Origin of the sequence: Pseudomonas siliginis (assembly GCF_019145195.1) — a bacterium.
Classification (GTDB): Bacteria; Pseudomonadota; Gammaproteobacteria; order Pseudomonadales; family Pseudomonadaceae; genus Aquipseudomonas; species Aquipseudomonas siliginis.
Genome location: NZ_JAHSTW010000001.1, coordinates 1 through 57,215 on the forward strand (window position 1 = coordinate 1; position 57,215 = coordinate 57,215).

The 57,215-nt window shown below is 55.5% G+C and carries 53 protein-coding genes and 2 pseudogenes (1 of these 55 running past the window's edge); 22 read left to right on the forward strand and 33 right to left on the reverse strand.

The genetic code is table 11. The features are described from left to right. Positions 1–238 precede the first annotated feature (238 nt). Together KVG87_RS00005 and KVG87_RS00010 are read left to right on the forward strand one after the other, a co-directional pair. Positions 239–841 carry a terminase small subunit gene (locus tag KVG87_RS00005; protein ID WP_217848405.1) on the forward strand — a complete coding sequence of 201 codons (603 nt, stop codon included), beginning with the start codon at positions 239–241 and terminating at the stop codon, positions 839–841. Between the two features lie 350 nt (positions 842–1,191). Next, positions 1,192–1,785 (forward strand): DinB family protein, encoded by a 594-nt coding sequence (locus KVG87_RS00010; protein WP_064361695.1) that lies wholly within the window; start codon positions 1,192–1,194, stop codon positions 1,783–1,785. On the opposite strand, the gene KVG87_RS00015 is transcribed toward KVG87_RS00010, so the two are convergent. From KVG87_RS00015 to KVG87_RS00030, 5 genes and pseudogenes are all read right to left on the reverse strand, one after another. After that, positions 1,706–2,626 carry a LysR substrate-binding domain-containing protein gene (locus KVG87_RS00015; RefSeq protein ID WP_217848408.1) on the reverse strand — a complete coding sequence of 307 codons (921 nt, stop codon included), beginning with the start codon at positions 2,624–2,626 and terminating at the stop codon, positions 1,706–1,708. The two genes, KVG87_RS00010 and KVG87_RS00015, sit on opposite strands and share 80 nt — an antisense overlap. Before the next feature lie 938 nt (positions 2,627–3,564). After that, positions 3,565–3,843, reverse strand: a pseudogene (locus KVG87_RS00020) (DUF2625 family protein). A 71-nt stretch (positions 3,844–3,914) separates the two neighbouring features. Beyond that, the gene (locus KVG87_RS26400) at positions 3,915–4,115 is read right to left on the reverse strand and encodes a hypothetical protein (RefSeq protein WP_264082187.1); all 201 of its coding nucleotides are present in this window, start codon (positions 4,113–4,115) and stop codon (positions 3,915–3,917) included. A gap of 152 nt (positions 4,116–4,267) precedes the next feature. Next, positions 4,268–4,942 (reverse strand): FMN-dependent NADH-azoreductase, encoded by a 675-nt coding sequence (locus tag KVG87_RS00025; protein ID WP_217848410.1) that lies wholly within the window; start codon positions 4,940–4,942, stop codon positions 4,268–4,270. Positions 4,943–4,970: 28 nt separating this feature from the next. Continuing rightward, on the reverse strand, positions 4,971–5,453 hold the full coding sequence (locus tag KVG87_RS00030) for a GNAT family N-acetyltransferase (protein ID WP_042609823.1): 483 nt from the start codon (positions 5,451–5,453) through the stop codon (positions 4,971–4,973). 89 nt (positions 5,454–5,542) lie between these two features. On the opposite strand from KVG87_RS00030, the gene pdxR reads away from it, so the two are divergent. Next, positions 5,543–6,979 carry a MocR-like pyridoxine biosynthesis transcription factor PdxR gene (gene pdxR, locus KVG87_RS00035; protein ID WP_217848412.1) on the forward strand — a complete coding sequence of 479 codons (1,437 nt, stop codon included), beginning with the start codon at positions 5,543–5,545 and terminating at the stop codon, positions 6,977–6,979. Here pdxR and KVG87_RS00040 read toward each other — a convergent pair. Next, positions 6,972–7,451: a carboxymuconolactone decarboxylase family protein gene (locus KVG87_RS00040; RefSeq protein WP_122506017.1), complete on the reverse strand. Its 480-nt coding sequence runs from the start codon at positions 7,449–7,451 to the stop codon at positions 6,972–6,974. The genes pdxR and KVG87_RS00040 overlap by 8 nt on opposite strands. A 612-nt stretch (positions 7,452–8,063) precedes the next feature. On the opposite strand from KVG87_RS00040, the gene KVG87_RS00045 reads away from it, so the two are divergent. Then, positions 8,064–8,807, forward strand: coding sequence for an SDR family NAD(P)-dependent oxidoreductase (locus KVG87_RS00045; protein WP_064361698.1), 744 nt, complete (start codon positions 8,064–8,066; stop codon positions 8,805–8,807). 441 nt (positions 8,808–9,248) lie between these two features. Here the strand turns inward: KVG87_RS00045 and KVG87_RS00050 are convergent, their stop codons facing one another. The 5 genes from KVG87_RS00050 to KVG87_RS00070 form a co-directional block, all read right to left on the reverse strand. Then, positions 9,249–9,470 (reverse strand): hypothetical protein, encoded by a 222-nt coding sequence (locus tag KVG87_RS00050; protein WP_122691559.1) that lies wholly within the window; start codon positions 9,468–9,470, stop codon positions 9,249–9,251. A 2-nt stretch (positions 9,471–9,472) separates the two neighbouring features. Beyond that, the gene (locus KVG87_RS00055; protein ID WP_225930721.1) at positions 9,473–14,347 is read right to left on the reverse strand and encodes an RHS repeat-associated core domain-containing protein; all 4,875 of its coding nucleotides are present in this window, start codon (positions 14,345–14,347) and stop codon (positions 9,473–9,475) included. Next, entirely contained in the window at positions 14,347–15,084 is a 738-nt protein-coding gene (locus tag KVG87_RS00060; RefSeq protein WP_217848422.1) for a DUF4123 domain-containing protein, read from the reverse strand. Before KVG87_RS00060 ends, KVG87_RS00055 begins: the two co-directional genes overlap by 1 nt. Next, positions 15,074–17,116, reverse strand: coding sequence for a type VI secretion system Vgr family protein (locus tag KVG87_RS00065; protein ID WP_217848424.1), 2,043 nt, complete (start codon positions 17,114–17,116; stop codon positions 15,074–15,076). The genes KVG87_RS00060 and KVG87_RS00065 overlap by 11 nt, the downstream gene beginning before the upstream one ends. A gap of 134 nt (positions 17,117–17,250) precedes the next feature. Then, positions 17,251–17,766 (reverse strand): Hcp family type VI secretion system effector, encoded by a 516-nt coding sequence (locus tag KVG87_RS00070; RefSeq protein ID WP_007949952.1) that lies wholly within the window; start codon positions 17,764–17,766, stop codon positions 17,251–17,253. Positions 17,767–18,291: 525 nt separating this feature from the next. Between KVG87_RS00070 and KVG87_RS00075 the strand changes: the two genes are divergently transcribed. From KVG87_RS00075 to KVG87_RS00090, 4 genes are all read left to right on the forward strand, one after another. Further along, positions 18,292–19,284, forward strand: coding sequence for a hypothetical protein (locus KVG87_RS00075; protein ID WP_217848426.1), 993 nt, complete (start codon positions 18,292–18,294; stop codon positions 19,282–19,284). Positions 19,285–19,568: 284 nt separating this feature from the next. Beyond that, positions 19,569–21,005, forward strand: coding sequence for an RNA-directed DNA polymerase (locus KVG87_RS00080; protein WP_217848428.1), 1,437 nt, complete (start codon positions 19,569–19,571; stop codon positions 21,003–21,005). Between the two features lie 199 nt (positions 21,006–21,204). After that, a complete protein-coding gene (locus KVG87_RS00085) occupies positions 21,205–21,849 on the forward strand; it encodes an SLATT domain-containing protein (RefSeq protein WP_217848430.1) in 645 nt (214 codons plus the stop codon). A gap of 273 nt (positions 21,850–22,122) precedes the next feature. After that, positions 22,123–22,818 carry a hypothetical protein gene (locus tag KVG87_RS00090; protein ID WP_217848432.1) on the forward strand — a complete coding sequence of 232 codons (696 nt, stop codon included), beginning with the start codon at positions 22,123–22,125 and terminating at the stop codon, positions 22,816–22,818. 1,150 nt (positions 22,819–23,968) lie between these two features. Here KVG87_RS00090 and KVG87_RS00095 read toward each other — a convergent pair. Continuing rightward, positions 23,969–24,337 (reverse strand): hypothetical protein, encoded by a 369-nt coding sequence (locus KVG87_RS00095; protein ID WP_122507192.1) that lies wholly within the window; start codon positions 24,335–24,337, stop codon positions 23,969–23,971. A gap of 682 nt (positions 24,338–25,019) precedes the next feature. Here KVG87_RS00095 and KVG87_RS00100 point away from each other — a divergent pair. The 4 genes from KVG87_RS00100 (at position 25,020) to KVG87_RS00115 (ending at position 28,776) form a co-directional block, all read left to right on the forward strand. Next, a complete protein-coding gene (locus KVG87_RS00100; RefSeq protein WP_217848434.1) occupies positions 25,020–25,844 on the forward strand; it encodes a potassium channel family protein in 825 nt (274 codons plus the stop codon). 338 nt (positions 25,845–26,182) lie between these two features. Next, positions 26,183–27,205, forward strand: a complete 1,023-nt coding sequence (locus KVG87_RS00105) for a DUF4238 domain-containing protein (RefSeq protein ID WP_217848436.1) — start codon at positions 26,183–26,185, stop codon at positions 27,203–27,205. Positions 27,206–27,321: 116 nt separating this feature from the next. Beyond that, on the forward strand, positions 27,322–28,218 hold the full coding sequence (locus KVG87_RS00110) for a DUF5677 domain-containing protein (protein WP_122507195.1): 897 nt from the start codon (positions 27,322–27,324) through the stop codon (positions 28,216–28,218). A gap of 339 nt (positions 28,219–28,557) precedes the next feature. Then, the gene (locus KVG87_RS00115) at positions 28,558–28,776 is read left to right on the forward strand and encodes a hypothetical protein (protein ID WP_217848438.1); all 219 of its coding nucleotides are present in this window, start codon (positions 28,558–28,560) and stop codon (positions 28,774–28,776) included. Positions 28,777–29,030: 254 nt separating this feature from the next. On the opposite strand, the gene KVG87_RS00120 is transcribed toward KVG87_RS00115, so the two are convergent. The 3 genes from KVG87_RS00120 to KVG87_RS00130 form a co-directional block, all read right to left on the reverse strand. Further along, entirely contained in the window at positions 29,031–30,563 is a 1,533-nt protein-coding gene (locus KVG87_RS00120) for an ATP-binding protein (RefSeq protein ID WP_122507197.1), read from the reverse strand. Continuing rightward, complete coding sequence (locus tag KVG87_RS00125; RefSeq protein ID WP_163012712.1) at positions 30,560–31,069, reverse strand: hypothetical protein; 510 nt, start codon at positions 31,067–31,069, stop codon at positions 30,560–30,562. The genes KVG87_RS00120 and KVG87_RS00125 overlap by 4 nt, the downstream gene beginning before the upstream one ends. An 868-nt stretch (positions 31,070–31,937) precedes the next feature. Further along, entirely contained in the window at positions 31,938–32,864 is a 927-nt protein-coding gene (locus KVG87_RS00130; RefSeq protein WP_217849357.1) for a universal stress protein, read from the reverse strand. 255 nt (positions 32,865–33,119) lie between these two features. On the opposite strand from KVG87_RS00130, the gene KVG87_RS00135 reads away from it, so the two are divergent. The 4 genes from KVG87_RS00135 to KVG87_RS00150 all read left to right on the forward strand — a co-directional run bounded on the left by KVG87_RS00135 (position 33,120) and on the right by KVG87_RS00150 (position 36,777). Next, positions 33,120–34,193, forward strand: a complete 1,074-nt coding sequence (locus KVG87_RS00135) for an NAD(P)-dependent alcohol dehydrogenase (protein ID WP_217848440.1) — start codon at positions 33,120–33,122, stop codon at positions 34,191–34,193. A 35-nt stretch (positions 34,194–34,228) separates the two neighbouring features. Then, positions 34,229–34,453 (forward strand): hypothetical protein, encoded by a 225-nt coding sequence (locus KVG87_RS00140; RefSeq protein ID WP_076563174.1) that lies wholly within the window; start codon positions 34,229–34,231, stop codon positions 34,451–34,453. A 37-nt stretch (positions 34,454–34,490) separates the two neighbouring features. Next, positions 34,491–35,732 (forward strand): MgtC/SapB family protein, encoded by a 1,242-nt coding sequence (locus KVG87_RS00145; protein WP_217848442.1) that lies wholly within the window; start codon positions 34,491–34,493, stop codon positions 35,730–35,732. Between the two features lie 100 nt (positions 35,733–35,832). Further along, positions 35,833–36,777, forward strand: a complete 945-nt coding sequence (locus KVG87_RS00150) for a universal stress protein (RefSeq protein ID WP_217848444.1) — start codon at positions 35,833–35,835, stop codon at positions 36,775–36,777. Between the two features lie 32 nt (positions 36,778–36,809). On the opposite strand, the gene KVG87_RS00155 is transcribed toward KVG87_RS00150, so the two are convergent. After that, the gene (locus KVG87_RS00155) at positions 36,810–37,373 is read right to left on the reverse strand and encodes a GNAT family N-acetyltransferase (protein ID WP_217848446.1); all 564 of its coding nucleotides are present in this window, start codon (positions 37,371–37,373) and stop codon (positions 36,810–36,812) included. A 224-nt stretch (positions 37,374–37,597) separates the two neighbouring features. Between KVG87_RS00155 and KVG87_RS00160 the strand changes: the two genes are divergently transcribed. After that, a complete protein-coding gene (locus KVG87_RS00160; protein ID WP_217848448.1) occupies positions 37,598–38,509 on the forward strand; it encodes a universal stress protein in 912 nt (303 codons plus the stop codon). 41 nt (positions 38,510–38,550) lie between these two features. Here KVG87_RS00160 and KVG87_RS00165 read toward each other — a convergent pair whose 3' ends face one another. The 3 genes from KVG87_RS00165 to fnr form a co-directional block, all read right to left on the reverse strand. After that, positions 38,551–39,456, reverse strand: a complete 906-nt coding sequence (locus KVG87_RS00165; RefSeq protein ID WP_217848451.1) for an amino acid ABC transporter substrate-binding protein — start codon at positions 39,454–39,456, stop codon at positions 38,551–38,553. A 49-nt stretch (positions 39,457–39,505) separates the two neighbouring features. Continuing rightward, entirely contained in the window at positions 39,506–40,846 is a 1,341-nt protein-coding gene (potE, locus tag KVG87_RS00170) for a putrescine-ornithine antiporter (protein WP_160769032.1), read from the reverse strand. Positions 40,847–41,048: 202 nt separating this feature from the next. Next, positions 41,049–41,789, reverse strand: a complete 741-nt coding sequence (fnr, locus tag KVG87_RS00175; RefSeq protein WP_073474686.1) for a fumarate/nitrate reduction transcriptional regulator Fnr — start codon at positions 41,787–41,789, stop codon at positions 41,049–41,051. A 233-nt stretch (positions 41,790–42,022) separates the two neighbouring features. On the opposite strand from fnr, the gene KVG87_RS00180 reads away from it, so the two are divergent. Further along, positions 42,023–42,943: a universal stress protein gene (locus tag KVG87_RS00180; RefSeq protein ID WP_217848453.1), complete on the forward strand. Its 921-nt coding sequence runs from the start codon at positions 42,023–42,025 to the stop codon at positions 42,941–42,943. A 44-nt stretch (positions 42,944–42,987) separates the two neighbouring features. On the opposite strand, the gene KVG87_RS00185 is transcribed toward KVG87_RS00180, so the two are convergent. Next, positions 42,988–43,221: a hypothetical protein gene (locus tag KVG87_RS00185; protein ID WP_151550607.1), complete on the reverse strand. Its 234-nt coding sequence runs from the start codon at positions 43,219–43,221 to the stop codon at positions 42,988–42,990. 422 nt (positions 43,222–43,643) lie between these two features. Between KVG87_RS00185 and KVG87_RS00190 the strand changes: the two genes are divergently transcribed. Continuing rightward, positions 43,644–44,531, forward strand: coding sequence for a universal stress protein (locus KVG87_RS00190; protein WP_217848461.1), 888 nt, complete (start codon positions 43,644–43,646; stop codon positions 44,529–44,531). A 229-nt stretch (positions 44,532–44,760) separates the two neighbouring features. Here the strand turns inward: KVG87_RS00190 and KVG87_RS00195 are convergent, their stop codons facing one another. Genes KVG87_RS00195 through KVG87_RS00225 form a run of 7 tightly spaced genes read right to left on the reverse strand, consistent with a single transcriptional unit; the run spans position 44,761 to position 51,058 of the window. After that, entirely contained in the window at positions 44,761–46,131 is a 1,371-nt protein-coding gene (locus tag KVG87_RS00195; RefSeq protein ID WP_217848463.1) for an ATP-binding protein, read from the reverse strand. Further along, complete coding sequence (locus KVG87_RS00200; protein ID WP_016774538.1) at positions 46,128–46,790, reverse strand: response regulator; 663 nt, start codon at positions 46,788–46,790, stop codon at positions 46,128–46,130. Before KVG87_RS00200 ends, KVG87_RS00195 begins: the two co-directional genes overlap by 4 nt. An 11-nt stretch (positions 46,791–46,801) precedes the next feature. Then, positions 46,802–47,446 carry a tetratricopeptide repeat protein gene (locus KVG87_RS00205; RefSeq protein ID WP_217848465.1) on the reverse strand — a complete coding sequence of 215 codons (645 nt, stop codon included), beginning with the start codon at positions 47,444–47,446 and terminating at the stop codon, positions 46,802–46,804. Next, positions 47,443–48,252, reverse strand: a complete 810-nt coding sequence (locus tag KVG87_RS00210) for an SDR family oxidoreductase (protein ID WP_217848467.1) — start codon at positions 48,250–48,252, stop codon at positions 47,443–47,445. Before KVG87_RS00210 ends, KVG87_RS00205 begins: the two co-directional genes overlap by 4 nt. Further along, on the reverse strand, positions 48,239–48,913 hold the full coding sequence (locus KVG87_RS00215; protein ID WP_217848469.1) for an iron-containing redox enzyme family protein: 675 nt from the start codon (positions 48,911–48,913) through the stop codon (positions 48,239–48,241). Before KVG87_RS00215 ends, KVG87_RS00210 begins: the two co-directional genes overlap by 14 nt. After that, positions 48,913–50,391: an AMP-binding protein gene (locus KVG87_RS00220; RefSeq protein WP_217848471.1), complete on the reverse strand. Its 1,479-nt coding sequence runs from the start codon at positions 50,389–50,391 to the stop codon at positions 48,913–48,915. The genes KVG87_RS00215 and KVG87_RS00220 overlap by 1 nt, the downstream gene beginning before the upstream one ends. Next, a complete protein-coding gene (locus tag KVG87_RS00225; protein ID WP_217848473.1) occupies positions 50,381–51,058 on the reverse strand; it encodes a thermostable hemolysin in 678 nt (225 codons plus the stop codon). Before KVG87_RS00225 ends, KVG87_RS00220 begins: the two co-directional genes overlap by 11 nt. 206 nt (positions 51,059–51,264) lie before the next feature. Here KVG87_RS00225 and KVG87_RS00230 point away from each other — a divergent pair, with 206 nt between their 5' ends. Both KVG87_RS00230 and KVG87_RS25990 read left to right on the forward strand, forming a co-directional pair. Beyond that, the gene (locus tag KVG87_RS00230) at positions 51,265–51,816 is read left to right on the forward strand and encodes a cytochrome b (RefSeq protein WP_076563157.1); all 552 of its coding nucleotides are present in this window, start codon (positions 51,265–51,267) and stop codon (positions 51,814–51,816) included. A gap of 132 nt (positions 51,817–51,948) precedes the next feature. Further along, positions 51,949–52,077 (forward strand): hypothetical protein, encoded by a 129-nt coding sequence (locus tag KVG87_RS25990; protein WP_264082188.1) that lies wholly within the window; start codon positions 51,949–51,951, stop codon positions 52,075–52,077. Positions 52,078–52,084: 7 nt separating this feature from the next. On the opposite strand, the gene KVG87_RS00235 is transcribed toward KVG87_RS25990, so the two are convergent. The 4 genes from KVG87_RS00235 to KVG87_RS25815 all read right to left on the reverse strand — a co-directional run bounded on the left by KVG87_RS00235 (position 52,085) and on the right by KVG87_RS25815 (position 56,604). Next, positions 52,085–53,422: an MFS transporter gene (locus KVG87_RS00235; RefSeq protein ID WP_367616655.1), complete on the reverse strand. Its 1,338-nt coding sequence runs from the start codon at positions 53,420–53,422 to the stop codon at positions 52,085–52,087. A 301-nt stretch (positions 53,423–53,723) separates the two neighbouring features. Further along, entirely contained in the window at positions 53,724–54,398 is a 675-nt protein-coding gene (locus KVG87_RS00240) for a polysaccharide lyase family 7 protein (protein ID WP_122507221.1), read from the reverse strand. 27 nt (positions 54,399–54,425) lie between these two features. Beyond that, positions 54,426–55,610: an MFS transporter gene (locus tag KVG87_RS00245; RefSeq protein WP_217848482.1), complete on the reverse strand. Its 1,185-nt coding sequence runs from the start codon at positions 55,608–55,610 to the stop codon at positions 54,426–54,428. 232 nt (positions 55,611–55,842) lie between these two features. Further along, positions 55,843–56,604, reverse strand: coding sequence for a family 16 glycosylhydrolase (locus KVG87_RS25815; RefSeq protein WP_496198649.1), 762 nt, complete (start codon positions 56,602–56,604; stop codon positions 55,843–55,845). Positions 56,605–56,623: 19 nt separating this feature from the next. Here KVG87_RS25815 and KVG87_RS00255 point away from each other — a divergent pair. Further along, positions 56,624–56,752, forward strand: a pseudogene (locus tag KVG87_RS00255) (protein CapI); the annotation flags it as partial. Position 56,753: 1 nt separating this feature from the next. Here the strand turns inward: KVG87_RS00255 and KVG87_RS00260 are convergent. Further along, positions 56,754–56,963, reverse strand: coding sequence for a hypothetical protein (locus KVG87_RS00260; RefSeq protein ID WP_095179863.1), 210 nt, complete (start codon positions 56,961–56,963; stop codon positions 56,754–56,756). A 94-nt stretch (positions 56,964–57,057) separates the two neighbouring features. Next, positions 57,058–57,215, reverse strand: partial view of an alpha/beta hydrolase gene (locus KVG87_RS00265; protein WP_217848484.1) — the end only. 769 nt of this gene lie beyond the right edge of the window; 158 of the gene's 927 nt are visible here — the last part of the coding sequence; its start codon lies off the right edge, out of view — the gene reads right to left on this strand; the stop codon is at positions 57,058–57,060.

Sequence of the window (57,215 nt, forward strand, 5' to 3'; positions counted from 1 at the left end):
AGATCTCTCTAGCTGAAACCTTTGCAGGGATGTCCGTCTTTCCAAAGGGATGGGGGCAGGGCATGGCAGTCGAGCGACCGGACCGGGCGGAAACCGCCGGGGACCCTGGGGACTTCCAAAGGACACGGGGTCGGAAACCCGCGGGATCGTGTTAGTGGGAGGTCCGCTAGCTTACTGAAATTTCAATCCATTGAAATCTTAAAAGGATTTATTGAAAAGCCGCTGAAAAGGAGGGCTTATGAACGCAGTCACGTACCTGTCCAAAAGCGCCTTCGCCGCACACATTGGCCGATCACCGAGCTACATCACTTGGCTTAGGGAAAATGGTCGACTGGTCTTGTCTCCAAATGGCAAGCAAGTCGACGTGCTAGCCCCCGAAGCGTTGATCCGCGATACCGCCGATCCCAGCAAGGCTGCCGTCGCTGCTCGCCACCAACAGGAGCGTCTTCAGCGTGATGTGTACAGTCACGTTGCAGCTCAATCCGAGCCGACTAACATGGCTGCGCCGCCGCCCGCTGATCCTGCTCATGGGCAGACTCCAGACTTTCAGAAAGCACGAGCGCATCGCGAGCACTACCTGGCGCGTATGGCGGAGATGGAGTTTCGCAAGGCGCAGGGGGAATTGGTGGAAATCAGCTTTGTGCAGAAAGCGGCGTATGAAACGGCTCGCTCACTCAATCATTCGCTGATGAGTATGTCGCCCCAGTCGGCTCCTCAGCTCGCTGCGCTGTCGGATCCGTGGGAAGTGGAGCGGCAACTGACCGCTGCGTTGCGTCAACGGCTCAACGAAGCTGCTCAGGAATCCAGTGATGACTTTGGCTTTACATTGAATGAATGCTAAGAGTATCTGCTGGTTAGAGTTTATTCGGTCAGCAGTGTTATTGAGTGACGTCTGCTTTCGGCCATAAGCAGCCGTTCAAGACGGCTCGTTTTTCAGGCGGCAGAGGCCCATCCCGTCGCCGCTACCTGGCGCTCACCCTCCACAACTGATCCAGCTTCGTCGTATAACTCTGGTAGGCTCCCTGATCAGCAAAGACTGAGGGGGGCAGGCAGCGCCTTTACGCTTTCCGGCTTCGAGTCTCCTAGCCCAATTGGCTCCCTGGCGCTTGCCGACCGATAATCAGCGTCTTCGATGCCGCTCGTTGTGAGGGCTATGCTTGGCATTACGCCCATTTAAATTGGGGAAATCTCATGATCAACGTACGCACAGCCCGCATGCTTGCCGATTACAAATGCTGGGCCGATCAGCGCCTCTTTGACAGCCTGGCCGCACTGCCTCCTGGCGAAGTCAGCAAAGAGCGAGTGTCGGTGTTCAAAAACGTAATCGGCACTTTGAATCACATTTACGTCGTGGACTGCATTTGGCAGGCTCACCTCGAAGGCCGGGGGCACGGCTTCGAAACTTCACATGATCTGCTGCATCCCGAACTCGCTGATTTGCGCTTGGCACAAAAGGAGATCGATCACTGGTACAGCGACTGGAGCGCCCGGCAGAGCGAGGCATCGCTGGATAGACTCGTCGAGTTCACGTTTGTGTCTGGGGAACGCGGCACCATGAGTGCCGGAGCAATGCTGATGCATGTGGTCAACCACGCCAGCTATCACCGTGGGTGGGTTATCCAGATGTATTTCGACATTCCGGCCATTCCGCCAATGACAGACATGCCGATATTCTTGCGCGAGACCGATCCAAATTTCAATTCGCTCAATACACCGGCAGAGGGGTCGCCATGTGTTGGGCAATTAATGAGCGCAACCAACGCTCTGCCGGATCGTTATCGTTGACCCCGCTCCAGACCATCGACAACTCCGACGGCACGATGTCAAAGGGCGGGTCATCAGCACGCAACTGGCTGCTGCCATCGATCAGCGCGCACGCCGCGTAGTCCGGCACTGCGGCTAGCACTTCCGTGCCCGCTAATAAGGCACGCAGTCCTGAGAACTGGGGTACCGCCAGCATCACTCGCCGCGAGCGGCCGATGCGTGCCAGGTCGGTATCGATGGCACCGGTCAAATCCCCGGAAAACGACACCAGGGCGTGAGGTCGTTCGCAATACTCATCCAAGGTCAGGGGGCCAGGACGATTATCGCCGCGCAGTATCTTGACGCGCAGATCCCGCATCTTCTTGCGCTTTGCATTGGCGGGCAACTCGGTGGTGTAGCTGACTCCGACGGAAATCTCTCCGGAGGCGAGCATCGCCGACATCAGCAGGAAGTTAGCCCGCCGTACCACTACGATAACGTTTTGTGCCTCTTCGCGAAGTTGATTGAGCAATGGCGGAAACAGGCCGAATTCGGCATCGTCGGAAAGGCCGATGCGGAATACGTCCCGGCTGGTGGATGGGTCAAAATCCTTAGCTCGGCTGACAGCTCCGGAGATGGTGTCCATGGCTGGTTGCAACTCTTTAAGAATTGCCAGCGCTCGCTGGGTCGGCTCTAAGGTACGACCGTTGCGTACTAGCAAGGGATCGTCGAACAAGTCGCGCAACCGCGCTAAAGCGGCACTGACGGCGGGTTGGCCTAAGAACAGTTTCTCCCCAGCCCGAGTCAAGTTCCTTTCGAACATTAAGGTTTCGAAAATAACCAAAAGATTCATGTCCACGCGACGCAAGTCGTTTCGATTCATTCCTAGGCTCTCGCAGGCAGCATAATTTTCAAGTAAAGCAGCTACGCGGCAGAACACCGTATTGCTGCTGCAACGAGACTTTGAATACGCCGTATTCAATCTCTTTACATTTGACCGGAAATGGATCGGGTGCGTGTAGCTCAAATTGGCGTGGGGAGTACGTCCCGTATTTGCCTTAGCGAAGCATTAGAACTCAGAGAGCTCTCCCCTCCAAGCTATGTCCGATGTGCAAAGCGGCACGCCACTTCTCGTCGCTCTTTAACCTTCGCATCTAAAGACAGGCTCAAGTCATCAGCAAATCGAGCTAAGTGCGATTCCCGTGCCCGCGAACCAAAATTTTTGTTTCAATTTTGCAGCAGAATTCGAGGGGCAGTCTGTGTTAGACCAGTGCTCGCGACTTTATTGATAAAAACGAAATCCAGTAGTCCTTTTTCCTCGCTTGTCCGCCTTCTCTCCCGAGTGGATCTTTGTACTAATCAACCCATGATCTGCGTTGCGGTGTTCCTACGCAGGTAGAGCAATTTCGTAACACTTGCTGCCAACAAAATTACAAAAGGTCGGAGGACTTATGCGCCAAGATCAGCTTGATGGTCTTGGTTAAATTCTTAGAGGTAGCAAGGCAGCGCAGCTGCACTTGGGCATCCCACCATTGGGGGGCTCCCCCTGCTGTAAGCTAGGTCGAGAGAAACCTCGAACGAAGGCTCGGTGTTGTATTGTTCAAACGTACTATCCGGAGTGTCAGTCTGACGTAAGCAGGTGGTCAGTGTCTCAGTAAGCGTCCAGTGAATGCTTCAACTTTGAAATGTCTGTGCGTAACCGGCGCACTTTGACTCGCTGCCAGCCTGCCTAATTTAATTAGGAGTGATGGCGGGGCGTACACTGGCCGGCTAATGTGTAATTCAAATCATACTATTCATCCATGCTGACAACCTGCGCGCTTATTGCCACTGAGCCCCTCGTGTCCATAGGAATGGGTAGAAAGACACGCATTGATCTCCGCCCACACAATGAATGTCGTTGCGCCAGGATTCCCAACGTAGGCCCTCTTAGTAGGCCGCCGTACGATTGCTCACAGCTCATTCCAAGAAGGCGGTATAACCGATGCCCAATGGCTCCCGCTGCAGAATCTCGGGCGCCCAGTGGTACACCGCTCCCACATCATCACCCAAGCCGCCGCCGTTGATGGGAAAGCATCCACCTGCTGCGTCATCTGCCACCAGCAGATGCCCTTGCGCCCGTCCCTCGCTCCATCCCGCCAGGCCCCGATCAATCAGTATCCCCGCCAGTCTCAAATGCTATAGCCCCCAAAGAAGACTTGGTTGTTACCTGTAGCTGTAGAAGAACGCTGGAGTTTTGAGGTGAGGTGGAAGCAGTCGTAGGGGCGGTCGGCATGCTCCAGCATCTCCCGTATGTAGATCATGGCGGGGTCATTAATTTCAAGCGACTTGGCTGCACCATGTGAAGTTTGAAACCAACTGAGGCGACTCATGATCAATTCCTCTCTGTAGGCGGTATTAAGAGGAGGACATGCGGCCCATGGCTGCCGACCCGGGCGAACAGCTCTCCCGAAAATCAAAAAGCTAGGCTCAGCTTCAGGCATCGCTGCCGACCTTTGTACTTCGGCCGTCTGGGGCACCGGCTTCAGGCAACTGTTTCATGAGTCCTAGTTTCGATTTCCTCATGAAAGAACGTATGCACATCGTCGTACCCTATTTTCTGCGCCGTTTTTAGCGCGTCCGTCCCTTTTGCTGTGCCTTCAACGGTGAAGTAATGCACCTGATTGAGACCGATGGTTTTCAGCACTGCGGATAGGTAGGGACGAAGAAAGTCGGGTTGCCGTGCCCTCTCACCGCTAATGTAGCCGCCGGTGGCTACGGCAACGTAGACGGGGCGATCCAATAACGTTCCAACCTTACCTTTTGATGTGCTGAGGAAAGTTTTTCCGACGCGTACGACGTGGTCAATCCAGGCCTTGAGCGGCGAGGGCACGCTGTAGTTGTGCATGGGAGTAGCGATAAGCAGCACATCGCAGGCATTCAATAGGATGATCATTTGGTCGGAGCGACTCAATGTACCTTTCTGATCCTCGGTAGCTATTTCGCTCGGATGGGCCAAGGCATGGGCATAAGTCGCATCGACTGGCGATAACGTGTTCAGGTCTATATCCGTCAGTTCAATCCCGCGTATGCCAGCGCGTACTGTCAGAGCGTGCAGAATCCGCTCAGACAGTTTCAAGCTTTCAGATGCATTACCGTTGGGACTGGCAATCAGGCGAAGGATTCGCAAAGGAGCGACGGGCTTCTGAGACGGGTTCATGATATTGCCTCCTGTACGGGTGATGCGGTCATGGGGTATCGAACTGTTTTTGAAAACGCAGCGCGCCGGTATAAAGGCCTTCGCGGAAGTAGAAGCGTTGGGCGCGCGCGTTGGCCAAACCCGTGTCAAGCACAAGGCGAGCACAACCGCTGGCACGAGCCAGTCGTTCCAGAGCTCGCAATAACCGGGAGCCCCACTGGCCGCCGCGCTGGGCTTCATCGGTGATGAGGTCATCGACATACAAGAATGGGCCATAAATCAGATTCTCCTGAAGGCGGTAACCTGCAAGCGCCACGAGAGCCGATGACTCGAAGGCTCCAACCAGCCGATAGCCGCCGGCTCGCATTCGTTCGATACGACTCATAAAATCGGCCTCGCTTGTTAGGTGGGGGCGCAATTGCTGCATTACCGGGAAAGCGATTTTTAAGTCATGGCGGCTGTCTAGAGGACGCAGGGCAGTGTCGGCCAAGTCGAGCACGCTGGGCACGTAGTCTTGAAGATTGAACGTCATGGGAGAGGCCTTAGTGGGTTGTGATGGTCAAATCTTGAACTAACATTGCCTCAATTTATTGAACCAAGAAGTGAGATATGAACTAGGCCATGATGACTTCCTGTTCGCACCCTTTCGCCTCCTTGGATGGGCAACCCGGTTCGCCTCTGTACCGTCAGTTATATGACCGAGTACTCGCCGCCATCGCCGCTGGCACGCTGTCCCCTGGTGACCGATTGCCTTCGGTGCGAGCTCTCGCCAAGGATCTCGGCGTTGCTCGTGGCACCATCGAACTGGCCTATTCGCTGCTCACGAGCGAGGGCTACCTCTTGGCCCTGGGGCAGAAGGGCACCGTGGTCAATCCCGAATTGCAGAAGCCGCTACTGTCTGCCCCCGCTTTATCCGTCAGCAGCGAGGTGATTGAAAACTCCCCAGACGCACTATGGCGTCCACCGCAACTTTTGCCGTTTCAGATGGGAGTGCCTGCAATGGATGAGTTCCCACGCAAGATCTGGGCGCGCTTGGGTGCCCGTTATCTGCGAGGCATGCGTTCAGGCGATCTGGACTATCCGCCGCCGCACGGCCTGCCTGCCTTACGCAGCGCCATCGCCTCATATCTGCAGGTGTCTCGAGGTATCGATTGCGGCGCCCATCAGGTGTTTATCACCAGCGGCTGGCGCAGTAGCCTGTCGCTGATCGCACATACTTTGCTGCGCGCAGGGGAGCGAGCCTGGGTCGAAGATCCTGGCTACCCAACCACGCGCCAAGTGCTTCGTCAATTCGGTATTGAGCTTGAGGCAGTGCCAGTTGATGCCGAAGGTATGGATGTGGAGCAGGCCATTGCCAGGCATCAGGCTGCACAGGTCGTCATGGTGACGCCGGGGCATCAAAGCCCACTGTGTATGGCGCTGTCTTTGCCTCGGAGACAGTTGTTACTCGATTGGGTGGGCCGGAGCGATGCCTGGGTTGTCGAGGATGATTACGACGGCGAGTATCGCTATGTCAGTCGCCCCTTCCCGGCGTTGGCGAGCCTGGATCGCAACGGGCGCGTGCTGTACGCCGGGACTTTCAGCAAGGTGCTTTTCCCCGGTATCCGCCTTGCCTACCTAGTGGTGCCTCAGGGGCAAGTGGCAGCGTTTGAGCGTGTAAGTCGGGCGTTATTCTCCGCAGGCTCGCCAGCGATTACTCAAGCGCTGGTCGCAGAGTTCATTGTCGAGGGGCATTTCACTCGGCACATTCAGCGCATGCGAAGGCTCTACAGCGAACGACGCGCTTTGACTATTGAAGCGTTGGAGCGAAGTTTACCCAATGGACTGCTGGTGGAGCGCTCGCCAGGGGGGATGCACTTGGTACTCCGTTTGCCGGAGGGAGTAGTCGACACTGCCCTGACTGAGCAACTGCTGGCCAAAGGCATCGCCGTGCAACCCTTGTCGCGATGGAGTGTTTCGTCGCGGCGTCAATCCGGGCTGCTGCTGAGCTTCACCAACTGCGCCTGCGCTGCTCAGGGCGAGCAGCTTGGCGCGTTGATAAACCGTGCGCTCAGTTGAGGTTGGCTTTGGTCAGGCCGAACACCTCATCCGACGAACCAGGGACTGCCTGAAAGGCCACATTGAGACGATTCCAACCGTTGATGGCGACAATCAGGAACGACAAATCCGACAGATCCTGTTCGGAAAACTGCTCACGCACATCCGCGTAGAGGCTTTCAGGTACACCATGGGATGGCAGTTGGGTCAGGGCTTCTGTCCAGGCGAGCGCCGCGCGCTCTATTGGCGAGAACAGTTGCGATTCACGCCAGACCGCAATGTGATGGAGGCGCAATTCGCGCTCGCCATGGATCTTGGCTTCCTTCACGTGCATATCCACGCAGAACGCGCAGCCATTCAATTGAGACGCCCGCAGCATTATGAGGTGGGCCAGGTCAGCCAGTAGCGGCTTCTTACTCAGTTGCATCGTCAGCTCCACCAGCTTATTGGAAGCCTGAGGCGACTGTTTGAAGTAATCAAGACGGTTGTTCATGGCGGTCACTCGCAGCGGGTTTAGGGTTGTTGGAGCCCACTGTAGCCACGCGTGGTCTAGTCAGACAGGGCCAAGAAAAGACCTTTCAACTAAGCCATGCAGTTCTGATTCGCGATTTGCCGTTCGCCGATGTTGCCAAGCCGGTTGTCCGTGAACCCGGCGGAAGGCGACCCAAAGCCGGTGTATAAACTGGCACAGTAAGCGGCAACTGAGTTGCGATGCGCGATAGTTCTGGGGTGGATAACAGGTGCAGCGCCTTTGTGAAGACTGATTCCTCTCGCCGGTCGACAACGCCGAAACAGATCGCAAGAGAGTGGGGCGGTGGGCGGTCAATCCGCAGCTCGCAGAGCAACTCGGGCGTGTTTACGAAGAGTGGAGTGGTATTTTCCTCTCAAAGAAATTCGATGCGACCGGATTTTCAGTCCTATAACGCACTTGAGAACAAAGCCATTGGTGCGTGTCAAAAAAACCTATTTGTCGTCATTTCGACAAAAAAGAATAATGGTCAAATTGACTCGGTATAGCTTCAGCACCCTGATTTTTATGACGTTTTAGGTTGGCATGAAATGTGTCAGTGATGGGTAAATGGTTTAATACCCAAGGAGCTGAAACATGAAAAGTGAGTTCGACAATCGTGTCGCTGTGGTAACCGGAGCAAGTTCAGGCATCGGACTGGCAGTCGTTCAACGATTACTAAGCTATGAAGCGACGGTAGTGGCGATGTCCCGTGGCCGGGGCGGCCTGGCTGCACTCAAAGACGTTCATGGTGATCGCCTCCATATTGTCAGTGGCGATGTTACGGTAAGTTCGGATCTTGAGAAGCTTGCACACTGCGTCTCCAGAATCGGGCCTGTAGATTTTCTAGTACCGAATGCAGGAGTCGCTGTACTTGAAGACAGCTTGGCGAGTAAGGGATTCGAGCGAAATTGGGCCATCAACGGAGCAGGTGCGCTTAACACGCTTTCAGCTTTGCGAGCCCAATTGGCGAGACCCGCTTCGGTTGTATTTGTGGGGACTTTTCTTTCCGCTTTGGCCTTCCCAGGCTTGGCTGGCTACATTGCGTCGAAAACAGCACTGACAGCGCATGCTCGAACCTTAGCCGTCGAACAGGCTGAGGCCGGAATTAGAGTGAACGTCGTATCGCCAGGGCCAACAGCTACGCCGATCTGGCGATCACTAGGGTTGGATAATGCGACGTTGTCCTCAGTCGCGGAAACGGTCAACCAGCGCTTACTAGAGGGTAAGTTCCTTGAGCCGGAAGCGGTGGCAGATGTGATTCTGTTCCTTCTATCAGAGCGAGCACGTGGCATTTACGGCCAAGATATTGTGGTAGATGGTGGGTATACCTTGCGGTAGGGCATAGAAACGCGAAGAGGTCGTGTAGACATGTATCCGGTGCGGATCGTGCGCTCGGCCTCTTATTTTTTCTTGCGCTAACTTTACCTCGATTGACGCGATCAACTCGGCCCTTGATTACGTACATTCCCCCTATGGTTGCCCACCTTGTATCTATGAATCCTCAGCTGGCCGGTGCCGACACGTCCAGCATGCCTTGAACGAAAGACCCACATGGGCAAGCCCGCAGCGGTGACCACCTTTGCTATATGCATGGCTCATTTATGTCCGCTTTTGGCCGGTAGCTGCCCGTCATTAGTGGCAGCTATCGGCCAATGCTATATATCAGAATGAGGGCCTAGAATAATCCGAACGGCTTGCGTTGATCCCGTAACGCTTTAGCATACGCTGATCGAAGGCGTGCATATTTCGACCATTTGCCCGCCGCCAACAAGCGTTGTCTCACCCATACATGTACAAAAGGTCGTCGATCAGCTCAAGCTCCTGCTGCGTATACTGGACCTTGTTGTACCGTCTAATGTCCTCAAGTACACCCCTGATCGGAACTTGACGCGAAGGGTCCTGAACGATTTCGATCAGGCGGTCGAAATCCGGATCTCTTCCCTTAAGATATTTTTCAATCAGTTCTTTGAGCGCTACGCGCGCTTCTAGATCGGTTAGCACTATTACTTCTCCGGCAAAATAGTCACTTCATCAGCTTTAATGATGGTGGTGGTACCCGGTTTCGGAATGAGTTGCCGGGCACCGCCTGTTCCGTAGTCACGGTACGCCTTAGTGAAGGGTTCAAGGTTCGGACCTTTACCACCAAGCTCATACGGCACTGTAACGGTTGGCACGCCATCCTTATAGAGTTGAAGTGTGTCGAACTTCAATCGCAGGCGCCCATCACTCCATGCAGGGGCGGGGTCAGCAGGAGTGACGTGCTTTGGCGCACGCATCTGCAATGCTTCCGTAGCAGCGTCTCCAGTCTCAAATTTATCGAACCCAAAATAAGACAGTCGTGCGTCGCCGGTATTGATCGTGTTTTGCGCGTGAGTATTTACGGTCCCGTCTGCATCCTTGTATCCCATGTATCGATATGCCGTCGAAGGTAAGGTCGAGTCCGGTCCGGATGGGCCAACATAAAAATCGGGCTTCGACTCGACGACCGCCGGCGGGGTGACGTCTCCAGTCTTTACGCTGGAGTCTGCAAGGGTAGGGGTAGTGCTCGGAGAAGATGATCCTCCAGGCTTGGGGCAGTTCGCAGCGGGCTTCAGTGGTGCCTTTTTCGCAACACCAGAAATCGCTTTAGTAATCGCCCTGAACATTAGACCGAGCGGGTCTACCCAGCCGGTAGGGTTGGGGGCGTACTGGTAGTTGTTCAGGCCACCTGCAAGCTTTACCGGGTCGGGGGTTAGAAAACGTCCTGTGCTCGGGTTGTAGTACCGGTGGCGGTTGTAATGAAGTCCACTCTCTGCGTCGAAATACTGGCCTTGAAACCGTAGCGGGTTGTCGATCTCCGCGACATCCAGCGCAGCCAGGTTTCCATAGGCCCGATATTTGGCCGACCACATGATCGCGCCGCTGTAATCGGTAAGCTCCTGCGGCGTGCCCAAGTGATCGAGCTGATAATAGAACGGCGTGGCTTTCAGTGGGCCTTCACCATCGAGCATCGCCAAGGGGCGAAAGCTGTCCGGCTCATAGACATAGGTGCGATATCGATTTTCACCACTCTCTACAATCAGCCGTTCGCCTTGCCACAGGAATTCGGTGGTGTGGCCATCGACTGTTTTCTCGATACGGCGACCGAAGGCATCGTACTTATAGGTCGCGATACTCCCGCCGGGTAGGCTGACGCCGATCAAGCGATGCTGGCAGTCATAGCGGTACTCAGTGACGAGCTTCTGCCCGGTACCTCGGCGCTCGCGAATCAGATTTCCATAGGCATCGTAGTCGTAGTGACGGTCGCCCTGCATGAGCAGCCGGTTGCCTTGGACGTTCGCAAGATTGGCGGTGCCTTCGTTATTCTGGCCCAGCAGATTGCCGGCTGGGTCGTGCGCGAAGCTCTCCGGTGTTGCACCCCGAACGTTGATCAGGCGATCCAGTGGATCGTAGTGAAAGTTGCGTGCACCTTTGAGGCTATCGTTAATACCTGCAAGGTTGCCTGCCGCGTCGTAGTTATATTGGCGCTGCAGCAGGACGCTGTCACGCTGGCTAACGTTGTGCGCCTGCAGTCGACCCTGATCGTCGTATTGATACTGACTCAACAGCAAGCCTTGTTGGCGTTGCAGTTCACGACCAGCCTTGAACTGGTGAGATGTCAGGCGAGAACCGTTCAGATCAATGCTGCTGAGATTGCCGCCGGGCAATCGGCGATAGTCGAGCTTGCTACCGTCCGGTAGACGGCAATGCTTGAGTTGGCCAGCGCTGTCGTACTCGTAGCGCAGGGTGCCCCAACCCTGGTGCTCGGTAATCAGCCGATCTTGGGAGTCGTATTCATAAGCCAGTGGCCAATGACCGTCATCGACATTGACCAGGCGACCGAGCGCGTCATAGCTGTAGTGAATTTCCTCACCATCAGCCAATGTCTTCACGAGCAAGCGGCCAGTGGAGTCACGTTGGTATTCAGTGACCAGTTCGCTACCGTCGTCGCCGTACTCAGTTTTCTTCAGCAGGTTGCCATTCAGGTCGTATTCGTAGGTAGTACGGCGACCATCAAATCCAGTTTCCTGCTGTATCAGCCCGTTTGAGTAATAGTCGAGCTGATAATGTTCCCCGCGCTCGTTTTCGATCTCAGTCAGCAGCAGGCGTGAGTTGTCGTAGCGATAGCGCAGCTCACTGCCGTTCGGGTTGATGCGGCGGCTGACAAGTTGCAGGTTGTCGGCGTATTCGTAGCGTGTGATACGGCCTAGTTCATCGCGCTCTGCTGTGACCTTGCCGTAGGCGTTATAGGTATAAGTGCGGGTCGCACCGCCAGGCTGTGTGGTCTGCGTCAAGCGGCCAGCCGCATCCCATTGGTAATGGGTGATCGAGCCGTGTTCGTCCTGGCGGGTGATTTGACGACCCAGTGCGTCGTAGCGGTATTTACGACGACCACCATCGGGCAATGCTTCTTCGAGCAATTGACCCAGTCCATTCCAGGCGAGCTGATGCCGTCCGCCGTCTGGATGAACGATCTCCAGCACACGACCTTGGGCATCGTAGCTGTAGTGTGTTTCCTTGCCGTCAGGATCTGTCTGGCGGGTGATATCGCCTTGGCTATTTCGATGGTATTTCCAGATCGCTTTGCCGCGATGAATTTCACTCACAAAGCCATGTCGATATTCGTAGAACGTCGGCGCATCTTCAGGAGGAATAACAACGTTAAGCAGGCCGGCGTCGTTGTAACGGTACTCAGTGATCGCGCCGAGGGGGTCCTTTTCTGCAATCAGCCGACCTTTGTCGTCATAAGCCTTTTGAGTCTCAGCGCCGTCCGCAGCGATCTCGCTGATGAGTCGAGCATTTTCGTCATGCACATAAACCTGCTCGCTCCCATCCGCGTTTGTAACGGTAACCTTGCCGGCATCGTCCCAAGCGTACTGCGAGTCCATCTGCGAAAAGCTGGCCCAGTGACGGATGCTGCGTGACGATTTGCCTTCGTTTTCCCACTCCCAGAAAAAGCTCGCACCACCGGCCAGTTGTCGTTCCAAAATGACGTGTTGGTCGTTGTAACGATAGTGTTCAGTTTCACCGGCAGCATTGGTGGCGCTGATGAGCTGGCCCTGTGCGTTATACCGATAGGTCACTAGCGTTTGAACGGTGATCCATGGCTCCTGCCGTTGACCCTGCTCCGTGTACTCAGCACGGCGCTGCTGATAATCCACGGCAACGATGTGACGATCTTCGTGGCGGACTAACAGGGAGCGTCCGGCGTTGTTGTCGATACGCTGGATTCGGTCAGCGAAGTCGTAACTCAGCTGTAACTGGTTGTTGTACGCGTCACTGATGGTGATCAAGCGTCCCGCACGGAAATGATAAAAGCGCGGATTCTGCCCGGCCTGCGTCAGGATGAGTTCGCCTGGTGTCGATCCCAGGTAGATGGCCGCTTTCGACAGGCTGTTGATGATGGCGGGGCGTTGCTGTGTCGGCATCGGAAAACGAGTGGTTCGGTTTTCGTTATCCGTCCACAGGACGCCTTCATCATCCAGATCCAGTCGGTGAGAAAGTGCGTGGCTCCAACCAAACCCAAGGCGGCTGTCGATCTCGACCGCACTGGTGCGATAGAGGCGCGTCCACTCAAACGGAAGCAGACCATCGAGTTGACCATCGGTAAGAGTCAGTAATTCTTCGCCCGTGACCATCGAGACCGGGCAGCCGTTGGTGCAGGTGTCTTGCGCCGGCGCCGCACTCTTGTCGTCAGGATTCTTCGATTGTTTCGAGGCGTCATCAGGGCGCTTGCCGTGTTCAACGGTCGTGTTACGTTTGCCATCAAAACGTAGCTGTGCGACTCCTTTTTCTACTCGCGTCGCTACTCCACGAGCGGCGACAGCGACGTATTTACCGACGTAACCCATGAAGCCTTTGATGATGCTGAATAACGACTTCACGAATCCGGTAACAGCCTTGACGATGATCTGGCCGTACTTTGCTAAACGTGCGGCCAGGTAAAATAGCCCGGCGCCTTCTGCTGCGACGGTCAGTACGACGGAAATCACGATGTCGATGAGAATTCCGATAACGGCTGCAGATGTCATCTTCGCCGTTTGGCCAGCCGCTTGCGTCGGTGGCAATGCTGAAACCCAGATAGAAGCGCAATGCACCATCAAGAACAGCGCGGCCTCGTCGCTGGCAAGCAACATGGCCTGCTTCATCACATCTGGCGCCTCTTTGGCCAGCTTGATCAGTTCCTCGGCACCGGTCCCTAAATCCTCTGCGAACTTTTTAGGGTTTTGAAGGATGTCCAAGGCCTTTGAGATACCATCCCAAACGCCTTTGATAGCTTCCCATCCGCCTTCGAGAATGCCGACCCCAATTGCCATCGCTTTGGCTGACGCGCTCTGATTCGACCACTGCGGTTTGAAGCCTGCCCATTCTTTGCGCAGGAATCCCTCTAGATCGGCAGCTAAGCCGTCGTAGGATTTGAACAGCGTGTCGATTTGCGCAGGCGTCACCTGATCGTGGACGTGGATCTTATAGGATTTTCCAGGCTGTCCCTGAAAGCTGCCTTTACCCTGTTTATCCAGGGTAATCGTCGACTTGGTGCCTCCATCCACCGCTATGATGTCGACCTTGATATCGCCGATAGGGATGTCGAAAACCGATTCGAATTTGCTCTCAATCAGCAGTGGCCCTACAAGCGGGCACTTCGCGACGTATGAAAAATCACCATCAGTCATGCTGACAGACTTGCTGGAGTCGCCGGCCTTTATCACACGCTCCATACCAAGCAGGGAGGGCATGTCTGCGGCTCGGCTGGCTTTGTCAGCAAGCTGTGCGTACCAGCTCTTGGTTTCCTCGCGGTACAGCTTCAGGCTGTTTTTGAAGGAGTCCAATTGTGTTTCGATAGTGGCAACGCGATCCATCAGCCTTGCTCCAGAGCCAGGTGGTTTAACAGTGCTTCTTTAAGGTTTTTCGGCGCATCCGGGCGACGCACGAAACGGGTGATTTTCAGTTTCAGGTTGTTCTCGGGCCACGCGCTGTAGAGGTCCGGGCGGTCTTCTTCCAGCCACTGCATCAGGTTGCTGATCAGTGTCGTCGGGTTCTCCTTGGCTAAGCCATCCAGCAAATCCTTCGGCACCTCCCACCACGGCCATTCCCGCACCTTCGGCAACACCCGCGTCCCAACCTCCAGCGTCTGCCCGTTAATCAAATACCGCTCAAACACCGGCAGTACTTCCCCAGTCTTCTCGCCAAGCCCCTTCAAAATCGGATAGATATGCCGCCCATCCCAGAAGCGGAAAAACACCTCGGTCCCGTCCGGCATCTTCACCTGCGTCAGACTGCGCAGATGCTCGAACACTTCATTCGGTTCGGAACGCGACACCGCCAGCCAGCCCCAATCGAGGGCATCGGTTTCAGCGATCCACGGCAGGAACGCGGAATTGGCTTTGAGCTCGGTGACGTAGGGCATCACCGGTTGCCAGGTGGAGTAGGGCGTGCCGCCCCAGATCGGGATGAGCTGGGCGGTGGGTTCGGTGAGGTAGAGATTTTTCAGCGCGTCGGAATCACTCGCCGCACTAATAACCAAATACAAACGCTCGCCAGTCTGCAACGGCTGTTGCGCCAGCCAATCCTTAGGCGTAATTCGATCAGATGGCACAGGCACCTGCCTTGCATTTTTCGCATTCTTCGCAGAACGGCGCGTTGCGTTTGAGGGTGTTGATCTGGGCCGGGGTCAGGACCTGGCCGGCCTTGTCGGCATCCGCCTGTTTCAGCACGCCGGGCATCAACGGCGCGGCGCCCGTACCAACGCCGGGGCTGCCGCCGGAGTTCATGTTGATCACCGGGCCGCTCATGGTCACGCCGCCGGCGTCGATCTTGATGAAGCTGCCGCCGCCGACCAGGGTCAGTTCGGCGCCGGCTTCCATCACCACTTTCATGCCGCTGCTGAGGTGGATTTCCTGGCCGGCGTCGATGAACTGGCCGGTGCCGATTTTGATGTGCTGGTTGACGCCGACGGTGAGGTGGTCGTTGGCGCGGGTTTCAACTTTGCGGTCGGCGTAGACGGTGTGGTGTTCTTCGGCCTTGAATTCCGTGTAGCTGTTTTGCTCGACGGTGTCGTGGCGTTCGTTGCCGACGCGGATTTTCTGGTCGTGCTCGATGTTTTCGTCCCAGTCGCGCTGGGCGTGCAGGTAGATTTGTTCCTGGCCTTTTTTGTCTTCGATGCGCAGTTCGTTGTAGCCGCCACCACCCATGGAACTCAGGGTCTTGAAAGTGCTGCGGGTCTTGTTCGCCGGCAGTGGATAGGGGACGGTGTTTTCCTTGTGGTACAGGCAGCCGCTGATCAGCGGTTGATCGGGGTCGCCTTCAAGGAAGGTGACCAGCACTTCCATGCCGATGCGCGGGATGGCGACGCCGCCGTACTGGGCGCCGGCCCAGGCGCTGGAGACGCGCAGCCAGCAGCTGGTCTTGTCGTCGGCCTGGCCTTCGCGGTCCCAGTGAAACTGGACTTTGACGCGGCCGTATTCGTCGCAGTGGATTTCTTCGCCTTTCGGGCCGGTGACCACGGCGCTCTGACTGCCGAGGATGCGCGGTTTCGGGTGGCGCAACGGTGGACGGTTCGGCACGTCCCACGGCGTGGCTTGGAAGCGGTTGCGATAGCCCTGATGGAAATCGTCTTTCAGCGCGGTGGTGTCACTGGTCACCGATTCTTCGAGCACTTGCGGTTGTTTGCCTTCGTGCAGGACTTCGGTGAGCAGCCACAGGTCGTTCCACTTGGCTTTGGGATGTTCGGTCAGGGCGAGGAAGTGGCCGCTCACCAGCAGTGGCTGATCGCTCTTGCCTTCGGCGAGCTGGAAGTCGCTGCGGTGACGTTCGAGGGCGCGTTTGGCCAGGTGTTTGCCGCGCTCGCGGTCGATGAAACGGCCCGGGTAATCGTAGTCTTCGAGGTCGGGCAGGGCGTCGCCACGGTTTTCGCTTTCCAGGGTCAGGCGCGGTTTTTCGAAGTCGTAGTCGCGGCGGGTGGTGCGGCTGGTGCGGGTTTCCAGGCGCAGGTCGAAGCGCTTGATCACCGGGTTGCTGGCAACCATGCCGGAGTCTTGCTGATAGGGTACAGGCGCGAGTTTCGGGAACACCGTCTGGTCATCGCCGAAAACGAGCTTGTGCGCGTTGGCGCTGTGCTGGAAGTGGAAGTGAATGCCTTCTTCCTCGCACAGGCGCTGGATGAAGTGCAGATCAGACTCGTCGTATTGCACGCAGTAGATGCGTTCGGGATAGATCGAACCGGTCTTGAATTCGTAGGCGTTGCCTTGGATGCCGTGCTCTTCCAGCACCATGCCGATGATTTTCGGCACGCTGAGGTTCTGGAAGATGCGCTGGTTGATGCGGTGCGCGAGGTAAGCCAGTTGTGGGCGCAGCGTCACCGAATAACGGGTCAGACGCTTGCCCGAATCGCCTTGCGCGGCGCGGTAGATCTGACCATGGATGCCGCTGCCGTCAGGCGACAGCTGCAAAAAGGCCGGTTTGTGCAGCAGGGTTTCGAGGTCCAGCGACGGCTGCTCACTGACCAGCTCCACCTCGAAGACAAAAGGCAGGCTGATGGCTTCCCGACCGGTGAGGGTAAACACCTGGAAATCAGCGGAAAGACCTTCGATGGTCAGGGCAAAGTGGGTTTCATTGGCCGGCGCGAACATCCCTTGTTCCTCGTGCTGTACAGCGGCGCTCGTCGACGGCCGCAAAAAAGCGGCTCAACGTACGCGAAATTCTGGAGGGGCGTAAACAACATCGACCAGCAGAGCTGGCCGATGCTTGTAACGATCAGCCGTAATTAAACGACTGGAGCACGCCAGTCATCGGAACCCGAAGTACCGGATACTTCGTGGGTCCAGGTGATTTTGCGGTAGGTGAACTGCACTTCTTCCAGGTGGGTGAAGTGCGCGTTGCCTGGATCCTGGCAGTTGTGCATTTTGTTGTTGATGGCGACGATGATCGCGTCTTCCAGTTTGGTGGTGTAGTAGTGCTCTTGGGTGCCTTGCGCCGAAGTGCGGTACCACTGGATAACGATTTCGCTCATGCGCTCGCCGGAAGTCAGTGCTGCTTGCAGCAGTGGCGAAGCCTTGTCGTAGACCTTGGTGATCACAACTGGCTTGTGAACGCGCTGACCGGTTGGCTGACCGGATTGCGGGTCACGCGGGATGATCACGTCGTGAGTGAAAGCCTGAACCATGACCTGGTCTTCGTGGCCTTCCTGGTAGGTGTTGCCTACGGAGTCAGCGGTGAATGCGCCTGCAGTGATCAGGCCTTGTTTTTCGCCGGTAACCGACATGTACGCTGGTGTTGCCATGGGGTGCTCTCCTTGCGGATAAATTTAAGGTGCCCGGGAGGCGAAATCGCCCGGTGGGTGCCTGACTGTTATCAAGGAGCGTGCCAGGTTTTTTGAAGTGCCCGGGGGGCGGGAGCGGAGCGGGGGGTGGGGGGGCGCTTGGGACGATTTTCAGCGTGGAAACAAGAAGAAAGTGCGCAAGAAGTTGCGCAGTGCTGCGCAACTTCTTGCGCACTTGGCTGCAGGCCTTGCACGGCGTGGTCTGCAGAGGATTTACCCCGTGAAATATTACGACCAACTGCGCAACTTCTTGCGCAGTATGGCGTTAAGCCATGATCGGCGCATGTATCGTTCTAGAGTCCAGAGCAATGTGAGGAGCTGGCTGCTTTCGGCCAATAGGAGACGCTTTTCATGGGCTGACTCCGACTAACTCATTCGGGTGGAGCGATACGAAATGTTGGTGAATTCATTTTAATGAGTTGGAATGTTCACCATTCTCTTTCAAATGAGTAGTATCGGGAAAACGTTCATTTGGAATCTGCGGTCATGGCAAGAAAAAAAACTCGCAATGCCGCACACACACAAAAAATCAGAAAAAAAGCTCCCTTCGACCTGTCAGTGATTACAGAGGAATATCCTCATTTTTCACATCTTCTTGCTGTGGCTGTGGGGCAGCTTAATGAGTTGCCAGATTTTTCTGATGATGAAAAAATTGCTGTGATGTCCGACTTCGGTGGGGAACATCCGGGCGCACACTTTTACACCTATTCATTTCTAATCTTGGCTTACAACAAAATCGGCCCGTTTATGGAGCAGGTTGAAAAACTAAGGCAAAAATATGGCTTACTAAATCCCTACAGTGAGTTTGCATTCAAAGACTTGGGTTATGGGCCAAGGAGCCGGGCTTTACCAGAGTTTCTTCATCTTGTGGATAATTTTATCCACGGCGCAATTATTACCATAGCTATCGACAAGCAGATCGATACAGTTTTTGGTTTATCAAAAAAACAAGCGCATCAGCTAATCGAGGAACAACTACTTTCGATGGGTTTAGGTAAGTGGAAAGGTGCAGCAGGAGAGAAAGTTCTTCGCGTTTGCCATTCGATCGCATTGTTTACCGCTCTCACTACGAGGGGAAACCAACGCTTGCTTTGGTATTGTGATAACGATGCTATTAACGAAAACGCGCGAGACAGAGGTTTCGCCGATACACAGCAAATATTTCTTCGGACGCTTGGTATGTACTCCAAGCATAAACTAGACCTCGTTGGATTCGGTAGGTCATTCAATGGTAAGTCTCACTTGGATGACCTGTTGAGTATTCCGGATTTTGCGGCGGGAGTCGTTCAGGATCTCCTAAAGTCTCATAAAACTGGTGATGACATTATTCCAGGCGGAGCGGGAAAAGTAGAATTACTGAAATGGATGGCAAAAAAAAGCAAATTTCTATCAAAAATAACCATTCAAATTAGCAAACTTACTGGCGGTGAGCTCGGTAGCGGGATAGTTGATTTTTCTCCTGCTAAGCAGACTAGCTAAAAGATTAATCAATTGTTTACAAGGCAGCACAATTTTGACGATCTCTCACACTTTCGAAATTAGCAGCCCTTCATAAGGGGCACCTACGAGTGAATCGCGGTCGACAAGAGGCGATCATGTCCAATAGCACCCGAATAGGGAAATATGGCGAAGCATCAGTAGAAATGTGGCTCTGTTTGGCCTGATAGAGGCACACGATGCCGCAGCTGGGGGTGACTTAAGCACGATCTAGGATCTGCTCCCTGCAGCGCGTAATCTTCAGTCATGAATAAGGGAGGGATTTCATGGTACAGGAAACGGATACGCTGTTATATCAGGCTGGTTGGATCACCGCGAACCAGCTCTTTGAGCGAATGTTCTCCCCCCTAGCTTTGGAGTGGGTCTTTAGAGATCGGTTCAAGGGCTCCTTAGCGAAAGGGATTGACCGAATTAATGGCTTCCAGTTCTGCGCTCGGTCAGCAATGGAATTTGAAATAGTCTCAGGTAAATGCCTCGATGGCTCATTCAGATTTGCTCCATATCTAGAGCAATTAAAGTTGAAGGGAAGAGGGAAAGAACCCCGCATAATAAGTATTCCAACTATTCGTGACAGAGTGGTCTTGCACCAACTGCAAAAATATCTTGCACTAGTTTTTCCCGATCAAGTTCCAAGAAATGTCGCTAGTAGCTACGTACGACAAGTTGCCCTCGATGTGGGTGCTATGCACTGTCCACGCGCCTGGGTATGCAGCACTGATATACGAAAGTTCTACGATTCTATTGATCAAGATCGTATAGTCATGCTTGTCAGTAGAAAGATAAAAAACCAGCCTATTCTAGGTCTGATCGGTCACGCGTTACGTACCCCAACGGTTCCTAAAAATACACCTCGAAAACAGCGTTCCTTATTTAGGCAGGATACAGGGGTTCCACAAGGGTTAGCGATCTCTAATATTCTAGCGGCTATCTACATGGCAGATGTAGATCAAGCCATGCGCGCCATTCCAGGGCTTCATTACTATAGATATGTAGACGATGTTTTGATGTATGGAGATGAAAAGCTTGTTTCCTCCTCATTTACATCATTAAAAGGAAGGCTTTCTAGACGCGGTTTAAAGCTTCACAGCCTGAACTCTGAAAAAACGAAATTTGGTCCGTTAGATCAGGAGTTCGCATATCTTGGATATATTTTCAAACTACCAGAAATAACTGTGCGAAGAGTTACGGTTGAGCGTTTTCTACAGTCGATCGCAGCAAAAATTAGTGATTACAAACATAACAAGTCTAGACGACTTGAAAAATTCAAATATCTTACAGAATCTCGACTGGTGGATATATTTTATTTGGAGTTGAACGAGAAGATTACAGGTGCGATAAGCCAAAATAAAAGGTACGGATGGGTTGCCTATTTCAACCAAATCACCAACGAGAAGCTTTTGCATGAAATGGACGGTGCTATTAGGCGGATGGTTTCACGGGTTCCTGAACTAGCCGTGCATGGGGTCAATCGACTCAAGAAATTGGCGAGAGCGTATTTTTCGATGAAATACGACCCGCGTGGCGGTTATATTAGGGATTATGATGTGGTGAAGACGACGGCTGAGAAGCTCAGCTTTCTAGAAAGCCGCGGCAGGATAGACCCGGCGGTGGCTCTAACCGAGGTCCAGATTCTCGAGAGATACGATCATTACATCCGCCTAGTATTGGCCCGGATGCACGAAGATGAAGGGGAAATTTACTAGTGGTATGTGTATATTGACGGTGGGTAGCGCCTACCGCTATGCGGTACCTCTTGCCTCTGGACGAGAGCGGAAGTGCTCCGGGCCCCGTAAAAAGGGCGTGACACAATGTGTTATACCTTCCCCAGGGCCGTTCAACGGTCGCTTGAGAAGTGGATCTGACTGATTACTCGGGCGCTACCCTTTTTTCAAGGACAGATAAATGGAAGAATACCTCGTTGAACTACGCACGGTTATCTGGCGGACAGCTGGCGCGCGTTACAATGCGGCTAGACGTTTGAAGCGAAAAGAGCTTTTCTCAACGATTAGCTTGACATTTTTCTCAGTTATTAGTATCTGCCTTGCTGTGGTTCAAAAAGTCTATGCTCCGGCAATCACAAAAAGCATCGGGCTTGATGACTACATAACTACTCTTTCGATTTTGTCAGGTATTTTTTTGCTAGCTATTTCTTTAATGGAATGGGGAGCAAGAAATGGTTCAAACGCTGATGCGCTCTACAAAAATGCCGAAGATTTAAATTCTTTGCAGAGAAAAATAAAGCAAGAGCTTTTTAAGGTTGGTTCTGGTTCAGTTACATGGGAGAGGTGCGGCGCAATATCCGCAGAATACGACGCAGCCCAAAGCCGTTGTGACATCAATCACGACCCAATAGATGATCAGCGTTTTGTTGCCGACTATCGGTCTGCGCCAGAGTTCGTTCATAAAAATATAAGCTCAAAGCGGGCCCTTCGCATCCGCATTTTATGGTTTTTTTCAAGTGTCTGGTATTACTTGATTTTTTGGCTAATGTCGCTTTTTGCTTTGCTTCCTGTGTTTTCCAGAATTGAGTTCATAACACCAGCTTGAATGGATTCCATCGCTTAAATCCGGGAAGGTTCAAAAATCGTGCCTTCCTCCTTTGTATGCCTAATTTGCGAGTTGTTGCGACTTGCAGGCCTGTCTGACAAAAAATTAATTTCCGCAAGTCATCTTAAGGCTTGAAAAACACCAAATTCTATTCCCGCTAGGGCCTCATCGCGAGTGACTACCTATAGTTGAGTGAAATTGTTATGCTTGACAAAATGGGACGCATATCAATATTTAGCATCGGCTATATGGCATATCAAGGATTCACTAATTATGGAAAAAATTAATCTTGAAGCGATTGATCCTAAAGTCGAACCAATTGATGAGAAGCTACACCGCATTGGAAGAGCTGCCATAGGAGCAGTGCCCGTTGTGGGAAGTCCCTTGTTGGAGATATTTAATTCTTTACTTGAGGCTCCGTTAAATAAGCGTCGCACAGAGACAATGCTTGCGATTGGATCAGCTCTAAACGACCTCATAGATCAAGGGGTTGTAACGGAAGCAGGGCTACAGGAAAATGAAGCGTTTGTAAGTACGGTTGCAGAAGTTTGCAATATCTCACTAAGGAACCATCAGGCAGAAAAACTTGAAGCTTTACGAAATGCAGTAATAAATTCTGCGTTACCTACATGCCCAAGCGATGATTATCGCCAGATATTCCTTAATTTTGTAGACGTATGCACAGTTTCACACATTAGGCTCCTAAAGCTTTTCGAAGATCCTGAGCGGTGGTTTACAGAGAATAATCGTGTTAAGCCATATCAAACCACAGTATCTCTATCTCAAATTATTGCAAGCGCTATGCCCGAACTAATTGCAAATCATGAAATTCTTGACAGCATATGGAGCGACCTTTACCAAAAGGGGTTGGTTGAGGTGAAGCAGCTTGAAATGATCCTAAGCGCAGAAAGTTGCCTGTCAAAACAGAACACCAAATTCGGAAGCAAGCTCGTGGCTTTTTTGAGTTGACTGCCTATAGAGTGAGGTTATCTTGTGAAGCAAATTTTCTACGCTGGCAATGATCGTCAACCGTGCGCAGCAGAATATGCAATAGTTGTTGATAGTTCTGGCTCGATTCAACGCGCCCACATTGTTGTAGTGCAGTCTTCACAAAAAGGTATATGGACTAGCTTATACAATACTGACGAAGGACGAAATAATGTATTGAATAGGATTCTGGTGCAGGATCTTTTAGGAGTGAGAATAGAGTTTTTGACATTTAATATTATTTTAGATCTGTCCACTAGAATGGAGGGTTTTCGCCTTCCGATTAGGCTAAATTGGGATGACTATCTGCGCAAGGGTAACCCTTACAGGGCTAAATTTTCTCTAGTATTTGACTTTAAACGTTTCTTTCTTCAATTATTTCGCAGAGAAAGTAGAGAGGTTTCAATCTGGAGCGGTCATGTAGTCGGCGGTTGCGCAGAGTTCTACACCGATCTAATGGATCGAGATAGGTACTCACTCGACATTCACGAGGCTAGTAAACTTTTAGAACAAGCAGGGTACAGTCGCCCTAAACGTCGCTGCTAACTCAAAACCAGTGGGTTTACAGATATGAGAATGGAACGGCAACGTGTCGGGACGCTAGGCGGATTAGAGAAAATGGAAAAGCCGTAATCGGTTCCGTCGACTGATATTGGCCCTAATCGGTAGCTCCGTGCGTCCGCTCATGGCCGGCAGCAGCCTATTGCTCCACTGCAAGCATGTCGATTGCATCAAATCTGTCAGTTGAAATTGAAGGGAGAAGGGAGAAGGGCGATCTAAAGGTAGGGTTGCGGAAATGACCGAAAAGATGCGGAAACGATCCAGAGACGAAACAGGAAATTCCGGAATGCCAGAAACGACAAAGCCCTGAATAATCAGGGCTTTGTCGTACATAAGATGGCGGAGGCGATGGGATTCGAACTCATGGACCTGTTACAGTCAACGGTTTTCAAGACCTTTAATAATTCTACTAATTTCAATGAGTTATGAGCCGCAGTGTCCCGATGTGATTGCCTGCAATGTTCCTCAGAACCGCCGCTAACGGGCAAAACCGGTCGTTCACGGGAGGGAGCTATCGACCCACAGCAGTAATTTGAACCGCATTGATCTAAAGCAATGCCTCCTGCCCATCCTAAAATCGTGATGGCAGTTCATTTCCGGCCTGGGCATCCGAAAAGACCTCATCTGGATCTGCCTGACACCAATATCTGAAAAGTAGGCGAGGCTCGATATTTCCGAAATATTGATCCACGATGCTCTCGGGGCGCACGACCCATTTAGGTTCTGGCCATTGCTGGGCTAAAACACCTAATGGCTTGCCAGATGAATAAACAACCCAAGTGGCCTTGCCTCCACTGATACGAGGTAGGTAGTCCATATCTTGTATCACTTCGATCAAGGTGCGCAGTGTTGCTGATTGATCGAGTGTGACCGATATTGCATGACTTTCCAGATCATCTCCCGCATGAACGCTATCTCGATCAATGGCAACTACCAACATGACTGCTCCTTTTAGTGGTGTGCTTTCACCAGATCGATCAGCGTAGAGACATCAGTGGCTAACTGTCGAGGGCGCTTCTAGCCGAAACCTGTCGTACCAGGCTACCGTTTTCGGCCAGAAGCGGACATCCGGGAACGACTGCTACCGGCCAATAGCAGCCAGTCACTAAAGGCTGCTTTCGACTCAATGGAGACGGTCAGGACCGGTAGAAATCGAGCCGTAACAATCTGGGGGCCGGTCTGAAATCGATCTGGAGTAGACGTTTCTATACGCCTTAAGCGGCTTGCCCCTCCTGTTCGTCATGCCGCGCTTCTGTCACTCACAAGGGAAAAAACGCCCCTATGGGCTGCTAGTATCAAACACATGTTTGTCCTCCCAGAAATCTCGAAGCCCCTCACCTAACCTTGGGTCATGAGCAGGTAAGCGCGATGCAGCGCACTATTATCCAATAGGGCGCCAACCATAGCATTAGACCAACGCATTTTCTGGGAGAACGAGGGAATATCCAGACTGGCTTGAGTCGGTTAAAATACCATCGCATGATGAAATAGCTGGCAACCTAATTCCTGGCGAGTTCTCATAAGTTTTGCGTGGTATAAAAGCTAGGAATGGCTTGCATAAGCATATTTCCTCTCAACTGAAACTGCTAACATGGTCGTCAAACATAAAGGAATGGCTAGGCGTGAAGGAATTATCGACAAAGCAAAAACACCTCTCCTACAAACTAATTGCGACTTTAGTTGGTTCGATTTTATTTTTCTCCGCCCTTTTTTGGCTGGCTGGGAACTTTGAGGGGCATGGTGTAGCAAAGAACAATGAATCTGCTGATATTTATGAGTTGGTTTATTTTAGCGTAGTTTCCATAACGACGCTTGGCTATGGTGACTTTACACCGATAGGTATATCCAGGCTCTTTGCTTCACTTGAAGCGATATTCGGTATTTTGTTCATAGGTTATTCAATCTCGCAAGTTTTGTCCCTGCGCCAGTCCACACTAGTAGAATACTCCGTAAACTATGGTATTCATGAGGCATACAATCAATGCATCGAATATCTTATCGACGCCAAAGAATCGATAGGGGACAAAAGGCGGGAAATTCAAAATAGTATTATTCCGGAGAAAATTTCATTCATATACAACAGATCCAATCCTTTTTACTCATCTACAAAAGCGTTGCGAATTACAAATGGGTATTCATCTCACCTTGTTAATATTGGAAAGATTGACGAGCTTGTTAAGCATGTGGAACGCGCAGCACATCATGTTGAGGAGCTCGCGGGGTTTTCGAGAAAATATCTTAACTTGCTGCAAAGCAAAAATATAGACTGGAAGCAGGATAGAACCTTTTCGATTCTTCTAACAGTGTGCGATCAGGTCGATTATTTCGTAGATCAGTTCATCGAAAAAACTAGCTATGCGAGCAGACCATATAAGGGTGGTGGCATGTATAGGGGTGTAGTTAAATCCATAACAAACGACATTCGGGAAAAGTGCAGAAAATCTTAAATAAATTTGAAAATACGTCGCAGCTTAACGACTTCAGCATGAAGTATCTAAAAAGCTAGATATTTCGATAATTTCGCTTCCACCCAATGGCTGTTTGTGGCCGAACGCCGCTGTTCGCCACCGGCAGTCATGGGTCGATTGTAGCCAGTCGCGAAAGACCCGAATCGACCAAAGCTGGCGATTGTGCATATTCGATTCCAGGCCGATAGCTATACCCAATTCCGAAGCGCAGTTGGTGACGGGATGCCAGATATTCATGAGCTCATTGCAGGCACCAAGTCGCCTGAATTTAGGTATGATTTCGTGAAACTTCACCTTCTTGACGGGGGAAATTGCTAATGCAGCAGCTGCGTAAAGACAACCACTACGTCCCCAAGCTCTATCTAAAACAGTGGGCGCATGAAGGTCAAATTTCTACTTACCGATTATTGGTTCCTAGCGAAAACGTTCCCCTTTGGAAGAAGCAATCCCTGAAAGGAATTGCTTACCATCAGCACCTTTACACTTACCTGGCGGGTCAAGAGGAGACGGATGAGTTCGAGCGCTGGCTCGACAGCGAATTTGAGAGTCCTGCGAAAGAAGCAATACGTCGAGTTGTTCGAGAAGATCGCATTTCTCCCGAACAATGGAGAAGGCTGGTACGTTTCGCGGTTGCTCTAGATGTACGCACCCCGGCTCGCCTTAGGGAGTTCTTGCGTCGCCAGAACGATACATTGCAGACATTGATGAATGAGACCATGCAGCGCTCTGTTCATAAAATGGAAGAAGCCGCTAGGCGAGATGAGCCACTACCAAGTCCTTTGGAGGAAAGCGACGACCTCTCGCTCTTCAAGATATCCGTTGAGGCTCTACCGAGTGGAGGCGGCCAAGTTAAAGCGGAAACAATCGTTGGAAGGCGACTGTGGATTTGGCAGATGAAGCACGTACTTACAAAAACGCTCGGCCGCTTACCTGCCCATAAGTGGACTATCTTGCATGCTCCCGCTGGAGTGTCTTGGCCCACATCTGACAATCCGCTGATACGGCTTAACTTTCAGGATTCAAAGAACTATGACTTTGGTGGCGGTTGGGGAGTCAAGAACGGCGACATACTTCTACCTCTGAGCCCAAAACACCTGCTCTACACCTGCATTGGCAACAAAGTTTGGCCGCGAGGCACTGCACCTGATGTTAAGACAGCCGAGCTGATACGAAAGATCATCATCGAGCATGCGGATCGCTATGTGTTCGCTCAAGAACCAGATGACATACACTTGATTCGACCGAGACTAGTTTGCCCAATGACCTTTAAAAGTGAGCTGTCAGCCTGGGAGAAGTGGCATCTTGAACAGTGCCAAGCTGAAAGAGAACTTCAGAGCTGACCAGAGTCGGGAATGCTCAAGAGATCTATTCGCACCCTTCACGTTTGGTCCCTGAAGCTCGTAGCGACGACCGACCCAGCAGTATAATTGTCTAAGTTTTATATGGAGACCTCCGCATGCTGGAATTATCCCTTATTACCGAAAAATACCAGCCGTCCTACATCGAGCATCATTTTAGCTCTTTGGAAGGGCTGCAGGCATTTTCGACCACGTTTTTCAAAGATGTCGCAGAAATTTATGATGCGCTCACGAGGGTGCGTAACATCCAGCGCAACCCCACAGGGTATTCTATTAACGACGCTCCTATCCTTGGACTTTTGGTCCGAATATCCAAGCTGCTCAAGGAGTGTGTGAAGTACCACGAGCAGGACAATGCCGAGGTGATCGCAATTTTTGAGCGTCCCCTCATCGAAGCGACAACTCTCGCCAGCTATCTAATGCTGAATGGTGATGCAGTGATTGCTGACTACCGCAAATGCTCTTACAAAGATCGGCTGAGACTTCTCAGAGAACTGGAGGAAGGTTCTCCGTTCTTCAACACCAAAGCTGGTAAGCGTTTGCTTGCCGCAGTCGTAGAAAAAATGGATTTTGAAGGGTTAAAAAAAGACGATTTTGCGGAGCAGAAAAAAAATAGATGGCGTCTACAAGGCAAAAGCTTTCGCGACATTTTCGCTGAAATCGAACACGATGATTTGTATCCCGCCACCTACGGCATGATGTCCGAATCAATTCATGGCTCTTGGAATGAATCTATGGATTGGGGCTTGGTGCGAAATGACGACGGCACGTTTTCGGCCTTCACTGATTACCACCCAGCCGATATAAGATTCGTGGCTCCGATTGTAAAATTTACCATCAAGCCTTTCAGGCTTTGGCTCCAGCGGATCGATGATTCAACTAGTGATCTTCAGGACACGGTAGATTGGATTGAACGGGTTAACAACCGACTTTTCCTCACGTTTGATAGCCTATATAACGGCGAATACGACGCAAAGATCAGCAAACAAATTTAGTGGAGTGGGATCTTTCGCCGATCTAGTTTTAGGGGGGAGGGACCGCTTTTGGCCGAAAGCTGCGAGTGGGAAGTCGTCGTGATTAATATTTATGCTCGCAGGTGTTCTGGAGTTCGAATCTCTCCTTCACCGCCACATTCAGTAAACACAAGCCCCTGATTTTCCTGGAGAATGACGGGGGTTTGTGGTTTTTGGCGTCTGAAAAATGGCCATATGGTATTGAGATGGAACTGGCGCACTATACTGGTGCGGATAATGGGGCTATGTGTGCCTATCTCGTCCCCAGAGGGCCGCTGCATGAGCTAGGCTTTGCAAAACTCTCATTTCCAGGATGGACCCATGTCAGACAACTCAGCCTTTAACATTGCCACTGCAGATGCGCTGACATTGCTTCTGCACAACCAGCATGCCCTGGCGGCCGCAATAGAGGAGGTCACCGTATGGCTTTCAGCTAATGGGGTAGGGACTGTTGCGGATAATGCTGTCGGGGCCATGGAAACCTTGGACACAAATGCAAAAGCGATTACAGATGCGATTATGCGACTCCGACAGTTTTAGGTGCCCGCCCTGATAGGCTGCAATAGGCCAATAACAGTCACTCGACAGCTGGTAGTGGGCTTCCGAAGCTGTTACAGGGCCGCACTAACTCGGCGTATACCCTCCTATTCGGCGAAGCACCATGGCTGTCAAACGGCTTAGCCCGCAAGCGCTCCGGCAGCCAGAGCGCCCACTATTGCACAGTCGAAAAGTTCCAAAGCAGTTCCTGAGATAACAATGTGAGGATGAGGCAATCAATTGATTGCCTCCAGTGGTTACGCTTTCGCTTTCGGATGAAATATCGGCAGCTTCCGTAGCTCCTTAGCTGATATCGCTTTCGGTTCATCCATAAAAAGAGCAACGCTTTTGGCTGCTCTGATGCCGACATAAAAACCGAAATCCAGCATTAACGCCATATATCTTACACCGGCGGAGTGTGGCGTTGTTCCCTCGCTCAATACATGTGCGAATCGAAGTGCGGCGAGTTTGTTTATTAGGTTGAACCCCGAGCTGTTGTTGTCAATTTTTACTAAAAAGGCATTTTTCTTCTGATCTTCTATACAGAACTTTTTAACGCTTTCTAGCAGCTCGCTGATTTCATTTTTTTCCGATGCCAAGTCCTGTTCAAGGTCCCGGATTTTAACTTCTATAGTCTCAGAAGCAGAAAGGTTCACACTCGTTATTGAGACAGATTTTTGCTTCCTTACCATTGATTTATTAATTGCTTGGGAGAATAGGCTGAGAGCATCTCTCGGGACAGCTGCGGCAGCTAAAACAAGTCGTGAAATAACCTTCTCATCCGCTATGTAGCTTATGCTAGGTAGCCCGCAATATCTGGCATGAGCATCCAAGATATCTCTTATATGAGCCATTGAGCGATCGGGCATTGTAAGGTTGTAATCAAGCCTCATTATTTGCAGGTCATGGGGCGATTGCAGCCCCATGTGCTGGGCTCCATCCCAAGTGCGAGTTAAAGCCTCAATGCCAGATGCCTTTATATAAATGTTGTTGTCGCGAGTTATAGAGTAAAGGGTTCCGAGAAATTTCGGCTGCGACGCATGATCAAGTAGATGAAGGTCGTCAAGGAATATTGTCAACGGTTTATCTGTGCTCCCGCACTCGCCTAAAACTCTTCGTATTCTAGGCAAAAGTCTCAGGAGTTTTTTCTCTAGGTCCGGTGAGTCATCTGATTCTCCCAAGATGGAAACTTCGCGAGCGAGATCGGCCATTTCATCGATATATGGTGAATGATCTTTAGCGCCGGTAAGCAGCTCTGCCAATATACTAAAAATTGACTGAGTGTCTGCACGAGCGCTGAAGGTTTGCATCGCTATCCATACAACTGGACGACCGAGATCAATTAGTCTATGCATGGCATATGCAAGTAGGCTAGATTTTCCCGCTCCCCGCCGGCCGTAAACGATGAAATTCGCGTTACCTACGATTTCCCCCTCGTAGTTTTGTACTGAATTAGTGTATCTGTTAAAAAAATCCTCTTTGAAAGTATTGCGGTGAACAGTTAGGCTTTGAGTTAATTCTCGCCTTAAAAATTTAATTTCAGGCATCTCAAAAACATCAGTGGGCCTTTTTTTTCTTTCTTGTAAGACAATGCGCTCTTTGAAAGGGTTGTCTACCGGTAATTCTTGGTCGACTTCGCTAATTACTGAGAAAAATACATTGTTGGCTTTTGCAATTTCAAATATCAGGTAGTCGCCATCTGGTCTGTTTTTTATGTAATAATCCAGTTCAATTCCGCGTAGTCGGCTAGATACTGATTTCAAAGCTTCTTGAATATGAGTCTGAGTCACAGTTGCACTCCCTTGTCTACCAGGAATTGTTTTGAGTCCGACATGAAGTTGGTAACGAGCGTTCTTGCATCTGCCACATTTATTAAAAGGTCGTTCTCCGTAGCGAGATGGCTATAATCGCAAAGATTTCGATCGTCCCGAAGTGTTTTTAGGCGCGCCTTGTAAATTTCTTTGTTTTCAATGCTGTCTGGCAGCATGTCGATTTTCTGGTGGTCTCCAGAATCAGTACTGAATCCGCCATCACTCATTAGTGTTAAAGCTCTCTTTACATTGTAGGCGGCATAATAAAGTCTGGAAATGTTTTGTCTCCACTCACTCATTGGGAGTGACATTGCAAATGTGAAGTGTGACTGTCCTAGAGCATATAATGCTCTACCTTCTGAAAGTATCGCTCCATGAATTTTTTGAATCTCTTCTGTCGTCAGAATGTGGGTGAGATTCCTGAGCAACTTCTGCGGATTTCCTGAAGCAAGTAAAACGTGTGGCTCTCTTAATCCTTTATGCATATTTAAATCCCTTCTGGACTATATGCAGCCTGTGAAATTGATCGGTATCATAACCTTCAGCTGGAACGTCGTCACGTTGAATGAGAATTCCCGGTGTACGCCACAGGCAACACGCTTCGTCGAAGTGGAAGCGCCTTGTCGAGAGGGCCGATAAGACGCCCTTCTTTGAGCTGCCAGCAGGGATAGATTCAGCTGACTCGGTAGATGATCATTACTAGAAGCATCCTCGTACAACGGTGCTTCGCAATCAGCCGAACTGTCGCGTGTATAAATGAAACCGTACGGGTCAAAAAGAAACCGTAAATTTTAGATTTCCGCTTGCACACATTTATTGTCCGACTGAATGTCTCCCTCTGTCCGAGAGCGGCCTTTAGCGACCGGTACATTGAATTCCGCCCTATGTTCAATCGGCCCCCACACCTGGACCTGGTATGGGGGCCTTGATTTGTGGCCGCGGAAGCCAGTCCCCAGGGCTGGTCTACCATTCCTTGGCTGTCTGGCTACTGACGTGCATCTGAGTTGTCTTAAAATGCGTGATCCTACAGCCCGATTTCTTTCCGCAATTTATTTTCAGATGCTGGTTTTGCTGTCTTGGAACGGAGAGAAAATTTCGGTGATGCGGAAAAATTCTGGCCGTAAGCTACTGAATTAGAAGTAAAAAATTATGGACTTAAAATCCCCCGCTCGTAAGGGCGTGCCGGTTCGATTCCGGCTTCGGGCACCATAAATATCAAGGGCTTGCATGACATATGTCATGCAAGCCCTTATTTTTTGTGCCGTGGAAATGTTTTCCACGCTCCTGACTGGCCATTCCGTCGCCGTCTGGTGCCTGGAGATCCACTCCTTTCTTCAGCGTCGACTGCATCCATCAGCGAGTAAGCGTTTCCGGCGCCACCACCCACACACTACAAGGCATTTTGTACAACAGATGCTCGACCGTACTGCCAACCAGTCGGCCGATTCCTCGGTGGGTGACACGGCCCATTACGATCACATCGATGTCGTAAGCATCGGCATAGCTGGAAAGCACCTTGGCGGGATCGCCCACAATCATGTGCTGGTTTTCTGCCGGAATGTTATTGCGTGCAGCCAGCGCCTGGAAAGCTTCGCCTTGGGCGTCGAACAGTTTCTTGGCTGCGCTGGAAGAAAAGATCGCGGACGCGTTATTGAAGCCGAATCCGGCAGCGCTGATCGATGACAGGTCATGGGCATAAATTACGTCCAGGCTGCCATTGCAGACACTGGCCAGTCTTGCTGCTTCGCGCAGGATGCGGTCGTTGAGGCCCTGGTATTGGCCCTCACGATGGAAGGGGTCGACCGCCGCGACGATTCGGCGTGGCAGAGCGTTTTGAGCGTGGCTGACAAAATGCAGCGGCACCGGGCATTCGCGCAACAGGTGGATATCCAGCGGCGTGAACATCAGTCGCGACAGAAGTGATTCGTGCTCCAGAGCCTTGATAAGGGCGGCCATCGGCTGTTCCTTCAAATGGATGAGGATCTCCTTCAAAGGATTGTCCACCCAGACGACCTCGGTGGTGACGGTCACCCCGATCTTGCGCAGCGGCCGGGCCTGGTCTTCGAGCCATTGATGATGGCGTTCGACATAGCCCAGGCGCATCTGCTCCAGGGCTTGTTCGTTGACCATTCCTGCGGTCGCCAGGCCCTCCAGATAATCAAACGCGACAATATGCAGTGCGGCATCCGACGCTTTGGCCAGTGCGGCGGCGCGGTCGAACGCCGGACTGTTTTTCATCAGCGGCGACACGACCAGCATGAAACGCGATTTCTCAGACATGACAGGACTCCCGAGGTAGTCACCCAAGCATTGCGCTGCATGCCTGGAGTGAGTAGTGGCGCATGCGCTTATCCTGAAGCGAGCCAGCAGGGCGGGGTTGATATTTATCAACCAGACATCAGCGCGTGGTCGTGAGCGGATGTACGGTCGAGCAAGACCACTGATCCTCGGATAGTTGACCATTATCAACTACGACCCTGTCGTCGCGGCTCAAGCTCTGCTCTGCACTCACCTGTCGGCGGAGGGAAAGCCATCATGGCCACCATGAAAGCCGCAATATTCGTTGAAGAAAACCGCATCGTGCTCGATGACAAGCCGATTCCCGAGGTCGGGCCGCTGGATGCGTTGATCCGCGTGACCACCACAACCATTTGCGGGACTGACGTGCATATCCTGCGCGGCGAATACCCAGTGGCCAGAGGACTGACCATCGGCCACGAACCGGTCGGCATCATTGAGCGATTGGGCTCGCAAGTACGCGGTTTTGTCGAAGGGCAGCGAGTGATCGCCGGTGCCATCACCCCAAGCGGGCACAGTTACGCGTGCCTGTGTGGCTGCGGCTCGCAGGACGGCCCCGACACCCGGCACGGCTTCAAGGCCATCGGTGGCTGGAAGTTTGGCAACACGATCGACGGTTGCCAGGCCGAGTACGTGTTGGTGCCGGATGCACAGGCCAACCTGTGCCCGATCCCCGATGAGTTGAGCGATGAACAGGTGCTGATGTGCCCGGACATCATGTCCACCGGGTTCTCGGGGGCGGAGCGGGGCGAGATCGCCATCGGCGACGCTGTCGCAGTATTTGCATTGGGCCCGATCGGCCTCTGCGCCGTGGCCGGAGCTCGCCTGAAGGGCGCCACCACGATTATCGGTGTCGACGCGGTGGCCGAACGCATGGCCATGGCGCACCGACTGGGCGCGACCCATACCGTCAATTTCAAGGACGGCAATGTGGTAGAGCAGATCATGGCATTGACCGATGGCCGTGGCGTGGATGTGTCCATCGAAGCGCTGGGCACCCAAGGCACGTTCGAGTCGGCATTGCGGGTGCTGCGCCCGGGCGGGCGCTTGTCCAGCCTCGGGGTGTATTCCAGCGATCTGCACATCCCGCTCGGCGCGTTTGCCGCCGGATTGGGCGATTACAGCATCGTTTCCACCCTGTGCCCGGGCGGCAAGGAACGCGTGCGTCGACTGATGGCCGTGGTGCAGAGCGGCGCCGTCGATCTGTCACCGCTGGTGACTCACCGTTTCAGACTGGACGACATCGAGCAGGCGTATGAGTTGTTCGCTCATCAACGCGACGGAGTCATGAAAGTCGCAATCACTCCTTGAAAGCACCTTGGCGTGCCGCTGAAACCGGGGTTTCCATGAACATCAAGATCGCTGAAAAACACGCTCCCCATGGCTGGGTCGTGCACATGGATGACTGGGATGTGGGCTTCAGGAGCCTCAAGGCTGCGCAGGAATTTGTCGAGGTGCTTGAGGCCCGTATCAACGCCCCTCACGAGTGGCCGAATGCGTTTGCCCAGCCGTTGCCAGCAAGGCCGGCAACGGCTCGCCGCATCAGCGCAAGCGTTGAATGCTCGCCATAAGCCGAGCAGGGTGCGCAAACCCTGCGGGACGCTACCCATGAATGAGGTTTTTGATCTGTCCGGCGCCGCTGCGGCATTGGGGATCGGCATGCTCATCGGTCTTGAGCGTGAACGGCACAAGGGCACTGGCGATGCGCGACACTGCGCCGGCTTGCGCACGTTCGCCATTACCGCGCTGTTGGGGTATGTCGCGCTACAGGTCGGCGGTGGCCTGCTGCTGGGGATCGTCGCCGGCTGTGTCACGTTGCTGACCAGCGTCGCGTACTGGCGCAGTCAGAGCGACGATCCCGGGGTGACCAGCGAGGTGGCGTTGATCGCGGTGCTGGTCCTGGGCGCGTTGTGCGCAACTGCGCCGGCGCTGGCCATTGCCCTTGGCGTGGTGATTGCGGGCCTTCTGGCGTATCGCCAGGCGCTGCATCACTTTGCCAACAGCCAGTTGTCCGAAACGGAAATGCGTGATGGCCTGATCCTGCTGATCGCAGCGCTGGTGATACTGCCTTTGGCACCGGACCGATATATCGGCCCGTACGCCGCGATCAATCTGCGCACCATTTGTACCGTGACGGTGTTGCTGATGCTGGTCGGCGCGTTCGGCCACATTGCCGTGCGCGCCCTGGGCTCGCGCTATGGCTACGTCATCAGCGCGATTGCATCCGGCTTCGCCTCCAGTACCGTGACGATCGCGACCATGGGCCAACGCCTTGCCCATGAGCCGGACAACATCCGCATCCTCAGCGCGGCGGCGATTTTTTCCAATCTCGCGACGGTGATACAGATCGGCCTGATCCTGACGATGGTTGATGCGGATCTGCTGAACAGTTTATGGGCGCCACTGCTCTTCGGCTTGATCGCTACGATGTTGTACGGCGCCTGCCTGATGTTCCCCGACCCCACGCGAGGGAGCCGCAGCAAGCCGGTCGACACGGCAGGAGCGTTCAATCTGAAACTCGCGGTCATCGTGACACTGACCCTTACCGGCATCACATTCGTCTCCTCGGCCATGCTCAGCCACTTTGGTCAGGCAGGCTTGTGGCTGACCGCAATGCTTTCGGGCTTTGCCGATGCGCACTCTGCCACAGCGTCCATCGCCAGCCTGGCCAAGGCGGGCCAGGTGCCTTATGACTCGATAGCGGTGCCAGCGCTGATTGCCGTCAGCAGTAACTCGGTGAGCAAATGCGTGGTGGCGTGGGTCAGCGGCGGCAGGCGTTTCGCTGCCTGCGTGATCCCGGGCCAGGTATTGCTGACCTTGGCCATGTGGGCGGGCACTGTGCTGTTTTGAGCGCAATCGGTGCTCTTGCTGATAAAGATCAAGCTGCCAATGGCCACAGCATTCACCCTGAAGTCTGTTTCTCCTGGCTGGCCGCATGCCGAGGTATCCCATGTCACAGACTCCGCGTTTACTGTTGATCGCTCCTTCAGCCATGGAGCACACGCCTGCGTTCGAGCGGGCGGCTGCGCTGGCCCAGGCCATGCAGTTGCCGCTGAACATCGTGGCCTTCGATTACTTGCAGGCGCTGGCGGTGGCAGGGCTGTTCGCGCCTGAGCAGATCCGCCTCGCCCGCGATGGTTATCTGCGCACCCACCGGCAGTGGCTCACAGAGCAGGCGTCATTGCTGGCGAGGCATCAGATCATGGTCACCAGCGAAGTGATGTGGGTCCAGGATCCCTTCGCCGAGATCCTGCAGTTCATCAACGAGATGCCGTTGCAATTGATCATCAAGGATGTGCAGCACGAGTCCGTGCTGGAGCGTATTTTCTACACCCTGCTGGACTGGCAACTGTTACGCGATTGCCCGGTGCCGGTGCATCTGGTGACCGACGACACCCATCCGCGCCCGCGCCGTGTCCTGGCCATCGTCGATGTCTTGCGCGGCGAAGAGCAGGACTGCGTGTTCAACGATCAGATCATCGATGCCGCCGCCCAACTCGCCGCGCAGTGCGATGCCAGTCTTGATGTGGTGCATGTTTACGACTGGACGGCGGTTTACGCCACGGAAATGGGGTTCGGCGCATTGCCGTTGGCCACTGGGATTCATGAAGCGCTGGGCACTGCGCAGCATGAGGCATTTACGGCCCTTGCCGAGCGTCACGGCGTCCCGGCCTCATGCCGGCACTTCATCGAGGGCGCACCGGTGCGCAGTATCTGCGAGTTCGCCATCAACAAGCAGATCGACGTCATTGTCATGGGCACAGTGCAGAACCACGGCTTGAGCAAGTTGTTAGGCACCACCGCCGAACAGCTGCTGCATCGGGCACCTTGCAGTGTGCTGGCGATCAAGCCGCAACCCACACTGCAATCCTGCAACACGAACGCCCCGAGGTGAATCGTTGGCCGACTCACCTCGGGGCGATTCATTTACAGGTCAAGACGATGAATGACCTGGCGTGCGTCGTCAGGATCATTGTGGGTTTCGAAGCCCAGGCTTTTGGCCAGATCGCGCATCGCCGCGTTACTGGCGGCATCGACCGAGTACATCTGGCGAAATCCGTTGTGGCGGGCTGCCTTGATCAAGTGTTCCATCAGCAACGTGCCCAAGCCCAGGTGCTGCCATTCATCGGCGACCGTCACCGCGCACTCGCATTGATGGGCGCCTGTGCCGGCGTAGCGGCTGATGCCGATTTCGATCAACTTGCCGTTCTCGTGAACCAGTGCAATGAAGGCGGTGCGCTGTTTGTTATCGGTGTCCATCAACTGGTCGAGCAGAGCGGTGCCGGGTTCGCCGATCTGGGCGAGAAAACGCATGTGCCTGGATTCGGGGGACAGGCGCTTGATGAAGTCGTATTCGCGCAGGCGATCCTTCTCCGTGAGCGGCCGGATCAATACATGGCGACCGTCCTTGATCGCCTCAATCCAGTATTGACCGGAAACCGCTGCATAAGCGGCCACGGCCTGATCGTTGTGGTCTTTGACGGTGAGCATGGTCATTCTCCATCCGGTTCGAGAGGCTGGCGGGCGGTTGGAAAAGCGTCCGCTTGCCTCCCTTCTACGCGGTTGCCCATGGCGACATCTGATCTACATCAGACAGCTGCCATGCGCCTCGTTGATTGACCCGGGTTTGATGTAAATCAACGCCCGGCCAGGGCGAGCGGGCGCAGTCTTGAAGCCTGCCGGCCTACCGCGCCGGTGCCGAGCGGAGGTGTGTGATGGGCCAATATGAACGTCTGTTGCTGGTCGCTGACCAGACGCTGCATCAATCAGCGGCGATGCTGCGTGCCATCGCGCTGGCCAAGGCGAGCGGGGCGGCGCTGGACGTGCGGGCCTTTGTCTCGCCGGTGCCCGTCACCCATCTGTGGGAGGAAAAAATCGATGACGTGGATGCTCAGCGCTATCAGCGGCGCTACCGTCGCTGGGTGGCCGATGAGCTCGAGCAGCTCAGCAACCAGGGGCTGGACGGCACGGTTGATGTGGTCTTCTCCAGCCATCCGCTGCTGGACATCCTGAAGACCGTCCATGTGCTCAAGCCCGACCTGTTGATCAAGGATGTGCGACTGGAACCGGCGCTCAAACGCGTGTTCATCACGCCGCTCGATTGCCACCTGCTGCGTGAGTGTCCGATTCCGGTGCATCTGGTCAATCAGATTCGCTATGCGTTGCCGCATCGTGTCGTGGCAGCCGTGGACCCGTTCGATCCGGATACCCAAATCAGTGGCTTGAACGACGTGATCATACGGTCGGCGAACGCTTTGGCGTTGCAATGCGACGTGCCGTTGCACCTGCTCTGCGCCTACGATTTGTCCGCCGCTTTCAACGGCGATGCACCAATGGTCAACGGTGGCTGGAACGAAGATTTGGCGAACGAACTGCGTCAGACACTGCATCAGGCTTTTGTCGCCCTTGCCGATCGCCACGGTGTGCCCCCTGAGCGTCGACACTTCGTCATGGGCCAGCCAGTGCAGGTCATCAATGAGTTCGTCGAGCAGTACCTGGCCGATGTGGTGGTGATGGGCACGGTTCATCGAGTGGGCATCGAACGCGTGATCGGCAGCACCACCGAGCGCGCCTTGTATTCGCTGCCGGGGAGCATTCTGGCGGTGAGGAAAGAGCCTGTGCGGTGAGCATGATCGCAGCGTAGCGAGCCAGCCTGTTCGCTGGCCCGCTACGGTATTGCATAGATCTTGAACAGCTTTTTGGCGGCACTGCTGGCGCCGCCCAGATGTTTGTCGAATGCCTGTTCAATCTCGCCGGATCGGTACATTTCACTCAGCGCCGTGTCGACCAGCAGACGGAAATCCTCATCCTCTCGATCCACTGCCATCGCCGTCGGTGCGTACTCGAAAATCCGCTCCAGCAGCACCAGGTTGCCCGATGGATAATTTCTGGTCAGCAGATGCTTGAGCAGCATGCGTTCAGCAAAGAAGGCATCGGCTTTGCCATTGGCAACCAGACTCAGACCGGCTTCTGCGTTCTCTACCGTGACCAGCGTGGCTACCACACCCAGCAATCGCATCTGCTGTTGTATCCACGTTTCGGTGACCCCGCCGGCGATGGCGGCATACGTCTGGTTGGCCAGACCACGGTTCACCGTGGCTCGCCACGTTGGGCCGGTATGGGCCACTTTGCCATTCAGCACATTGAGCAAGGTTTCGGACGCATCCTGGCGCACCACGGCCGAGAGACCGGCGGTGTAAATCGGCACCGAATAGCTGACGACCCTGCGCCGCGCCAGCGTGGGTGGGGTCGGCGTACAAAGAATGTCGATCTTGCCGGAACTGACAGCGCTCATCTCGTCGTTGAGTGCGACCGCTTGGTAATGGATTTTCAACGCCGGCACATTCAGATCGATCCTGACCTTCTCGGCTATTTTCAGACAGAGATCGATGGCATAACCGCTGGCTTTATTGGCGGCCTGATCACTGAACGGCATGAAGTCAGGCACGTAGCCAAGGGTGATCGCTTGACTGGCACGGATGCGCTTCAGCGTGTTGCCATGGGCGATTACCGGTAGCAGCGCAATCAGGCAGACGAGCAGCAGGTGGTGGGCTCTGGTCAGTTTCACGTTCATGCGCGCGGTTCCTCGAATTCAGATTTCTGTGCTGTACCGAAGACTTCGATCAAGGGTTATCAGGCCGGGGGCCGACAGGCGCAGGGGCAGCGACAAAACGTTTGGCAAGGAAACCGTAAAGCAGGTAGCCGAACACCAGGACCAGGATGCCGCCGAATACCGCGTCTTTGCCGCAGGCATACAGCGCATACAAGGAATAGGCCACGGCAACCACTAACAGCAGGGTATTGCGCGTGTATACGGCGGCGCTGACTCTGGCTTTGTACATCATGACCAGCAGCCCGGTGGCTGCCGTCACGTAGGGAATCAAGTTGGTCACCGCCGCGAGGCTGACGAGTTTTCCAAACTGCGCGCTCGCGTTCGGCGAAATGGTCGACAGCGCCATCAAGGTCTGCAGGACGCCGCAGACCAGCATCCCGACGATGGGGGCGTTGCGTGCGCTGACCTTGCAGAACAGTTTTGGAAACATGCCCTGATCAGCAGTCACCTTGGCCGTTTGCGCCAACGTGAACTGCCAGCCCAGCAGCGAGCCAACACAGGCCATTACCGCGAGCGCCATGATGATGTTGCCGACCAGGGGATTGAACATGTGTGCATAAACGAGCGCGAAAGGAGCAGATGAGTTGGCCAGTTCGGCATTGGGAATAATGCCCTGAATGACCGTCGTCGATAGCACATAGACCACCGCTGCGCCCAATGTCCCGAACAGACAGGCCAGCGGTACGGTGCGCTTGGGGTTTTCCACCGCATCTGAGGCCTGGGCTGCCGACTCCATGCCGAGAAACGCCCAGAGTGTCAGGGGAATCGCTTTGCTGATGGCCTCGGATATCGGCAGTTGATTCGGGTTCCAGGCGGCGATGATCAGCTCCGGTTTGAACCAGAACCAACCGATGATGCTCAAGCCCGCTACAGGAATGATCACCCCCCACACCGTAACCGCACCAATCCTGCCGGTGATGCCTGGGCCGCCGAAATTCGCCACGGTGGTCAGCCAGAGCAGGCCGACCGTTCCAACGAATAAAGGAATGGCGCCGCTTCCCAGCCAAGGCATGAACGACGTCATGTAGCCCACTGCCGAAATGGCCACCGCCACGTTGGCGATGGCCAGCGACAGGAAGTACAGGTAAGAGCACAGAAAAAAGCCTGACTTTGCATGCGCCTCTTCGGTGTAGGCGGATAACCCGCCAGAGCGCAGGCAGAAGATGCCGCACTGGGAAAAGCAGTACGCGATGGCCATCGAGCCGACAGCGGTGACGATCCATGACAGCAATGAAACAGCCCCGAGTTGGGCCATACTCGTCGGCAACATGATGATGCCTGAGCCCATCATGTTCACCGTCACCAGTGTGGTGAGCCCCATGAGGCTCATTTTCTTGCTTGAGTCGGCCATCGGAGTTCCCTCGATTTGCGCAACGCGTCACCGCTCAGCCAACGCACAAGGTTTTGCCGGCATCGGCAGTACGCAGCTTTTCAAACGACGTTCAACGCGTAGAAAGATAGGCAATTTCAAGTGCATCGAAACGGCGCGCCCATCGCTTCGAGATGGCTTGCCCGAGGTATGGCGAAGGCATGGCAGGCACTCATGGCAGGGCTCAATGACTCTGGCGGTTGCAGCCCGACACCATCTGCTTGAGGCCGTCCATGTTGCGGATTTTCACGTCGCGCGCGGTGATTTCCACCAAGCCCTGATCGCGCAAGTGGGCAATGCCGCGGCAAATGGTTTCCAGACGCAGCCCAAGGTAGGAGCCGATTTCTTCGCGGCGCATCTTCAGCACGAACTCTTTCGAGGAATAGCCACGGGAGCTGAGGCGTTGTGAGAGGTTGAGCAGGAAAGCCGCCAGGCGCTCATCGGAGTTCATGTTGCCCATGAGCATCAACATGCTGTGATCGCGCACAATTTCCCGGCTCAGCAGTTTATTGAGGTTGTGCTGCAGGGACGGAAGGCTTTGCGCGAGTTTTTCCAGCTGTGCGAAGTGAATCGGACAGACTTCGCTGTCTTCCAGTGCATACGCAGTACACGCGTGTTGATCGATGCTGATGGCGTCCAGCCCGAGCATTTCGCCGGGAATATGAAAACCGGTCACTTGCTCGCGGCCATCGACGGAGACCACGCTGGTCTTGAACGAGCCTATTCGCACAGCGTACAGCGAGCGCAGCGGGTCCCCGGTCCGGTAGAGCGCGGCACCTTTCTTCACCTTGTATCGCTGCACGATCAGCGTGTCGAGCCGCTCGACCTCCGCGCCCGTCAGACCGAGCGGCAGGCACAACTCGACCACACTGCAGTTGGAACAGGCAGTTTTGAGAATCGGCGGGGGCGAGTGGGCTTCAAGCATGGATAAGCAGCCTCCAGTGAGTGTGATAAGCATAGAAGTCTTCGCAGCGCACGTGCCTTTCGTTTGGGGTGTCGGCGTGATTACGGACGAACGGCGGGGAGGGGAATCACAGAGGCGTCGGGCTATTCGCCGCTCTTGTATTGCAGGGTTAATGGGGAGACTTGATGCATATCAAGCGTGGCGGTTGGCAGAGTTGCAGAATCGTCCAATGGCGCTGACTGGAAATACACGTGATGTTCAGGCTCAAACGAATTCTGTTGATCGCACCCGCCGAAATGACCCGCACCCCGGCGTTTGATCGCGCCCAAGCGCTGGCTCGGGCCAGTGGCGCGGTGCTGCATATCGTCGCGTTCGATCATGTCCAGTCCCTGGCGTTGGCCGGTCTGTTCGATCACGACGCCATGGCGCAAGCGCGTGAAGGCTATTTGCAGATGCATCGCCAGTGGCTGGAGCAGCAGGCCCGGTTTCAACGTGGCGCCGGCGTGCAAGTCAGCACCGAAGTGGTCTGGGCCAGGGCCACGCCGGCGCATGTAATTGAGTACATCAATGACTTTCATGTTGATCTGGTGATCAAGGATACTCACCATGTTTCGGCGCTCAATCAAACGTTTCACCAGCCGTTGGACTGGCTATTAATACGAGATTGTCCCGCCTGCGTGCATCTGGTCACCGAGGCCGCACATCCGAAACCCTTGAAGATACTGGCGGCCATTGACCTGTCGCATCTCGAGGATCTGACCCAAGGGCTCAACGACCGGATACTTGGCGTTGCATCGACATTGGCAGCGAAATGCGATGCCTCGCTGCACTTGTTGAATGTGAGCAACTGGTCAGTGGTGGGTGATGCGGCGATGAGTGTGCCGAACTTGAGCCTGGACCACAGTTTGCGCGATGCGATCAACGACACTCAGCAGGAAGCCTTCGATACGCTGGCCGAGCGCTATGGTCTCGATGAAGAGCATAGCCACCTGCTCTCGGGTGTCCCGTTCCGGGTGATCGAAGACTTCGCCCGGCAGCACGCGTTCGACCTGCTGGTGCTCGGTATCTGTCACCATCAAGCGCTGGACGGCTTTATCGGCGGCACGGCCGAATGCCTGATGAACCGGGCTCCTTGCAGTTTGATGATGGTCAAGGCAATGCCTGCCACAGCCTGACCGGTCATCGCAGCAGTTGATGGTAATCGGTTGGGGGTAATCAATCAGTGACTGCGCCCGCCGTGTGCGTATTGCCATTGTTGCCAGGCGTGCCGATATTTCTCATCGGCGCGTTTCCTCGCTTCAGTGAACTTGTGCATGGTGTCTGTAGAAAACGGCTCTTCAAGGACGGCATAGGCCCGTTCGCTGAGCCGATCGGCTTCGTGAAACAGTGCGCCACTGTCATCGATCGCGTCGGGGACATTGGCGGTTGTCATGGCTGGATCATTGATGACCATATCGTGAACCTCGCAAAGCAAGAATGAGGGTGGGTTGCGGACCTGTCACCCTGTGGCAGCATCTGTAACTTTCACGCCTTCGAGCAGCTTGTGACTGTCCCTGATCCGAAACACGGGCGCCGCCGAATCATGACCCTATTTCGATCCAGTTTGTCGTCGCAGCGATTGATCCAGATCAATGTCGCTCGCCAGTTTCATCGCCGCTTTGTCGGTTTTCCAGGCGCTTGCGCAAGGGTGGTGGACAAGCCTCGATATTCAGGTTTTTTAGGGGGAGGACGAGCTCCAGGGGCCTTGCATATGACATTTATCAAGGACGTCGCCGGGCTATGGCGCAACCTGGGTTGACGTTGTTGTCTGACTCTTTCGGCCCGGGTCAGCTGCGTGTGACATGAGCGCAGACGTCCATCTCTCTGGAGACAAACATGAGCCAATATCAACACTTGTTGCTGATCATCAACCCGGCCCTGCGCCATTCCCCGGCGATAAGGCAGGCCGCCGCCCTGGCTAAAGCCAGCGGCGCGTCGCTGCATATTGCAGCGTTGATCAAATGGTGGGATTTCCTGTCGCTGCTGGAGGAAGGGGATCGGGCAAGGGCCCGTGCGGCCTATTTGCAGGACCATCACGAGTGGCTGGCAAGCCAGGCTGCCAGCCTGCGAGGCGAAGGTTTGCGGGTGACGACCGAGGTTGGCTGGTCCGAAGACATGAAACGGGAGATCCTCGATCACGTCACCGTGAACCAGCCCGATCTGCTGATCAAGGAAGTGCAGCACGAATCCTTACTCAAACGCGCTTTGTTTACCCCATTGGATTGGCAGCTGCTGCGTGATTGTCCGGTGCCGGTCTACTTGTTGGGCGCTGCTGGCCCGGGTCTGCCGCGCAAGGTCGTAGCGGCAGTGGATGTAGCTGCAAGCGAAGATGATGGGGGCGCTCTCAATGACCGGATCGTCGAACAGGCCACATCCTTCGCCACTCAGTTCGGTGCAGAGTTGCACCTGTTATATGCCTATGACGTCTCGCAAAACTATCTGGATGAAGTGGTGAACAACTGGACGGTTTCGGAATTGATGAATGCCCGGCGCCAGGAACTGCAAGCGCATTACAGCGCTTTGGCGAGGAAATTCGGTGTGATGGCCGAGCACAGGCATAGCAGGGAGGGACATCCCGTGGCGGCGATCAGTGAGTTTGCCGAAGAGCACGATGTGGACGTGATTGTGATGGGCAGGGTTCAACGTCACGGGCTGGAAAAACTGCTGGGAAGTACCACCGAACATATTCTGTACCAGGTCCCCTGCAGCGTACTGGCGGTCTAGCGCAAACGCTGGTGCACCTTACAAAGTCAGCGTTCCGGCCCACAACATCCGGCCAGCGTAAATCGCGGCGGCCCAGATGATGATCAACACACCCGTTTCCGGACCGCTGAGCGGCTGACCCTGACGCGTTTTCAGCGTGCCCAGGTAAATCAACGAGCCAGGCGCGTAGAGCAGAGCGCTGAGCAGCAGGTATTTGGGGCCGCGGCATACAGCTGAATCAATCGGATGATTATTCCCCTGCCGGAATCGATAACGTCGCCCTCAAACCGCCCTCTGCGCGGTTTGTCAGTTCAATCCGTCCGTTCAGTCGCATTGCTATGGTGTTGACAATGGTCAACCCCAACCCGGCGCCATGCGCCGTGCCACGGCTGTAGAAACGCTCGAACAATCGCTCTCTGTCCGATTCATCGATTCCCGGCCCTTGATCGTCGACTGTCAAATGACAGAAGCCATCGGACTTGCTCAGGTGCACGGTGATCGCACCGTGTTCGGGGGAGAAATTCGCCGCGTTGGTGATCAGGTTATTCAGCGCGATATCGATGGCGGCGGGGTCGGCGAGGACATGAAACGGTTGGTCGCTGACCTCGAAGATCAACTCAAGGTGTTTGCTCAGCAACCACGGTGTCAATTGCACCAGGCTGTTGCGTACGGTTTCGCTGAGATCAATGCGTTGCAGTGGCGGCGGATTTGGTTTGGGTTCAAGACGCGCCATGGTCAGCAGCTGATTGACCAGTCGGCTCGTGCGGTCGACTCCGGAGATCAGAAACTCAAGTGACTCACGACGCTCCTCTTCGGTACCGGCCTCCTGCAGATTTTGCGCATGCACCCGCAGCACCGCCAGCGGCGTGCGCATTTCATGCGCGGCATCGGCGATAAAGCGACGCTCCCGGCCGAGCACCTGCTGAATCTGCGCGAGCATGCGGTTGAGCGCTGCCTGCATGGGTTCCAGCTCACTGGGCAGGGGCGTCAGTTGCAGCGGCTCAAGTGAACCACTGTGACGGGCGCGCAGAGTCGCCGCCATGTCTGCCAAGGGCTTGAGCCCCCAGCCTATGGCCAGCCAGATCATCGCGGCGAGGATCAGGCTGCCAACTATGTTCGGCCACAGTGTGTGGCGCACGATGCGGTCGACCAGGTCGGTGCGCACATCGTCGCGCTCGCCGACCCAGATGCGCAGGCCGTTCTGCCTGTCTTCCAGCATGAACGCTCGCCATTGCCGACCTTTCAGATCGACAACGTCGCTGAAGCCCGTTCTCGTCGGCGGCGCAGTGAAGGAGGGCGCACTGGCGGTGTGTACCAGCACCTCGCCTTGCGGGTTCCACACCTGGAAGGCGATTTTGCTTTCGTAAGGATGTCCATCAACCCGTGGCTTGGCTTCGCCGAGAGCCTGATTGAACGCCTGATACAACTGCGCGTGCTCGGTACTCGCCATCGGCATACGCATCACGCCCTGCAGCAGGCGTGCGTTCTGCGCCAGTTGGGCGTCGTATACCTCGGCGATTTCGTGGTTGCTGTCATGCACGTTGAAGAGGCTGAGTACCGCCAGACCGGCCAGTAACAGGCCGATGATCAGGGTCAGCGTGCGCCGGCGGATCGAGGTCATCGACGCTCCTCCACCAGATAACCCACGCCGCGGATGGTGCGGATCAGGTCGGTGGAGAACTTCTTGCGCAGGTGATGAATGTGCACTTCCAGGGTGTTGCTTTCCGCTTCTTCATTCCAGCCGTAGAGCAACTGGATCAATTGATCGCGAGTCATCACCCGCCCGGGCGGCGACAGCAGTTCGTGCAGCAGCTGATATTCCTTGGGGGTGAGCGCGACCGGTTGGCCTTGATAACTGACCTGCTGGGTGCCGGGGTTGAGGCTGATGCCGGCGTGTTCGATCAGCGCCTGAGCGCGCCCGGCACTGCGGCGCAACAAGGCGCGCAGACGGGCTTTGAGTTCGGCGAGGTCGAAGGGTTTGACCAGGTAATCGTCAGCACCGGCGTCGAGTCCGGCAATGCGGTCTTCGGTGGCATCGCGCGCGGTGAGAATCAACACCGGCAGGTTCGAGCCGCTGTCACGCAGGCGACGCAATACTTCGAGGCCATCCATGCGTGGCAGGCCGAGGTCCAGCACGGCGACGTCAAACGTTTCGCTGAGCAGTGCATGCAAGGCGCTGCTGCCGTCCTTGAGCCAGTCGACCGTGTAACCCTCGCGACCCAGCGCCTGGTAAATGCCTTCACCCAGCGCTACGTCGTCCTCGATCAGTAATAAACGCACGCGCACTCCTTTCAGTCGAGTTTCTTGTTCACGTCCACCAGCAAGGCGTCGATCTCTTTACGACGCCCGGCATCGGCGCTTTCGCGGCCCGCACGGGGTGCGGCTTGTCTGGCCTTGATCAGCGCTGCCTTGGCTTCAGCGTAGCGCTTCTGACGGTAGAGATGGTCGCCCCAGAAGTACAGACTGTCGATGCCATCGGGGTTGAGCTGCAGGGCTTGTTTGAGCAATTGCTCGGCCTTGTCGCTGTCGCCGAAGCCGATCGGCCAGCCCGGTACCCGATCGTACAATGCAGCGAGGCTGGTATAGGCCGAGCCTTGCAGGGCTTTAGGGTCAAGCGTCAGGGATTTTTCCAGGTCCGTCTTGGCGTCCTTGGCTTTGCCCAGGGCACCGAGCCCGCCCTCGGCACCGGCCCAACTGCTGGTGACGATGCCTTTCCAGATCCAGGCTTCGGCCACATTCGGACGTTGCGTGGTGAACGCGTTGGCTTCGCTGGCCAATTGCTCGAACGCCGCGGCGCGCTGTTTTTCCGCCACCTCGTATTGAATGTGCGCCCAGTTCTGCTGGATGCCGGTGAGACGTTGCTGATCGGCCGGCTCAAGCGCCCAGACACTTTGACTGAGGGCGGCAAACAGCAGGCATGTGGAGAGTTTTTTCATGGCGTTAGAGCCTCGTTGTCAGGTTTTTCACTGAGACGGCGGATCAGTGGCAACTGCTTGCGCAGGCCGCGATCCACCAGATGCGGAAGTAAGCTGTTCAAACGGACGAAAAATCGCTCCGGCCAGCCTAGGTACAGATCACGACGGTCGCCGGCAATCGCATGCATCACTGCCGACGCCACGGTCTGCGGATCGTCAACGCTGGCCTTGAGGGCATCGTTCAAGGCTTGCGCAGCGGCGCTGTTCATCGAGGTGCGGGTGGCCCGGGGCGCGACATACAACACGCTGACCCGCGTGTCGGCCAGCTCGCGGCGCAACGCCTCGGAGAATCCGCGCAGGGCAAATTTGCTCGCGCAATAACTGGCGTAACCGGGGTAACCGATCGAGCCATAGGTCGAGCCGACGTTGACCACCATCGCGCTGTCAGCCTGCTTGAGCTGCGGTAACAGCATTTTGGTCAGGCAGATTGGCGCGCTGATGTTCACCGCAAGCATCGCGTTGATGTCACTGTCATCGAGCTGTTCGAGCATGGCGAAGTGATTGACCCCGGCGGCGTTGATCAGCAGGTTGATGCCGCCGATGGCGTCGGCGGCGGCCAACACTTTGCGCCGATCGCTGAGGAAGGTCAGGTCGGCGGCGACCCAGCACAGGCTCTGCGGATACCGCTCAAGCAGCGGCAGCAGCGCCTCCTGATGCCGCGCCACGGCCAATACCCTGGCACCGGCGGCGCACAAGGCACTGGCGATGGCCAGGCCGATGCCGCCACTGGCACCTGTCAGGACCACGCGGGCTTCATGCAGCTGCATGTTGGGCCTCAGCGTCGCGCGGCAGATCACGGAACATGTCGGTGTAGAGCCGATAGACGACTTTCGAAGCATGAATGACCGCCGCTTGATCGTCAGGGTCTTCCAGCTGATTCATCAACCGCCGATAGGTCTGCATGTGCTCGATATCGAGTGCGCCGTGGGAGCTCAGATAGCTGAATGCCGTTTCCGGCAGCGCCAGGCGATCGCGAATGCTCCCCGCCGCGTGGGTGGCCAGGGCAATGCTGGTGCCTTCGAGCACGTTTACCATGCCGAACAGACCCACCGGATTGCCCCGGGCGATCAGATCGTAGAGAAAACTGACCATCAGCTCGATTGACAATGACGGCTGACCATCACGCACCGCGTCGCGATCACCGCCACAGGCGGCAATGTCGTTGAGCACCCACTGCTCGTGGCCGTATTCATCTTCAATGTACTCGCACACCGCTTTGCGCAGCCATTCCAGGCGCGTCGGCAGGCGTGCACCGCAAGCCATCATCAGCGGCACGGTGTGGCGCACGTGGTAGTAAGCCTGGGCAAGAAAGGCCCGATAGCTGTCGAGGCTGACCTCGCCTTGCAACGCATCGACGATGATCGGCAGGTTGAACAGCTCGTGGCGTTCGCGTTGCGTGGCTTCTTGCAGGGTGTCGAAAAAACTCATTATGCGGATTCCTCGGAAGTGGCGGATTCGGTCAATTGCGTGTGGTACTGCGCGATGATGGCGTCACGGCGCGGCCGGCCATTGGCGGTGAGCAGGCCGTTGGCGGCGGTGAAGGGCTGCGACAGGCGCGTCCACTGATGCACCTGGGCGTAATCGGGCAACGCCGCGTTCGCTTCGGCGACGGCGGCGGTCAGCTCGGCATCGGTGCAGTTCGGACGATGCGGCCAGAGCAGGGCGTGGTTGTGCGGCATCGCCTCGCCATAGACGAACGCTTGAGCGATGTGGCGGCGCTGGGTCAGTTCCGACTCGACCCATTCCGGGTTGACGTTTCGCCCGTAGCTGGTGACGAATTGGTGTTTTTTGCGGCCCTTGAGATAGAGAAAACCTTCCGGATCGAACTCGCCGAGATCGCCACTCGGCCACCATTGATCGGTATACGCCGGCTCCCCCAGATAACCGTGCAACACCGAACCCTTGATCAGCACTTCGCCGTCCTCGGCCAACCGCACCTCGATATGAGGCAGAGGGCGCCCGACGCTGCCCGGACGGCGCGCGCCGGGGCGATTGAGGCATACGACCGAGGCGCACTCGGACAAGCCGTATCCCTCGTAAATCGGTAACCCGACCCGTTGCGCGCGGTGCAGCAGATCCACTGACACCCGCGCGCCACCGACCGCGGCGAAGAGCAGGGTTTGCGGATCGAAAGCCTTCTGTTCAGCGGCGCTGACCAGAACTTGCAGCAGCTGTGGCACGAGTATCAGGCTCTCCGGCGCACGCTTGGCCAGATAACCGAGCAGGCGCGCAACATCGATGCCGCTGGCGCCTTGAATGCCGAGGGTTGTCTGGCTTGGCAGGCTCAACACCGCACCGGCGTACAGCGCGGCATAACAGCCCAGGTTCTCCAGCAGGATCGCCAAAGGCAACAGCGCCAGATGGTGCTCCGGTCCAGTGGCTGCGCTTGCCTGATCAAGCTCCCGGGCAACGCGCAGGAAGCTGCCGGCGCTCAGGCACACCCCTTTCGGCGTGCCGGTGGTCCCGGAGGTAAACGTGAGTTTCGCGGTGCCCGCCGGCATGCGACTCGGGCCATTGAACGAGCGACACCAGAATTCACCTCGTAATTCATAGCCCGCCGCCAGCAGCTCGGCTTGCAGTTGCGGCTCGGCGATCACCCGTTCGGCCTGGCTCTGCTCCAGACAATGGGCGCGCTGCGCGGCGCTGAAAAACGGCGGCAGCGTTACGCAGGTCAAGCCTTCGAACAACACAGCCAGATCCCAAAGCATCGCGTCGACGCCGTTGTCCAGCGCCAGCGCAATCACCTGCACCTGCTCATCGCGCAGGCGCTCCTGGCGATACAACACCTCGGCATACAACGTGGCGTAATCTATTCTCAGCGTGTCGCCCCACAGGGCTGAGGCGTTGTCATTGCGCCGGGCATGGTCGCGCAGGGTTTCCTGGAAGCGTTGCAATTCAAGCGACATGGCAGGCTCCTTCAACGGAAGTCGGCAAACCCAGGCGAGTGAACAGGCCAATATTGCGCAGGTGAACAAATCCCGCGCGAATGTTGCCGACGTGCACCCAGGGTTTGCTTTCGTAATAACTGCCCCAGTGTTGACGCTCGTCACCCAGTCGCTGTGGATCAGCGGCGCACAATGTCACGGGCTTCAAACCCAGGCGATGGAAGCTGTTGACCAGCCCGATGTTGCCGGTGAAGGTCACCCATTCCAGGCCGCCCATGGCCAGCAGATAGGTGATGGCGATGATGCTCAGGCGCGCACTGCCGGTATCGCTGGCGGCGAGGTTGCCGACTTCGACGATGACCGTGCGATCCACTGCACGACCGGCGGCGGCACTGATCAACGACTGGATCGGTTCATCCAGATAGCGCTCGAGAAACAGTGCCTCCAGATGCGCTCGACGGACCCCGGCCACAGCACACAACTGGCCATCGCTGTTGTGCATGCCGAACAGCTCGGGCATGAAATGGCGGATTTCGGCACCGTGAGCCGTGCGGAAACGCTGCTGGATAAAGGCTTCAAACGGCGTGCGCAGCTCGTCCTCCGGCAACGCGTTTCTCAGCGTCATCGGCATCGATTCGGCCTGGCCGAAGTGCAGGGGCAGCGGGATGTTCCAGTCGAATTCGGGCATGGGCAGAACGCCTCCCTCAATGGGTTTGAGCGCAGTATCCAAGCCATTTCTTAACGAAGTCTGAAGATGAAAAACCGTTAACAGCAGCGCCGATCTTCAGACTCCCTTAAGGCTGGGCAAGCATGGTTAGCCTTGATTCAGGGCAACCGGATCGATAATTTCGAGCGAGATGATCGTCGCTCCACAACAATCACGAGGCGTTTCCTATGATTCGCGACACCGCTGTAACCCGTTATGGAAAACTCTCAATCATCCTGCATTGGCTGATGCTGGCGTTGTTCGTCGGTGTGTATGCGTGCGTCGAAATCAAAGGCTATATGCCCAAAGGCAGCGAAGCACGCGGCCTGCTGATGGGTATGCATGGGCTGTTTGGCGCAAGCATCTTCGCGTTGGTGTGGATTCGCCTGATCGGCCGCCTGACCCCGCGTCCACCGATCACCCCCAAACCACCGGCGTGGCAGACCGCAGTTGCGCACCTGACGCACCTGGCGCTGTATGGATTGATGATTGTCACACCGCTACTCGCCTGGCTGATGCTCGCGGCGGGCGATAAACCGTTTCCGTACTTCGGTTTCCATGTGCCGGCGCCGGTGGCTATTGATCCGGACCTGGCCAAACAACTCAAGTACTGGCACGAATGGATTGGCAGTGCCGGCTACTGGCTGATCGGCCTGCACGCGCTGGCGGGGCTGTTCCACCATTACTGGGTGAAGGACAACACGTTGCAGAGGATGTTGATTGAGCGTGTCCGCTCTTGAGGCAGGCATCTTGCGCTGTTCGTCGAAGGGAATGTTCGCCGCAACTCAAGCGCATGGCTGCGGTGGAGCTGAAAATCCGGAACTGCCAGCCCTCGCCGATGCCGAAATAGCATCGACAACGAGGGCAAAGCCATGACTGAAGAAGAACCCGAAGTGCCGCAAGAAGTACCGGATCAAACCACCCCGGCGCATTCCACCGAAGAAGAGCGCGAGCGCTTGAAGGACTTCAACAAGGACGGCATCCCGCCGGGCAGTTGCTGATCACCGGTTACCGCGGCTGCGTCACCAATTCTCCGCTGATCGCATCCATCATCGCCGGATGCTCCTCAGCGGCCACGCGCAAATCCTCGGTGACCCGCAACTCCGCACCCGTCGGTGAGTAGGTTGCTGCCGCCGTGAACGGTGCGGGGTTGGCCGGCACCGGGCGTTTGCCACGGCGCCAGAAGAAAAAGCTGACCATGCTCAGATTGACCACAGCGAAGACCCAGAACAGACCGTTGGCGCCGAACGAGTTCATCACCGGCGAGATCATCATCGGGCTGATGGCCGAGCCCAGCGAGTTGATCAGCAGCAAACCCTGAATCATCGGCACCAGCGCTTCGGCCGGGGCGCGGTCGGCCGCGTGGCTGACGGCAACCGGGTACAGCGCGAAGACGCCGCCACCGAGCAGAAACAGCATCGCCGCGAGCATTGTCGAAGACAGCGGCACCAGCACAATCACCAGTGATAACGCGGTGCACGCCACCGTCAGTAGCGTCAGCACCTGCAAGCGATCGGTGCGGTCGGACCAGCGTCCGACCGGATACTGCAGCAACATCGCCCCGAGAATCGTCCAGGCCATCATGCTGCCGACTTCTCCGACGTCCAGACCTCTGCGTTGCAGATACAGCGGCAACAAGGTGTAGATCGCCGCGATGGTCACCCCCGAACCGAAACAGCCGACCAGCCCGGTCGGCGTCACGCCCAGCAGTTGCCGGGGCTTGAGCGGCTCGACCTGATCGAGCAGCGGCGACACGCGCGGCAGGATCACGATCGGCAGCACCGACAACGCAGCAAGCATGCCGGCGACCATGAACGGCGCGCTGTCACTCATGCCAGTGATGGTTCCCAGCGTCGCCTGGCCCAGAACGCCGGCGCCATAAAGGACGATCATGTACAGCGCGAGCAAGCGCCCGCGAATCTTTTCGTCACCGGCCAGCAGCAGCCAGCTCTCGATCACCAGAAACACACCGACCGTGGCCCAGCCATTGATCAGCCGCAGGACGAGCCAGCCCCAGGTGTCATAGAACAGCCCCTGCAACAGGATCGTCACGGCAATCAGCGAGGCGAAGCTGCCGTAGGCGCGTATATGGCCGATGCGCAGAATCAGCCGGTCATTGAACACCGCGCCCAGCGTCAGGCCGATGAAATAGGCCGACGAAACAATTCCGATCATCGTCGCCGAGGCGCCGGCGGCGTCCAGGCGAAGGGTGGTCAGGGAAGACAGAAAACCATTGCCCAGAGCAATAATGAACAGCCCGAGCAGGGGCGCCAGCGCCATGGCCAGCAAACGCGGAGACATAAAAACCTCAAGAAATCGAACAGCGCAACGTGCGCCTCTGCGCATGCGGTTGCCAGGCTGGAACAGGTGTTGTGCAAATGTCTGCCGATCGGGCAGGGCGGTGGCGTCGGCCATACGTCAATGAGGTATGGCCAGCCTGCGAGATCTTGCCGATGACCAGACCGGACCTCTGCAAGAGCGCGCGGGATTCTACGGCTTGCGCAGGATTTGCCAATAGCTGAAGGCTGCGACGTTAGGACGCAGGCTGTTTTGAGGTTCGAGAGGAGAATGAAAACCGTTCATCGGGCTGAGCTCCGACAAGGGCCATGCATGCAAAAGCTACGCAGGCCCTTGCTCGTTTCAGCGCCTAAGTATGCGAAATCAACAAGTCACTGATGATGCAGATCGAGCCATCCTCCGGCGGCGTGGCGTCGGTGTAGTCGATCTGGTTGTAGACCCCGCCGTGGAAATTGAACACCTGCGAATTCCACGTTGAGTCGAGCTGCAAATCACCTGATGTGCCGACAACGCCGTTGTAGTCGACGGTGACTCGAGCCACGCCGGCAGAGTTGGCGCGAATGGTGATCTTAAACTTCGCCCCCAACGGTACACCCTTGAGCACCGTGGTGTTGACCGGGGTGGGCTGGTTGAAGCTCTGGCGGAAGCCCATGGTGATGTTGCCTTTCTGCCAGAACACTTTGATGACCGGGCCGTCGTCGTTTTTCACATGCATCTGCGAGATAACGACTTTCTGCGCAGAGTTGACCTTGGTCACGGTCATTTCCTGATAGTTGAGGTGGTCAGCGGCGCTGCCCAGCGACCAATAGAAGGATTCTTTCCATTCGCAGCGGGTGCGGTGAGTGCTCTTGCTTGAGGCGCCTTTGGTTGGCGCGGACAGTTGCAGCGAACCGTCCGGTAGCACTGTGACGATGCTGGGGAACTGCGCAATGGCTTCGGCGCCGTTGAGCTCCAGTGCGACCGGATTGGTAGCCGAGACGGGAACCGGAGTGGAGAGGGTGAGATTGCTGATGTTTACGGCCATGGTTTGTACTCCTGACGATAAAAATCATTAGCGACCCAAGCCTTCGGTGGATTGGCACATCTGTCTGCGCGGACTTTCACCATCTCTTGGGCACAGCACCATGGCGGCGCAAGCGGCCGCCGCGAAAATACACAGGGCAACGATTACGCCGGCAGCCTCCAGCACCGCGCCGAAAACCGGCGTGCCAGCGGTCTGACCGAGCGCCAGAAGCAGAAAAGGAATGCCCAGTCCCAGGTCCGGGCGGTCCGGCAAAAAACGGATGCCTTGCAGCAGATAAACGCCTGAAGAAACGATGTAGGCCGCGCCAAACAGGCACATCGCGACGAGGCCCGATCCGGCGGAAACTGATGCGGCAGAAAGGCCCAATGTCCCGAGGGCGATCCCGGCAAGCGCCAGATGCTGCATGCGTGCGACACCGAAGCGGCCAGTGAGCACGCCCGTCATGCAGCCGCTGATCCCCGCCGCGCCCAACACTATCCACGCCCATGCAATCGACCGATCGGAGAACCCAGCCTCGCTGCGCAGGATATCGGCACCGAATGTCCAGATCGCCGTGCTCGCCAGGCCCATCAGGAAAGCACTGGCGCACAAAGGCAGCACGCCGGGTCGACGCAGCATTGCCAGCGAGAAGTTCTGCACGACGTCACGCTCGACCCGGCGCGGTACCGCAAACCAGAGCCAGATCGTGACGCCGATGCCGATCAAGGCAAACAGGGCATACAGCTGGCGCCATTGCCCGGCCGCCAATATCGCCGCCAAACCGGAAAAAACGATGCCCGCTGCCGTCCCGGCATTGATAAAGCCATTGGCGCGCGGGCGATCCGCATCATCAAGACGCGCTGCCACCGCACTGGCCAATGGCGGCGAAGTCAGACCCGTGCTCAATCCCGCCAGCGCCACACCGCAACCCAACGTCAGCCCCGACGAAGCGACAACCACCAGTCCCATGCCCAGCGTCGCAGCGGCGCCGGCCATCACCGTCAACCCACGCGGACTGACTTTGCCGTTGCAGGCAAACGTCGCAACGATGCCCACACAGTAAGCCGCAAACGCACCGCCACCGATCCAGCCGGCAGCGGTCACGCTGAGCGTCAGATCCTGACGAATCTGCGGCAGCAGCAGTCCATAGGCGAAGCGCGCCAGGCCATAGGACAAGGCGGTCAGCGCGAACGCTGCCGCGACAAGATTGAGGCTGCGCCGGTCAAGACTCACGGGGAAATCGGATCGCTGGCAGGAAAGGTTGTCTCGACCGCATGCTCCGGCCTGGACCAGATGCGATCGGAGTTGGAGGGTTCATTAGCCATGAGTGTCCTCAAGCATGTCTGTTGCTGGAGTGGTTACCGATTCTGATAACGGACTTGCACCTGGGTTTGATGAATTTCCAACACAGCCGATGGATGGTAGAGCAAAGGGCGAGGGCAGCTCTCGGTTGGCTGGGCGCACGTCAACCTTTGCGAGCAGGATCGAGGGGTTTTTGCAGGTATCGAGGGGCAGGGGATGGCGCTTGGAGGGAGGCAAGATCGTGCAGAACGGCACGCCGGAAGAATTGCGCGTGGGTCAGGGAGTTTTCCGCACGCGGTGGCGGATGTAAGCGAGGGTACAAAACCGTTGAACACAGCACTACTGCGCTCCAAGTGCTGCCGGAACTCAGGTGTTGATCATTCTGCGGTCTGGCCCAGACATGCGCGTTCATGATGTAGCGACGATCGAATGCTTCATTGCGGGTCTTGCCGCCGATTTCGAAGATATCGATCTCCGTGGCATTGTCAGGCAGCCCGGTCCACGCAAGCCAGAAAGCACTGGAACAGGCGGAATTCATCGGTTTCGCCCGCGCTTCGTAATAGCCGTACATGCCCCGTTCGTTGGTGCGCACCATCGGCGAGCTGTAGTCCTTGTAGCCCAGGGCGACGTGTTTTTCCGGCAAGGTCTGCTTGCGGAAGGTGATGTTCAGATTGCCGTTGCCGACCTTGGCGTTCTCCGGCAAAAACAGCGCTGGTTTGCGTCCGAGGGAATCGGTGCCGGTGGCGTTGTTGACGTGCCAGCGTTCGGCATCGAGCGCGCTGCCGTTGAATTCGTCGGACAGGCGCGTATCCAGCTTCCAGCCGCCGGCGTTGGCCTGATCCGACAGCGGCAGATCGGGCGTAACGTGCGTCGGAGTCGGCCCTAACGGGCCAACGCGGGTCCCGGCATCGGCCTGTTGCGCAATGGCGACCGCTCATTTCTGGGGCGATGTATTGAAGACTTGGGCCGACGTGTCGGCGCTGGCACGCTGCATCGACTTCAGCCCGCAGGTGCCGATCGAGCAGGGCGTGCAAGCGTTCGTGCAGTGGTATCGCGAGTTCTATCAGGTCTGATTCAGTGCAGGGTGACGGCCCTGCGACTTTCACCGATGCGGATCCGGTCGAGGGCGCGGTTCAACGCATCCAGTGCATCGAGCAGCGCCTTGGCCTCGGCCTCACGCCCGTCGCCCCACAGGCGTTCGGCCATTTTGTTCAAGGCCAGAATGGCGCGTTCGATGTCGGCTGCACTGGCGGTGTTCTCAGGGGCTGATGGTTTTTTCGGCATTCACGGTTCCTCGGCGGTCGGCAAATCACCATACCGCCAAGGCGCCGAGCAATACAGCCAGAAGTGTCCCCAATCAGCAGCGAATGCTGTCTGATCAGCGATTAGCCTCAATCAACGCCGCCTCGATAAACCGCACCGAACTCTCCAGCGCCTGCTGCCCCTCGGCCAGCATGCCCGCGTAGAAATGCCAGGCGTGAAACATGCCGGGCCACACTTCAAGATTGACCCGGACGCGGTTGTCCGCCAGGTGAT

Excerpts from the sequence above, each read along its gene's own strand:
- potE (WP_160769032.1), bottom strand. The coding sequence starts at position 40,846 with ATGGCCGACTCAAGCAAGAAAATGAGCCTCATGGGGCTCACCACACTG.
- KVG87_RS00215 (WP_217848469.1), bottom strand. The coding sequence starts at position 48,913 with ATGAGTTTTTTCGACACCCTGCAAGAAGCCACGCAACGCGAACGCCAC.
- KVG87_RS00025 (WP_217848410.1), bottom strand. The coding sequence starts at position 4,942 with ATGAACCCGTCTCAGAAGCCCGTCGCTCCTTTGCGAATCCTTCGCCTG.
- KVG87_RS00150 (WP_217848444.1), top strand. The coding sequence starts at position 35,833 with ATGTCACAGACTCCGCGTTTACTGTTGATCGCTCCTTCAGCCATGGAG.
- KVG87_RS00110 (WP_122507195.1), top strand. The coding sequence starts at position 27,322 with ATGCTGGAATTATCCCTTATTACCGAAAAATACCAGCCGTCCTACATC.
- KVG87_RS00185 (WP_151550607.1), bottom strand. The coding sequence starts at position 43,221 with ATGGTCATCAATGATCCAGCCATGACAACCGCCAATGTCCCCGACGCG.
- KVG87_RS00070 (WP_007949952.1), bottom strand. The coding sequence starts at position 17,766 with ATGGCAACACCAGCGTACATGTCGGTTACCGGCGAAAAACAAGGCCTG.
- KVG87_RS00125 (WP_163012712.1), bottom strand. The coding sequence starts at position 31,069 with ATGCATAAAGGATTAAGAGAGCCACACGTTTTACTTGCTTCAGGAAAT.
- KVG87_RS00075 (WP_217848426.1), top strand. The coding sequence starts at position 18,292 with ATGGCAAGAAAAAAAACTCGCAATGCCGCACACACACAAAAAATCAGA.
- KVG87_RS00040 (WP_122506017.1), bottom strand. The coding sequence starts at position 7,451 with ATGAACAACCGTCTTGATTACTTCAAACAGTCGCCTCAGGCTTCCAAT.
- KVG87_RS00130 (WP_217849357.1), bottom strand. The coding sequence starts at position 32,864 with ATGTCTGAGAAATCGCGTTTCATGCTGGTCGTGTCGCCGCTGATGAAA.
- KVG87_RS00155 (WP_217848446.1), bottom strand. The coding sequence starts at position 37,373 with ATGCTCACCGTCAAAGACCACAACGATCAGGCCGTGGCCGCTTATGCA.
- pdxR (WP_217848412.1), top strand. The coding sequence starts at position 5,543 with ATGATGACTTCCTGTTCGCACCCTTTCGCCTCCTTGGATGGGCAACCC.
- KVG87_RS00010 (WP_064361695.1), top strand. The coding sequence starts at position 1,192 with ATGATCAACGTACGCACAGCCCGCATGCTTGCCGATTACAAATGCTGG.
- KVG87_RS00210 (WP_217848467.1), bottom strand. The coding sequence starts at position 48,252 with ATGCAGCTGCATGAAGCCCGCGTGGTCCTGACAGGTGCCAGTGGCGGC.
- KVG87_RS00065 (WP_217848424.1), bottom strand. The coding sequence starts at position 17,116 with ATGTTCGCGCCGGCCAATGAAACCCACTTTGCCCTGACCATCGAAGGT.
- KVG87_RS00015 (WP_217848408.1), bottom strand. The coding sequence starts at position 2,626 with ATGAATCGAAACGACTTGCGTCGCGTGGACATGAATCTTTTGGTTATT.
- KVG87_RS00160 (WP_217848448.1), top strand. The coding sequence starts at position 37,598 with ATGGGCCAATATGAACGTCTGTTGCTGGTCGCTGACCAGACGCTGCAT.
- KVG87_RS00045 (WP_064361698.1), top strand. The coding sequence starts at position 8,064 with ATGAAAAGTGAGTTCGACAATCGTGTCGCTGTGGTAACCGGAGCAAGT.
- KVG87_RS26400 (WP_264082187.1), bottom strand. The coding sequence starts at position 4,115 with ATGAGTCGCCTCAGTTGGTTTCAAACTTCACATGGTGCAGCCAAGTCG.
- KVG87_RS00085 (WP_217848430.1), top strand. The coding sequence starts at position 21,205 with ATGGAAGAATACCTCGTTGAACTACGCACGGTTATCTGGCGGACAGCT.
- KVG87_RS00225 (WP_217848473.1), bottom strand. The coding sequence starts at position 51,058 with ATGCCCGAATTCGACTGGAACATCCCGCTGCCCCTGCACTTCGGCCAG.
- KVG87_RS00220 (WP_217848471.1), bottom strand. The coding sequence starts at position 50,391 with ATGTCGCTTGAATTGCAACGCTTCCAGGAAACCCTGCGCGACCATGCC.
- KVG87_RS00115 (WP_217848438.1), top strand. The coding sequence starts at position 28,558 with ATGTCAGACAACTCAGCCTTTAACATTGCCACTGCAGATGCGCTGACA.
- KVG87_RS00055 (WP_225930721.1), bottom strand. The coding sequence starts at position 14,347 with ATGGATCGCGTTGCCACTATCGAAACACAATTGGACTCCTTCAAAAAC.
- KVG87_RS00195 (WP_217848463.1), bottom strand. The coding sequence starts at position 46,131 with ATGACCTCGATCCGCCGGCGCACGCTGACCCTGATCATCGGCCTGTTA.
- KVG87_RS00235 (WP_367616655.1), bottom strand. The coding sequence starts at position 53,422 with ATGCGCAGAGGCGCACGTTGCGCTGTTCGATTTCTTGAGGTTTTTATG.
- KVG87_RS00080 (WP_217848428.1), top strand. The coding sequence starts at position 19,569 with ATGGTACAGGAAACGGATACGCTGTTATATCAGGCTGGTTGGATCACC.
- KVG87_RS00140 (WP_076563174.1), top strand. The coding sequence starts at position 34,229 with ATGAACATCAAGATCGCTGAAAAACACGCTCCCCATGGCTGGGTCGTG.
- KVG87_RS00030 (WP_042609823.1), bottom strand. The coding sequence starts at position 5,453 with ATGACGTTCAATCTTCAAGACTACGTGCCCAGCGTGCTCGACTTGGCC.
- KVG87_RS00090 (WP_217848432.1), top strand. The coding sequence starts at position 22,123 with ATGGAAAAAATTAATCTTGAAGCGATTGATCCTAAAGTCGAACCAATT.
- KVG87_RS00260 (WP_095179863.1), bottom strand. The coding sequence starts at position 56,963 with ATGCCGAAAAAACCATCAGCCCCTGAGAACACCGCCAGTGCAGCCGAC.
- KVG87_RS00165 (WP_217848451.1), bottom strand. The coding sequence starts at position 39,456 with ATGAACGTGAAACTGACCAGAGCCCACCACCTGCTGCTCGTCTGCCTG.
- KVG87_RS00180 (WP_217848453.1), top strand. The coding sequence starts at position 42,023 with ATGTTCAGGCTCAAACGAATTCTGTTGATCGCACCCGCCGAAATGACC.
- KVG87_RS00005 (WP_217848405.1), top strand. The coding sequence starts at position 239 with ATGAACGCAGTCACGTACCTGTCCAAAAGCGCCTTCGCCGCACACATT.
- KVG87_RS00095 (WP_122507192.1), bottom strand. The coding sequence starts at position 24,337 with ATGTTGGTAGTTGCCATTGATCGAGATAGCGTTCATGCGGGAGATGAT.
- KVG87_RS00205 (WP_217848465.1), bottom strand. The coding sequence starts at position 47,446 with ATGAAAAAACTCTCCACATGCCTGCTGTTTGCCGCCCTCAGTCAAAGT.
- KVG87_RS00105 (WP_217848436.1), top strand. The coding sequence starts at position 26,183 with ATGCAGCAGCTGCGTAAAGACAACCACTACGTCCCCAAGCTCTATCTA.
- fnr (WP_073474686.1), bottom strand. The coding sequence starts at position 41,789 with ATGCTTGAAGCCCACTCGCCCCCGCCGATTCTCAAAACTGCCTGTTCC.
- KVG87_RS00135 (WP_217848440.1), top strand. The coding sequence starts at position 33,120 with ATGGCCACCATGAAAGCCGCAATATTCGTTGAAGAAAACCGCATCGTG.
- KVG87_RS25990 (WP_264082188.1), top strand. The coding sequence starts at position 51,949 with ATGACTGAAGAAGAACCCGAAGTGCCGCAAGAAGTACCGGATCAAACC.
- KVG87_RS00190 (WP_217848461.1), top strand. The coding sequence starts at position 43,644 with ATGAGCCAATATCAACACTTGTTGCTGATCATCAACCCGGCCCTGCGC.
- KVG87_RS00145 (WP_217848442.1), top strand. The coding sequence starts at position 34,491 with ATGAATGAGGTTTTTGATCTGTCCGGCGCCGCTGCGGCATTGGGGATC.
- KVG87_RS00240 (WP_122507221.1), bottom strand. The coding sequence starts at position 54,398 with ATGGCCGTAAACATCAGCAATCTCACCCTCTCCACTCCGGTTCCCGTC.
- KVG87_RS00230 (WP_076563157.1), top strand. The coding sequence starts at position 51,265 with ATGATTCGCGACACCGCTGTAACCCGTTATGGAAAACTCTCAATCATC.